This window comes from Paraburkholderia sp. MM5384-R2, from assembly GCF_014201025.1.
Classification (GTDB): Bacteria; Pseudomonadota; Gammaproteobacteria; order Burkholderiales; family Burkholderiaceae; genus Paraburkholderia; species Paraburkholderia tuberum.
The window spans coordinates 57,672-115,342 of record NZ_JACHDI010000012.1; the positions used below are offsets into that span (position 1 = coordinate 57,672).

Genomic DNA, 57,671 nt, shown 5'->3' on the forward strand with positions numbered 1-57,671 from the left:
TCCGTCCGAGCGCGAATTACACCGGACCCGAGAATTTAAAGTACGTGCCGCTAAATAGGAGAAAATAGCGATCGCTGCGCGCTCCACAGCGCGTGCAGTTCAACCCGCGCGGCCGCCGGACCGGTCGTCCGCGCACTGTTTAACTGATTTTGATAGAAAGGTTTTCTCCATGAAAAAGCTGATGATCGCCGCCATGATTGGCGCCCTGTCCACGACGATGCTGACCGTCGCGACTGACGCCACCGCTGCGGACACGGCCACCACCACGAAGAAGCCGGCCACCAAGGCCGTCGCGAAGCGCCCGGAGCCGCGCCGCCTGATCAAGCGCAAGCCGAATCCGACGAAGGAAGCGAAGGTCGATCCGATCCCGGAAGGCGCTGAAAAGTGGGCGTGCAAGGACGGCCTTGCTTTCGAAATGAAAGGCGACATGAAGCGTGACCAGATCGTCGTGGTTCACTGGGCGAACAAGAACTACAACCTGCCGCGCGAAGCGACCACGACGGGCGCCGACCGCTTCCACGACGCAGCATCCGGTATGGACCTCGTCGTGATCCCGACGAAGGCCATGCTGTTCCAGGACAAGGACAGTTCGCGCCTCGCCGACGAGTGCAAGACGGTCGCCATGGAACAGGGCGCGCCGGCTGCAACGCAATCGAACGCGATCAACAAGACCGGCAACTGATTTTCGCCGCCAGGGAAGCCCCCAATGTCCGCCCCGATCTCCAACGTACGACCCGCCCCGGACGCCGTCCTGGTCGAGATCGTCGACTACGTGCTGGATTACCGGATCGACAGCGCGCTCGCGCTGGAAACCGCGCGTCATTGCCTGATCGACACGCTCGGTTGCGGACTCGAGGCGCTTACCTACCCAGCCTGCACCAAGCTGATGGGACCGATCGTGGCAGGCACGATCGTCCCCAACGGCGCGAAGGTGCCGGGCACCTCGTTCCAGCTGGACCCGGTTCAGGCCGCCTTCAACATCGGCGCGATGATCCGCTGGCTCGATTTCAACGACACCTGGCTCGCCGCCGAATGGGGCCATCCGTCCGATAACCTCGGTGGCATCCTCGCGACGGCCGACTGGCTCTCGCGCACCGCCATCGCAGCCGGCAAAGCGCCGCTGACGATGAAAGACGTCCTGATCGCCATGATCAAGGCGCACGAAATTCAAGGCTGCATCGCGCTCGAGAACTCGTTCAACAAGGTCGGGCTCGATCATGTGCTGCTCGTCAAGCTTGCGTCGACCGCCGTGGTCGGCCAGCTGATCGGCCTTACGCGCGACGAGCTGATCAACGCGGTATCGCAGGCGCTCGTCGATGGGCAGGCGCTGCGCACCTACCGTCATGCGCCGAACACCGGTTCGCGCAAATCGTGGGCCGCCGGCGACGCGACCTCGCGCGCCGTGCGCCTCGCGCTGATCTCGAAGACCGGCGAGATGGGCTATCCGTCGGTGCTCAGCGCGACAACGTGGGGCTTCTACGACGTGCTGTTCAACGGCAACGAGTTCCAGTTCCAGCGTCCGTACGGCTCGTACGTGATGGAAAACGTGCTGTTCAAAATCTCGTTTCCGGCCGAGTTCCACGCGCAAACCGCCGTGGAAGCCGCGCTCGCGCTGCATGTGCAGCTCGCCGCGCAGGGCCGGCGCGTCGAAGACATTCGCCGCATCACGATCCGCACCCACGAAGCGGCGATTCGCATCATCGATAAAAAGGGTCCGTTGAACAATCCGGCTGACCGTGATCATTGCATCCAGTACATGATCGCGGTGGCGCTGATTTTCGGCCGTCTGACGGCTGCCGATTACGAAGATTCAGTCGCGCAGGACTCGCGTATCGATGCATTGCGCGCGAAGATGGAATGCGTCGAAGACCCACAGTTCACGAAGGACTATCACGACCCGGAGAAGCGTTCGATCGCCAACGCACTGACGATCGAATTCAACGACGGGGCGGAGTTCGGTGAAGTCGTAGTCGAATACCCGATCGGTCATAAGCGCCGTCGTGAAGACGGTATTCCGTTGCTGGTCGAGAAGTTCAAGACCAACCTCGCGCGGCGCTTTCCGGTCAAGCAACAACTGGCGATTCTCGACGTATCGCTGGACCAGGCCAAGCTCGAAGCGACGCCGGTCAATGAATACGTCGATCTGTACGTCATCTAGGTTGAGTACTGTAGTTCCGCGATCCAAACCAAGGAAAACACCATGGCCCACAACCTCCACAAAACGCTCAAGGAATTCGACAGCGGTTCCGGCAAAGGCAAGTTCTACTCCCTGCCGCAACTCGGCAAGGCTCTGAACCTCAAGATCGACCGCCTGCCGGTCTCGATCCGTATCGTGCTGGAATCGGTGCTGCGCAACTACGACGGCAAGAAAGTCGCCGAAGAACATGTTACGCAACTCGCGAACTGGAAGCCGACCGCGGCGCGCGTCGACGAAATTCCGTTCGTCGTGTCGCGCGTCGTGCTGCAGGACTTCACCGGCGTGCCGCTGCTCGCCGACATCGCCGCGATGCGCGGCGTCGCGAAGGCCATCGGCAAGAACCCGAAGTCGATCGAGCCGCTGGTGCCGGTCGATCTGGTCGTCGACCACTCGGTGCAGATCGACCACTTCCGCGAGAAGAACGCGCTCGACCTGAACATGAAGCTGGAATTCCAGCGCAACAACGAGCGCTATCAGTTCATGAAGTGGGGCATGCAGGCGTTCGACACGTTCAAGGTCGTGCCGCCGGGCGTCGGCATCGTTCACCAGGTGAACCTCGAGTACCTCGCGCGGGGCGTGCACAAGAAGGCCGACGGCGCGGACACCGTGTACTACCCGGATTCACTGGTCGGCACGGACAGCCATACGACGATGATCAACGGCATCGGCGTGGTCGGCTGGGGCGTGGGCGGTATCGAAGCCGAAGCAGGCATGCTCGGCCAACCGGTGTACTTCCTGACGCCGGACGTCGTCGGTGTGCACCTGAAGGGCAAGCTGATCGAAGGCGTGACTGCGACCGACCTCGTGCTGACGATCACCGAATTGCTGCGTAAGGAGAAGGTCGTCGGCAAGTTCGTCGAGTTCTTCGGCAAAGGCACGCGCTCGCTGTCGGTGCCGGACCGCGCGACGATCGGCAACATGGCGCCGGAATACGGCGCAACGATGGGCTTCTTCCCGGTCGACGAAAAGACCATCGACTTCTTCCGCGGCACGGGCCGCACGGACGCGGAAATCGCGGCGTTCGAAAACTACTTCAAGGCGCAGGAGCTGTTCGGCATTCCGGGCGAAGGCGATATCGATTACACGAAGGTCGTCACGCTGGATCTCGCGACGGTCGCGCCGTCGCTGGCAGGCCCGAAGCGTCCGCAGGACCGCATCGAGATCGGCCACGTGAAGTCGACCTTCACCGACCTGTTCTCGAAGCCGGTCGCCGAAAACGGCTTTGCGAAGAAGGCCGCCGATCTCGACGCGCAATACACGACGAGCAACGGCGTCGACGTCAAGAACGGCGACGTGCTGATCGCCGCGATCACGTCGTGCACGAACACGTCGAACCCGAGCGTGCTGCTGGCCGCCGGTCTGCTTGCGAAGAAGGCTGTCGAAGCTGGCCTGACGGTCGCTCCGCACATCAAGACCTCGCTGGCGCCGGGATCGCGTATCGTCACCGAGTACCTGACGAAAACCGACCTGCTGAAGTACCTCGACAAGCTCGGCTTCACGCTGGCCGCTTACGGCTGCACGACCTGTATCGGTAACGCGGGCGACCTGACGCCGGAACTGAACGACGCGATCACGACGAACGACATCGTCGCGGCAGCTGTGCTGTCGGGCAACCGTAACTTCGAAGCGCGGATCCACCCGAACATCCGCGCGAACTTCCTCGCGTCGCCGCCGCTCGTCGTGGCATACGCGATCGCCGGCAACATCACGCGCGACCTGATGACCGAGCCGGTCGGCAAGGGCAAGGGCGGCAAGGACATCTACCTCGGCGACATCTGGCCGACCAGCGAAGAAGTCAACGCGCTGCTGAAGTACGCGATGGATGCCGACGCGTTCCGCAAGAACTACTCGCAGCTCACGAAGAAGGGCGATCTGTGGAGCAAGATCGAGGGCGAAGAAGGTCAGGTCTACGACTGGCCGAAGTCGACCTACATCGCCGAGCCGCCGTTCTTCGGCAAGGACTTCTCGATGACGCCGGCTTCCAGCATCGCGCCGGTCAAGGGCGCACGCGCGTTGGGCATCTTCGGTGACTCGGTCACGACCGACCACATCAGCCCGGCAGGCTCGATCAAGGAAGACTCGCCGGCAGGCCGCTGGTTGAAGGAAAACGGCGTGCAAAAGGCCGACTTCAACAGCTACGGCTCGCGGCGCGGTAACCACGACGTGATGATGCGCGGCACGTTCGCGAACGTCCGTATCAAGAATCTGATGATCCCGGCGAAGGCGGACGGCTCGCGCATCGAAGGCGGCCTGACGATTCACCAGCCGAGCGGCGAACAGCTGTCCATCTATGACGCAGCGATGAAGTACATCGACGCCGATACGCCGACCGTCGTGTTCGCGGGCGAAGAGTACGGCACGGGCTCGTCGCGCGACTGGGCGGCCAAGGGCACGCAACTGCTGGGCGTGAAGGCTGTGGTCGCACGCAGCTTCGAGCGGATCCATCGTTCGAACCTGGTCGGCATGGGCGTTCTGCCGCTGCAGTTCAAGGGCTCGGATAGCGTGCAGTCGCTCGGCATCACCGGCGAAGAAACCTACGACATCGAAGGCCTCGGCGACGACTTCAAGCCGCAACAGGAAGTCACGCTCGTGATCCACGGCAAGGACGGCGACAAGCGCGTTCCGGTGCTGCTGCGTATCGACACGCCGATCGAAGTCGACTACTACAAGCACGGCGGGATTCTGCCGTTCGTGCTGCGCTCGCTGCTGACTGCTTAAGCCTCGCGGCAACGCATACAGCCTCGCTGTTTTGCAGGGGCTGCGTCCTGTGGAGGGCGCAGCCGACTTTGAAGCCCGACCTCAGGTCGGGCTTTTTTTTATCGGCTCGCCGAACGCCACGGCTCATGCGCCGCGACTCCTCCATCACTTCAAGCCGAAATCGACCCGCGTCGTCGCACCCTTGTCCTTGATGTCGTCGGCATTCATCTTCGGCGCGACGATAAACACGCGGCTGCTGTCGATCTTGCCTTGCAGGTACTGCTGCACACTCTGCGCGCGCCGCTGCGCGAGTTGCCGCAAGCTCGCGTCGTCGATCGGCGCGTTGGCCGCGAGCGCGCTCTTCATGTCGTCGTCGGGCAGCGTCTTCGTCATGCCGATGAAGTTGTGCGGCTTCTTGAAGTCGGAGGACTTGTAGGCCTTGGTCAGATATTTGTCGTACTCTTTCTGATCGACCGTGACCGTCGATGGATCGACGCTCTCACCATTACCGACCGTGTCCTTGATCTTCTGCCGCTTGACCAACTGATCGACGTACCGCGTGCGCAGCGCCGGCTCGTCGACCTTCGGATCGACGCGTCCGATCAGGTCCATGCGGATCGACGGCTTGTCGGTAAGTGCCTTCACGATCGTGTCGAGTTTCTGCTTGTCGGCATCGGTGAGCGTCGCCGAGCCGGCCTCGAATTCGACGTAACCGAGGTCCTCACCATTGCCGCCGAACGCGTGCGCGATCAGCGAGAACGGCGCGGTCACCGCCTTTTCGAGCAGATTGAGCACCGCATGCCAGATCAGCCCGCCGATGCTGAACTCGGGGTTCGACAACGAGCCCGACACTGGCAGGTTCACGTCGATCTCGCCGCGCGAGTTCTTCAGCAGCGAGATCGCGAAACGCACCGGCAGTTTGGTCGCGGTGTCGTTGTCGATGTGATCGCCGAACGTCAGTTGATCGATGAACAGGTGGTTGTTCGCGTTCAACTGGTCGTTCTCGAGCTTGTAATGCAAATCGACGTTGAGCTTGCCCTTCGTGATCGGATAGCCCGCGTATTTCGCCGAATACGGCGTCAGGTTGGTCAGCTCGATGTCGTGCGCGCTCGCGGTCAGATCGAGCGCCGGTTTCGCGATCAGCGGATTGACGGTGCCGCGGATCGTCAGCGGACCGTTGGCCGCGAGCTTCGCGGCGACGTCGACCGGCGCGGGCGTCGTCGATTCCGTACCGAACGCGCCGATCGTGCCGTGAATGGCGACAAGGTTCGCCGTGTAGTTCGGCTTGACGAAGTTGTCGGTATAGGTCACGCGGCCCTGCTGCAACACCAGTTTCCCGAAGTGCATCTTGACCGGGTTTGCTGGCGGCCTCGCGGCCGTGGCACTGGCACTGGCGACGGCCGTGGCGGCAGGCTTGCCGGGCGTTGCAGCAGATGCCGCGACCGGCGCCGACGCCGCGACTGCCTCAGACACCGCCTCGGGCGTCAGCGGAATCGGGTGCGAGCCGCTTTTGTCGCGCGTTAGCGACTGCGTCGTACCGCCCTCGTGCGCGACCACATCCCTCAGATTCAGCTTGCCTTGCGCGTCGAGCAGTACACGTCCATAGAACTTCGAGAACGTCACGCGGCCCGCGTCGACGACGGTGCCGTGCTCGTCGTAATCGGCCTTCAGGTTCGACAGCGCGAGCGAGCCCCAGCCCGCGAACGGGTCCGACGTCACCTTGTCGAGCATGCGCACGGCGACGAGCGCCATGTCGCCGCGAAAGTTCGCTTTCAGCGACTTAGCCTGGGTGACCGCGAGATCGCCGTTCGCGTTCAGCAGCGCGCTCGCGAGCGTCGCGTTCAGGTTGCTGCCGAAGTACGGCTCGAACGCGGCCGCGTCGAGCTGGTTCGCGTTGATCTTGACGGCCAGCTTTAGCGGCGTCGCGGTCACGTCGCCCTTCACAGCGAGTGTGCCCTTCTTGTTCAACGTCGCCTGCAGGTCGACCGGCAGCGGACGGCCCAAGTCGTCGCTGATCTGCCGCACCTTCAGCTGCACCGGCGTAAAGCTCAGCTTGACCGGCTGCGGCGTCGTGTTGTCGGTGAAATCGGCGGTCGCGTCTTTGAGCGTCAATTCGGCGATCTTGTAGCGCCATGCGGGGCCTTCGGCCTGCGCCTGTTTCGCCGCGTGGATCGCCGTGCGCTCCGTCGCCTGTTGATGCGCCCCCGCGAGCGCATCCAGATTGATGGTGCCGTCCTTCAGGCGCTGCGCGTCGACCGCGAGACCGGTTACGTCTACGCTCGTCACGTCGGCCGTGCGCGCCGCGACGTCGACCTGTTTGACTACCACGTTGCCCTGCGCGAGCGAGATCACCGGCGTCTTGCCGCCGCGCGCCGCGAGCTTCACCGCCTGCATGTCCAGTTGCGTGTCCGCGACCGTCAGCGCCATCGGCGACTTCGACCAGTTCGCGTCGATATTCGTCGTCGCGGACAACGCACCGTCCAGCACCTGCGCGGACATCGCGGTATCCAGATACGGCTGCAACGGCGGCAGCTTCAGCGACTTCAGATCGAGCTTCGCGCTCGCCGTCTTCGCCGCGAGGCCGACCGTGCCGTCGGCGGCGAGCGAACCGCCAATGTTCTTCAGGTTCGTGTTCAGCGTGAAGTGCGCTGGCGCCGACGCGAGCGTCGAGAAATCGGTCAGCGTAACCGCGAGGTTTTGCAGCCCGGCGTCTACCGGATGCGACACGGCTTCGTCGTGTACGTTCACGGTGCCGTCGTTGAGTGTGAAACGTTTGATCGCGACGTCGAACGGCGGGGCCGCCTTTTCGGCAGCGGCGGTTTTGGCGTTGGCATTCGCGTCCGCGGTTTCCTTTGCCGTGGTTTTTTCCGGCGCGGGCGCGAACATATGCTCGACGCTCAATACGCCGTCCTTGTTGCGCGCGAGGCTCGCGCTCGGCGCGTCGATGCGGATATCGTCGAAGTGATAGATGCTCTTCAACGGTTCGAGCGATGCCGCCGCCACATGCACGGCGCGCGCCGCGAAAAACGGCGCCTTGCCCTGATCCTGCACGTTGACGTCGTTCAGATCGACGGTGCCGGCGACGCGCAGCGACGGCGTGTCGTTCGACATCTCGAAGTTCAGCTTCAGGTCGGCGGACAGCTTGCCCGACTGCACGATCACCGGCAGCTTCGACGGCACGTAAGACACCAGCTTCGGCACGTCGAGCTCATCGAAGCGCAGCGACACTTCCGACTCGCGCGATGCCGCGAACGGCTTGGTCCTGCCGTCGATCGCGAGCTGACTGTCGCCGTCGATGCGCGCGCGCAGCAGCGGCTCGACGAAGATATCGGTCTTCGACGGCAGCGTCGCGATGAACGGAATGCCGAGCTTCCATTGATCGATCACGTGGCTCGTGCCGAGCAGCCGGTCGTCGAACCTGATCTGGCCGTTTTCGACACGAATGTTGGAGACGGAGAACTGCGTCGGCTTGCTGTTCGGTTTTGCCGGCTGATTCGCGAATTTCTCGATCAGGTCGCTGAAATTGAAGTGCTGCGCATCGAGACGAACGATATGAAAGCGCGGCGAATCGACCTGCACTTCGTCGACGATGGGCGCGCCGCGAAACAGCGAACTCCACGACGGCTTCACGATGAGCCGCGAAATATCGACGAAGTCGCCCGCGCCGCCGCGCTCGCCGATATGCACGTTGTCGGCCTCGAAACGCAGTGTGTATGGATTGAGCGCGATGCGGCCGATCGACGCCGGCCGGTCGAGCTGCTTGCTCAGTTGCTGGCTCGCGATGTGGCGGATCAGCGGCGGCGCCGCGAAAAAGCCGAGCAAACCGAACACGACGACGAAGATCAGCAGACCGACGAGAATCCGCCGCGTACGGCGCGACTGCGCGACTGCGCGCACGGTCTGTATGGACGAGGCTAACGATGCTTTATTGAGGCTTGCCATGCTCGATGTGGAGGAATGCGGCGGCAAGCCCGCCGCGAAAAACAGAGATCCCGCAAGCGGCAGTATAAGGCGTGAATCAATGGTTAGACAGGAATGTCAGACCCGCCTTGACGATTCGTGCTGCTGACTGACTGGCTTTCCCGCGAACGAGATTTTCGCGAGCGTCAGATAACGAAACCGGACGGCGCGCGGTTTGCCCGCGCGCCGTTCACATCATTGCCGCACGACCGGCGGCGGCTGCCAGCTGCCGTCGGTGGCTTGCGGCTTCGGCGCATACAGGCGTAGCACCAGTTGCATGTCCGCGCGCGGTGCGGGCAGCCAGTTACCGGTCCGGCTGCGCGTCGACGACACGACCACGTCGAGCGAACCATCGCGATTGCGACGCGCGCCATTGCGATCGCCAACCGCAAGCCGCGCCGGCGCGTTCTCGCTCAGCGCGCCATCCTTCGTATACGCGGTGATCGTCCAGAAACCGCGCACCGGCGGCAACTGGTTCGCCGCGAAGTGGATCACATAGCGATTCGCGCCGTTCAGCGTGTTGCCGTCGCTGTCCTGCGTGACGAACGCGCGTACTTCGTCGTCCTTCGTACCGAGGCCCAACTGTGTGCTTGCCGCATACGCGCGCAACCCATAGTCGGGACCGTAGTTGCCGACGGCATCGCCGAACCAGCTCCAGCCGTTCGCGCTCAGCAGATTCGACGGCGGCGTCGCGACGCGATCGCGACCGTCGGCGAGACCGGCCGCGAGCGCATCGGATGACTTCGGCAGCTTCACAGGATCGCCCGGCGTCACGCCGAGGTCGGCGAGAAATTTGAGCGCGTGCGGATCGGCCGGTGTCGGCGGATTGTCAGGCAACGCGTCGGCGAGACGGCCGAAGAAGCCGCTCGCGTCGAGCGCGGCGACCTGCTGCGCCGGCGTGCCGCTCGGGCCCGCGACGCCGCTTGCGTAACCGCGCGGCGGCACCGCCGGCTCCGCGTCGCCGACGAACACGCTCAGCGGCTCCAGACGGATCGCGTGCTGCAGCTTGCGCACCGCGTTCAGATCGCGCGCGCCGTTCGACTGGATGCGCACGCTGATCCATGCGTTGCGCGTCGGCACTTCGACGCGCTTTGCGCCCTTCGGCAGTTCGCCCTTCCAGCCCGGTGCGACGAACGCGATCGTCTGCGCGCGCAAGCCCTTCGCGGTGCCCGTGCCCGCGGCGAACTGCGGCCCGGTCGACCACGCGACGTTGGTCCACATGTCGAGCACGCGCGCATCGACGTAACGGCCATGCGAATCAGGTAGCGCCAGGATCACCGGCTCGGCGGCAAGGTCGAGCCAGCCGGTCGAGTCGAGCGTGTCGAGGCTCGGCTGCGGCGGATTGGTCGCGCCGATCGGCGGCAGCGCCTGCGCGTGACGCAGCGTGTTGAAAGGCGCCTGACCCGGCTCGGTGCCGACCGCCGCATCGCGCGCGGCGCTCATCAGCACGAGCGGATAGCCGAATACGTAGGAGTCGGCGACTTCGTCCTTGATCCAGCCGGTGCGTTGTTGCGTCGCGGTGGGGGTCGACGCACAGCTGGCCAGCAGTGCCAGACCCGCGAGCGACGCGCAGGTTCGTTGAAGCAAAAACAGTTCTCGGAGATTTTTTATCATTCGTTCAGAGTGCGGAACGTGCGGTCCTATGGGGGATGCCGGTGTGCAGCGCCTGATGCATGCGCAGTTCTCCCGAAACACTGCGCAGCGAGTCCGCGGATTGCGATTCCGACAACATCGCGTTGTATCGTATCCTTGCTAGCCAGGCAAGCACAAAGCAGGGAATTGTGGCTGACAGCGCGCAGGCGCGTCACCGATGTGACAATCGGCGCCGCTGTCACATTATGTTCCTGCGCCAACGGCTCGCGCGAGCGCGCCATGCTTTTTTGATTCGCGCATTCGTCGATCCGCCAGCTTGGCCGTTCGCCTCCACTCTTTCGTCGTCCTGCATTCGGAATACTTCAATGTACATGCCCGCCCATTTCGAAGAGAACCGTCCGGAGGTTCTTCATCGCCTGATCGCCGAGCACCCGTTCGGCGCGCTGATTACGCACGGCCCCAACGGGCTCGATGCGAATCATCTGCCGTTCGAGGCGCAGGCGGATGCGGCGGATTCGTCACGCCTGGTGCTGCGCGCGCACGTCGCGCGGGCGAACCCCGTCTGGCAGGAAGCCGCGACCCATCCCGAAGCGCTCGTGATCTTCCAGGGGCCGACCGCCTATATTTCCCCGAGCTGGTATCCGAGCAAACACGAAACGCACAAGCAGGTGCCGACCTACAACTATATGGTCGTGCATGCACATGGCAGGATCGTGGTGCATGACGATGAATCGTTCGTGCGCGGTCTCGTCGCGCGACTCACGCGCGAGATGGAAGCCGGCGAGCCGGTGCCATGGAAGATGGGCGACGCGCCCGCCGACTACATCGCGCAGATGCTCGGCGCGATCGTCGGTATCGAGATCGAGGTAACGCGGCTCGTCGGCAAATGGAAGCTCGGGCAGAACAAGGCGGCCGAAGACCGGCGCGGCGCCGCGCAAACGCTGCTCGCGCGCGACGGCGATCAACAGAAGGCGGTGGGACAGGCGATGCTCGATGCGCCGCCGGCGTTCTGACGGCGGCCGCATAATCCGGCCTTGACCTTCCCGTCATGGGAAGGTTGATACTGGATCCACGATGCGGCCCAATGCCGCCAAGAGCCTCGCCTGCCATGACCGCACTTGCCAACCCGCAGCGCCCCGCCGACGCTGCCGCTTCTTCTTCGCCCACGCGCGTCGTCGAACTCGACATCGGCGGGATGACTTGCGCGTCGTGCGCGAGCCGCGTCGAAAAAGCACTGACCAAGCTGCCGGGAGTGGCGCGCGCGTCGGTGAATCTCGCGACCGAGCGCGCCCGCGTGGAAAGCGACGCGACGCTCGGGCCTCAGCAACTGGCCGATGCCGTGCGCAAGGCCGGATACGAAGCGACGCCGGTCGCGAACGCCGAGCTTGCCGCGCCAAGCGCGACGCAAACCGCGACACCCGCCGCCACGCCGGGAACCATTGAACTGGAGATCGGCGGCATGAGCTGCGCAGCCTGCGCGTTGCGCGTCGAAAAAGCGCTCGCGAAGGTGCCTGGGGTCGCGCGCGCGTCGGTCAATCTGGCGACAGAAACCGCCACCGTTCATCCGCAAGGCACCGCATCCGCCGATAGCGGCGCGCTGATCGCCGCTGTCACAAAAGCTGGCTACGAAGCGACGCTGAGCGCGCCGCCCGCTGCTGCCGCTCCAGCCGAGACAACGGCAGCTATCGCCGCGTCCGGCGACGAAAGCGACATCCTCGACACGACCCACGCCCCCGTCGTCGACCGCAAGCGGATTCAAACCCGCCGCGACCTCGCGAGCGTCGTTGCGTCCGCGCTGTTGACGCTGCCGCTCGTCGCACCGATGTTCGGCGAATGGTTCGGCCTCCACGCGATGCTGCCAGCCTGGCTGCAATTCGTGCTCGCGTCGATCGTGCAGTTCGTATTCGGCGCGCGCTTCTATCGCGCAGCCTGGCGCGCGGTGCGCGCCGGCGCGGGCAACATGGACCTGCTGGTCGCGCTCGGCACATCGGCGGCGTACGGCATCAGCGTCTACGAACTCGCGATGCATCCGGGCGACACGATGCATCTGTACTTCGAGGCATCGGCGGTCGTGATCACGCTGGTGCGCTTCGGCAAGTGGCTCGAGGCGCGCGCCAAGCGCCAGACCACCGACGCGATCCGCGCGCTCAACGCGCTGCGCCCCGAGCGCGCGCGCATCCGCGACGGCGCCGGCGAACGCGAGGTGCCGCTCGCGCAGGTGCGGGTCGGCACCGTCGTGATCGTGCGGCCGGGCGAGCGCGTACCGGTCGACGGCGCGGTGCTCGAAGGCCGCACGCATATCGACGAAGCGCTGATCACCGGCGAAAGCCTGCCGGTGCCGAAGCAGACCGGCGACGCCGTCACGGCCGGCTCGATCAACGGCGAAGGCGCGCTCGTGGTGACGACCACCGCGATCGGCGCGGAGACGACACTGGCGCGCATCATCCGGCTCGTCGAAAGCGCGCAGGCCGAGAAGGCGCCGATCCAGCGGCTCGTCGACCGCGTCAGCGAAGTCTTCGTGCCGGCGATTCTCGCGCTCGCCGCGCTGACGCTGATCGGCTGGCTGCTCGCCGGCGCGGGCGCGCAAACCGCGATCCTGAACGCGGTCGCGGTGTTGGTGATCGCCTGCCCGTGCGCGCTCGGCCTCGCGACGCCCGCCGCGATCATGGCCGGCACCGGCGTCGCCGCGCGCCACGGCGTGCTGATCAAGGACGCGGAAGCGCTGGAAATCGCGCATCGCGTGTCGATCGTCGCGTTCGACAAAACCGGCACGCTGACGCTCGGCCAACCATCGGTAACGGCGTTCGAGCCGATCGGCGGCTTGAGCCGCGACCAAGCGCTCGCGCTCGCGGCGGCGGTGCAGCGGCATAGCGATCATCCGCTCGCGCGGGCGGTGATGCGCGCGCACGAGGCTCAGCTCGGGCAAATGGCCGGCGAACACGAGGGCGGGCCAAGCGCCACCGCCGCTCGCGCCGTCGCCGGCCGGGGCGTCGAAGCCGACGTCGACGGCCGCACGCTCGCCCTCGGCAGCACGCGCTGGCTACGCGAGCTCGACATCGCGCTGCCGACCGCGCTTGCCGCGCGCGCGCATGAACTCGAAGCGGCGGGCAACACGGTGTCGTGGCTGATGACGCGCGCGCCTCACGCCCCCGAAGCGCTCGCGCTGATCGCGTTCGGCGACACGGTGAAGCCGACCGCGCGCGCGGCCGTCGCGCGGCTCGCGCAGATGGGCATCCGCAGCGTGCTCGTGACTGGCGACAATCGCGGCAGTGCGGTGAGCGTCGCGCGGGCGCTCGGCATCGACGAATTCCACGCCGAGGTGCTGCCCGACGACAAGGCCCGCGTGATCCGCGACCTGAAGATGCGCCACGCCGGCATCGTCGCGATGGCGGGCGACGGCATCAACGACGCGCCCGCGCTCGCCGCCGCCGACATCGGCATCGCGATGGCGAGCGGCACCGACGTCGCCATGCACGCCGCCGGCATCACGCTGATGCGCGGCGACCCGGCGCTCGTCGCCGACGCGATCGACATCTCGCGCAGAACGTGGCGCAAGATCCAGCAGAACCTGTTCTGGGCATTCGTCTACAACCTGATCGGCATTCCGCTGGCCGCGTTCGGCTTGCTGAATCCGATGCTCGCGGGCGCGGCGATGGCGTTTTCGAGCGTCAGCGTCGTCACCAATGCGTTGTTGTTGCGGACGTGGCGAAGCGCGCCCGGCCGAACCGTCGATCCGGCGCGCTGAGCAACGCAGCAACACCTTCGGCATTCCGCCTCGTCCCTTTTTCGGGGCCGGTTTTTTGTGGCCCCTTTCAACCCATTACGAACGGCTTTCAGTCGCCCTAAAGCCGCCGTCTCCCGAGCCGTAAACCAGTAAATCGATGCCGTTCGCGGCCATGCCCGACCCGCGCGTCGCCTGTCCCCTTTTCGCGCCTGCCCATGAACTCTCTCTTCTTGCGCCGCGCCAGCGTCGGCGCGCGGCTTGCCGTGCTCTCGTGCGTGCTGGTCGCGTTGATTTTCAGCACGTTCGCGTGGGCGCTCGCGCGCGCCGCCGGCGACCAGGTGCGCGACCAGGTGCTCGCCCGCATCGCCGAAAAAGACCGCTCGATCGCCGCGATGATCGAGCTGTTCGACAAGGCGCTGTCGGCCGAAGTCGATCGGTCGATGGCGCTGTTCGCGAGCTTCCTGCCCACCGACTTCTCGCTCGACGACACGCAGAAAGTCGACATCGGGAGCACCGCGACGCCGACTTTCAAGGCCGGCGGCAAGGTGCTGAATCTCGACTTCACGATTCCCGACCAGTTCCTCGAACGCAGCGGCGCGGTCGCGACCGTGTTTGCGCGCAGCGGCGACGACTTCGTGCGCGTGACCACCTCGCTGAAGAAGCAGGACGGCACCCGAGCGGTCGGCACGCTGCTCGACCGCAACGGGCCGGCGTATGCGCCGCTGCTCGCGAACCGCTCGTACACCGGCCTCGCCATGCTGTTCGGCAAGCGCATGATCACGCAGTACCGGCCGATCGCCGACGCGAGCGGCCGCGTGATCGGCGCGCTGTTCGTCGGCGTCGACGTGGACAAGGAGATCCAGTCGGTCCAGGACGGCATCCACGCGCTGAAGATCGGCGCGAGCGGCTATTACTTCGTGCTCGACGCGTCGAGCGGCGCGGAGCGCGGCAAGCTGCTCGTGCATCCGGCTGCCGCGGGCCAGAAAGCCGACGACGCCAACGCGCCGTATCAGCGCATGCTCGACATGAAGCAGGGCGAGCTCGACTACCGCTCGGCCGACGCGACGCTCGGCGAGAGCGACGCGCGCGACAAGTTCGTGTCGTTCGTCACGGTGCCGGAGTGGCAGTGGCTCGTCGGCGGCGTCGCGCCGCGCGACGAAGTGATGGCCGAGGTCGTGCGCACCCGCAACGCCTTCCTGCTGCTCGGCCTCGCGCTGGTCGGCCTGTTCGCGATCGTGTTCCTCGTCGCGGTGCGGCGGCTCGTCAGCCGTCCGCTCGACGAAGCCGCGCGTGCGTCGGAGCGTCTCGCCGCGGGCGATCTGAGCGTGCGCGTCGCGCAGCACGGCCGCGCGCGCGCCGACGAGATCGGCCGCCTGATGCTGGCGATCGACGGCATCGGCGAAGGCCTCGCGCGCATCGTCGCGCAGGTGCGCAACGCGTCGGCCGACATGTCGGCGGGCACCGAGAAGATCGCCACCGGCAGCGGCAACATCGCGATGCGCATCGCGACCCAGGCGAGCAGCCTCGAAGAGACCGCGGCGAGCATGGAGCAGATCACGTCGACCGTGCAGCAGAATGCCGATCACGCGACCGAAGCGAACACCCTCGTCACCCACGCCGCCGACGCCGCGCTCGAAGGCGGCCGCGCGGTCGAGCGCGTGGTGTCGACGATGGGCGAGATCGGCCGCTCGTCGCAGAAGATCGCCGAGATCACGACGGTGATCGAGGGCATCGCCTTCCAGACCAACATCCTCGCGTTGAACGCGGCCGTCGAAGCGGCGCGCGCGGGCGAGCACGGCAAGGGCTTCGCGGTCGTCGCGTCGGAAGTACGCGCGCTGGCGCAGCGCAGCGCGGCGGCGGTGAAGGAGATCGAGGGGGTGATCGCGGCGTCGAGCGCGAACGTCGACAGCGGTTTTCGCATCGCCGAAGAAGCGAGCGCGACGATGCAGGGAATCGTCACTCAGGTCGGTCAGGTCCGCGCGATCATGAGCGAGATCAATGTCGCGTCGCGCGAGCAGTCGGGCGGCATCGAGCAGGTCAACCTGGCGGTCACGCAGATCGGCGAGGCGACGCAGCAGAATGCGACGATCGTCGTCGATGCGGAAGCCGCGGCGGCCGAATTGCGCGAGCAGGCTGCGCGGCTCGCGCAGCTGGTCAGCGTGTTCAAGCTCGAAGGCGAGCGCGGCTGACGGATCTGCTTAATGTGGACGGCGGCGGCGGATGGCGGCGGACGGCGGCCGCCGCGCTCAGAACTCGACGTCCAGTTCATCGATCTCCTCGACCTCCTGACGCGCGAGCGCGATCCACTCGCGCATTTCGGGCAGCGCCATGATGCGCTGCCCGTATTCGACCATATCCGGATCGAGTTGCACGTCATAGGTCACGAAACGCGTAACCACCGGTGCGTACATCGCGTCCGCGGCGGTCCGCTCGCCGAACAGGAACGGGCCGCCGTACTCCTTCAGACATTCACGCCAGATCGTCACGATCCGCTCGATATCCGATTGCGCGCGCGCCCATACCTTGAAGCCCGGGAAATGCGCCTTCAGGTTCATCGGCAGCGCCGAGCGCAGCGACGCAAACCCCGAATGCATCTCGCCGCAGATAGAGCGGCAATGCGCGCGGGCGCGGATCTCGTGCGGCAACAGCGCGGCTTGCGGCTTCAGTTCGTGCAGATATTCGGCGATCGCCAGCGTGTCCCAGACCTTGACGCCGTCGTGCACGAGGCATGGCACCAGAATCGACGGCGACAGCAGCAGTAGTTCGGCGCGCGTCGCGGGGTCGTCGATCGGCACCACGACTTCTTCGAACGGCAAGCCGCTGAACTTCGTCAGCAGCCAGCCGCGCAGCGACCACGACGAATAATTCCTGCTGCTTATCGTGAGCGTAGTATTTCCCATACGTGTGTCCTCCAGATCGGGCATCGCGCCGCGCGTGCCTGCACCCATGCACGCCGCGGTGCGCGCGCGCACCAAAGCGCGGCAAGGCCGGCCCATTTCGCCTATGCACGCAAGTGATATGCCGACCCACGCAGATATGACGCGACACAGGGGCAACGCGCGCCAGCGCCTGGCGCACCACTTGCTTTTATTCGAGTTCCCGTCTTTCTGGCGCATTCGAGTGAAAGTATGAATCTGTTCGCCTATCCTGCCTATCAGGCCTGCGCCGACCTGCTGCTACCGCTGCGGCACGGCGCGGCGCTGGCGAACCGTTCGCTCGATGCATGGTCCGCATTCGCCGCTACGCCGCACGGACGCTCGCTGCGCGCGACGTGCGAACTTCTGATGCTCGGCGGACTCACGCCGAAACGGCCGCCGTTCGGCATCGATAGCGTCGTCACCGAAGGCGAGCCGGTCGCGGTGGTCGAGGAAGTCGTCGCGCGCACGCCGTTCTGCTCGCTGCTGCATTTTCGCAAGGACGTCGTGCTTTCCACGCCGCAGCCGCGGGTGCTGATGATTGCGCCAATGTCGGGCCACTTCGCGACGCTGCTGCGCGCAACCGTGCGCACGATGCTGACCGAGCACGACGTCTATATCACCGACTGGCACAACCCGCGCGACGTGCCGCTCGGCGAAGGCCGCTTCGGCTTCGATGAATTCGTGCGCCACGTGATCGACTTCACCGCGGCGATCGGGTCCGGCACGCATCTGCTCGCGGTCTGTCAACCGACCGTCGCAGCGCTCGCCGCCGTCGCGCTGATGGCCGCCGACGACCATCCCGCGCAGCCGGCCAGCATGACGCTGATGGCCGGCCCGATCGACACGCGCATCAATCCGACGCGCGTCAACGAACTGGCCAGGAGCCGGCCGATCGAGTGGTTCGAGCGCAATCTGATCAGCGCGGTGCCGTTCGGGTTTGCCGGCGCGCAGCGTCGCGTGTATCCGGGTTTCGTGCAGCTCGCCGCGTTCATGGCGATGAATCCGGGCCGCCACGCCGACTCGTTCGAAACGATGTACTACGAGCGCGGCAAGGGCGATCCGCAGAAAGCCGACACGATTCGCACGTTCTACGAAGAGTACTTCGCGACGATGGATCTGACCGCCGACTTCTATCTGGAGACCGTCGACACCGTGTTCCAGCAGCATGCGCTGCCGTTACGCGCGCTCGAAGTCGAGGGGCGGCTGGTGGAGCCGTCGAAGATTCGCCGCACCGCATTGCTGACCGTGGAAGGTGAAAAGGACGATATCTGCGCGGTCGGTCAGACGCTCGCCGCGCAGGACATGTGCGATCGTCTGCGGCCGTATCTGAAGACGCATCACGTGCAAACGGGCGTCGGCCACTACGGCGTGTTCAGCGGACGTCGCTGGGAGCGGGAGATTTATCCGCGCGTGCGGGCCGTGATTTTCGACAATGAACCGCGCGCGGTGCTCGTCAGCTCGCGTGCGCGCCCGATCCAGCCGGTGCCCGCGGCGATTGCGGCGGAAGTCACGGCGGCCGCGCCGGTCGCGGCTGCGGTCGTCGAGGTTGAAGTGGATGCGCCCGTGGGCGGGAGCGGGAGCGGGAGCGGGAGCGGCAACAGTGACTCCGCGGCAAAAACGTCCGCGCAGTCCCCGCGCAAGCCGCCGCCGGTGACACCCTGAGTGATCCGCTAATCAGCGGAAGCTGCTGAGGGCGAGTTCAGGCCGTTGGCCGGATCATCTGGAACATCTCGCCGATCTGCGCATAGTCGGCGCGATAACCCGCGCGCATGATCGGCTGCGCGGCGTGCGTGTCGAACAGGCCGTCCTTCAGATACGCGTCGTCGATATGCACGCCGACCACCTGGCCGAGCGACAGATAGTTGTCCATAGGCTTGCCGTCGACATCATGCAGACGCACGATCTGCAGCAGCTTGCATTCGAGCGCCGCCGGCGATTCGGCCACGTGTGGCACCGCCACGTTGCGGCCCGGCGCCGGCGTGAGCCCGGCCAATGCGAACTCGTCGACATGCGGCGCGACCGGCGCCGACGAGCGGTTCATCTGCTCCGCGAGCGGCCGGGTGGCGAGATTCCAAACGAATTCGCCGGTCGCCTCGATGTTGGCGAGGCTGTCCTTGCGGCCCTCGCTGCTAAAACCGATGATCGGCGGAAAGGTCGCGAACGCGCCGAAAAAGCTGTATGGCGCGAGATTGAGCGTGCCTTCGGCATCGCGCGACGAAATCCAGCCGATCAGCCGCGGCGCGACGATCGCCTTGAAAGGATCGTGCGGGAGGCCGTGACCGGCGGCGGGGTCGTAGAAGTAGTGAGGCATGAAGTGGCTTGGGGTTGGCTTGGAGTTGATTTAGGTTCGCTTGCGACGCGTGTGGCAGTTAGCGCGAAAAGCGGCGGAGTACCAGGCACGGAACGGCTATTTATACCGCACTAGCCGCGCCCGATCACGCGCTTGCGCCCTTCCTTTACCCGCGCGATGCGCGCTTCGTCCCAGTCATGAAACCCCGCGCCGCTGCGCACGCCGACACGCCCCGCGTCGACCTGCGCGCGCAGCAGATCGATCACGTCCTCGTCTTTCGCGAGTTGCGGCATCAGATGCGAGGCGATGTCGACGAACGTGTCGAGTCCGCCCATGTCCGCGCCCTCGAATGGTCCGACGATGCCCCAGCGACGTCCCAGCGAAGCTTTCATCACGCGATCGACGACCTCGGGCGTCGCTGCCCCCGAACGCACGATGTGCAACGCCTCGCGCAGTACCGCGAACTGCAGCCGATTACCGACGAAGCCTGGAATCGCCTTCGCGAGCACGACCGGCTCCATGCCGATCGCGCTCATCAGTCCGGCGGTTTGCCGCACGACTTCTGGCGCGGTCTCGGTGCCCGGCACGACCTCGACGAGCGGAATCATGTGCGGCGGGTTCCAGAAATGCGCGATCACGAAGCGTTCTTTCGCGCGCAGCGGGGTGGCAAGCTGGTCGGGCGGGAAGCCGCTGGTGTTGCTCGCGAGGATCGCATCATCGGCGAGCAGGCCGGTCAGCGTCGCGTAGAGGCGGTGTTTGAGTTCGAGCGCTTCGGGAATCGCCTCGATCACGAAGCGCGCTTGCCCGATCGCATCGAGTTGCGCATTGGTTTCGATGCGCGCGAGCGCCGCCTGTTTGGCAGCATCGTCGATACGGCCCGCGTCGATCAGTTCGTCGAGCACGGCTTGCGCTTTCGGCGCGACGCTCTCGAGTCGCGCCGGATCAACGTCGTGAACGATCGTCCGGTATCCATGCAACGCGGCCTGCGTCGCAATGCCGACGCCCATCAGTCCCGTGCCCACCACCCCTATCGCTACATCCTGTGTCGTCTTGTCCACACCCGCTCCCGCTGCCGTCGATGAAAGCCCCGAAGCATAGCGCAGCACGCGCAATACCACGGTCGGACTCGCACGCCCAAATGCGACGAAGCCGGCCTTCCCATCGAGGGAAGACCGGCTTCGTGGACTCACGCCGCCTGTTGCGACGCCATCAGGCGCGCTTTAGTAGCGCGGGGGCGGGGTGCGGTGATCGTCGCGATCGTCGCCGCGGTGGTGCGGATCGTAGTCGTGCGGATGATGGCGCATCCACTCGTCGTGCTCCCAGTAGCGGTGGCCGTCCCAGTAACGATCGCCGTGCCAGCCGATGTTGATCGACACGCCCACCGGCATCATATGCGGTTGGCCGTACACGACTGGTGCCGGACCGTGTTCGACGATCACGCGGTCTTGCGCGAATGCGCTACCAGCCGCGACGAGTGCGCCGCCCGCGAGCAGCGTTGCGATCAGCGAGCGCGATGCCTTGCCAAAGTTTTTCATAATGACCTCCCGTCAAAGTTTTATTCCAGGCCAGCGTCCGTGTTTGCTCGGATCGTGCGATTCGCTTCGTTCGCTTCGCTTGTGAGCCGAACCAGACGCCGTACGCTTGAGACTCACTTTAGCGGCCCGGATCGCGTGAAGACGTTAGCACTTGTAAGCGAGCATTTCATAGAGGGGGCCTGTTGACGGAAGCGCGGTGTCGCTTTCGCGCTTCATTCAACAAAGACTTAGGGGCGATGCTTTCATTCGACTCGCTGAATCAGCGCGAAAGCTGGTTACATTCATTTCGGCCCCGAAATATTTCGCAAGGAGTCGGACAGACACTGGAGGCCTGGCGCTGATACGTCTGTCTCGTCGCGCAATGGTGCATCGCGACAAGAAAGCCCCGAAAAACAAAAAGCCACGATCCGCATTTCGCGAATAGTGGCTCAATGAGAAGCGCACTCGAGGTGCGCGCCCCGGCGCGTTGTCGCGCGCTCGGGAGGTGCGGCTGGTTTTTAGTCCGTCAGCTTGATGCCGAACAGCGTGGCCTGCGCGTGGCGCAGACGCTCTGCTTCACGGGCACGCGCTGCGTACGAGTAGTCCGAATCCAGCGGCAGATGGGGCGACGCAAAGAGGTCGCTGACCTTTTGGAACAGTGCAAAGATGTAGCTCATGGCGACTCCCGGTTAGTGACTGCATTGCTAGGGTTTTCCCTTATTCGTGATTATAGGGGTTTTCCCTAGGGAAAAGCTAGTGCAATGCAGCAAATTTTCGCTGCGGCGGGTTGCCGCGATGCCATTGGGCCGGGAGGCGTTGCATCGCGACAACGTCCCCGATTTAGTGACTCGGCGGGCGCCGGTGCGAAGCGCGAGCGTGCCTCGCGCGCGTGGGCGTCGCGCTGGGCTGTAGGGGCGCGGCGGGGGGCGCTGCGGTGGGGGGCGCTGCGGTGGGGGTCGTGGCGGCGGGCGCCGACGCGGCGTTCGCTGTCGCCGCATGCGCGTCGAGCAGGCTCACCATCGCCGCTTGCTGGTTCTGCATCATCTGTTCGATGCGGTGTTGCTGGGCCGTCGTCTCGCGCGTGAGGCGCATCAGCAGCAGCGTCTGCGCGATGCCGATCGCCACTGTCACCAGCAGCGCACCGACCACGATCGACAGCATCCATTTCACGCGCCGCGAATGATCGGTCGCGGCGCGGCGTTGATCGGCGATCACGCCATAGAGCGCATCGACCGTATCGGCGAACGCGGTGGCACGCGCCCGGTCGAGTTCCGGCTCCGAGCGTAGCGCGGCGGCGGCCGCGTCCGTGCGGCTCGCGTCACGCGAGGAAGTGGCGAATCCGGCGTGGTTGTCTGCGGACGAGGACCGGGGTGTCGTCAACTGCGCGGTGGCGGAGAGCTTGTCGTCCTGTTTCGTGGTCACGGCCTCTGGCGAGGCGGATTGTGTACGCGTCGCGGGCTCGTCGGCGGACTGGCCCATGCTACTGCCGTCGGTCGCAGCGGACGTTGCAAGCGAAGCCGGGGCGGTAGCCGCTGCGGCATCGCGCGATGCCGTCGCGGCTTTCGCGAACGTCGCGGCGAAACGCTGCTGTGGCTTGCCCGCGCCCACCGTCGCAGCCGACTCCGCTTCGGCCGCCTGGCGCAACGCGGTCACGCTGCGCGCGACGGTCGCGGCGGCCATCGCCGAGCTGAGCGGCGCGGATGACTCACGCAACATTGCCGCGGGCTTGTCGTCGGTGTTTGCTGCGGCGTTCGACGCTGAGCCGTCGGGGGCGCCGTTCGCGGGCTCGTTTGCGGGCTTGTTTGCAGACGCATCCGCAACCGCCATCACCGGCTCGACGTCAAACCCGCTCAACTGCCCGTTCACCGACATCGGCGCATCCAGCTTCGCCGCACGCGGTGCGCGGCGCGCAGTTTTGTCGAGCGACCCGTGTTCATCGAATACGCCGACCGCCTGCAGCACCACGTCCGGCAGTTCGAAGCCGTGCAGCGTGCCTTGGCGGACGTCGATGTTCATCGCCTCGAGCGTCGCGCGGGTCGGATCGTCGGGGAACAGGTCGAGCGTACTGTCGTCGCGCGCGACGCCGCTCAGTTGCGCGAGGCGTTGCGCCGAGCGCGCCGCGCGCGCCAGCTTGTTTTCGGTTTCGGTGGAGACGGCGCCCTGGCGCTGCTTCTTCGAAGCGACGCGCGGGGGCATGGACTGCGGGGATGCTGCGGAATCTGCCATAGAGGAAAAAGCGGTCGTCGCCAGGAACGGGGCGCCGGATGCCGCTTGTCATTGCCATTGGAATATTTAGAGCCAGCATTGTCGCATGGCGCTCTGCCTGTGCCGAAGCCATTCCCCGACGATTTGCGCCCTTTCGCGCGCCTCGCGCCTTTCACGACCTCGCGTCGTCGCCCTGGAATTCCCGCACGCCCTCTCATTGCCGAAGGCGAGCGCAGATCGACTCGCATTCCGCATTCGACACGCGATGCAGCGTGATGATCACTTCGTCGCACTCGTTCACATCGTCGCTTTGCTGCGTCACGAATTACGCGGACACGATCATGATGAGCGCCGAGCCCACGCAGACCAACATGTGCGTGCGCAAGCCCGCCGCCCACGACAACCGCTCCCGCTCGTAGCCGATCACGCTGCCGAGCATCGCGGCCAGCACGACACGGGAGATGAGTTCGAGATTACCGGGCATCGTTGTTCCTCCTTATCCGAAATGAGCGGCGGCGGCAGCTCAGTGCGCCCGCGTTGCGCATTCCATGCGGCTCGTGCATCTGTCGCGCCTGATGCGTCTGTCGCCCCGCGTCGGCGTCGAGCATTTCGGATGCTTGACCCAAGCTGTCAGCGCGAGGCGTTTGCTTTATGCTAGGCCGCACACCGCAGCAGTCTCGGCGAGCGGAATCCTGAACCGCCGCCCTGAACGCTGCCTCGACACACTGCGCGCGTTGCGCGCCCGAACCAACCGACGATGCCAAGCACGCCCCCTCCCCCTGCTTCGACGACCACCGCCGCGACCGCGCTGCGCGAGCACTTCGCGAACGTGGTGCTGCCGATGTGGCGCGGGCCCGGCTTCAATCACGCGTTGCAGCTGCCCTACGAAGCGCTCGACGCCACCGGAGGCGAGCCGCTGCCCGCGCAACGCTATCGGGCGATGGCATGCGCGCGGCAGTTGTTCACGTTTGCACAAGCGGGCGACATGGAACACGCGCGCGTGCTGTTCGATTCGCTGACCCGCACCTTTCGGGACGCCGACCACGGCGGATGGTTCTACAGCGTCGACGCGCTCGGCCTGCCGCTCGACACCACCAAGGACCTCTACACGCACGCGTTCGTCGTGTTCGCGTGCGCGGAATACGCGCGGCGCTCCGACAACCTCGACGCGCTGAAGCTCGTGCACAGCACGACCGCGCTGATCCAGTCGAACTTCGCGGCCGACGGCGATCTGTTCAACGCCGCGCTCAACCTCGACTTTTCGAAGGTCACCGCCACGCCGTTGCAGAATCCGCTGATGCACCTGACCGAAGCGTGGCTCGCCGCCTGCGAGGCGACGCGGGACAACGTCTTCGGCGCCGCGTTGCGCCGCCTCGCTGGCGCGGTCGCGCGACACTTCGTGCATGCGCCGAGCGGCTGTATCGCCGAATTGCCGATCGGCGCGAGCGGCAACCGCCTGGAGCCGGGACATCAGTTCGAGTGGTACTGGCTGGTCAGGCAGGCGGGCGCGCTGTTCGACGGCACGGGGCTAACCGACGCGCTGGCGCGCGCCTTCACCTTCGCGCAGCAGCATGGCGTGAACCCGGACAACGGCGGCGTGTGCGCATCGCTCGACGAGGCTGGCAAGGTCACCGACGCGACCCAGCGGATCTGGGCGCAAACGGAATATCTGCGCGCGCTCGCCAGTCACGACGATCCGGCCGTGCGCGCGGCGCTGCCGCAACAGATCGCACGTTTTCAGCGATGCTTTTTGCATGAACACGGTTGGTTCGAATGCAAGACGTCGAGCGGCGAAATTGCACGTACGGACATGCCGTCAACGACGCCTTATCATCTGGCCACCGCCTACGCGGCGCTGCCTGCGGACGCCGAATTTGGAGCAGGAACTTAGCCGAATTTGGCCAGTGATAGATGAAGTTCGATGCTTGATCGTCTCAATAAAGTGGGGGCACGCACGGACAAATGTCCGCCGCCGGGTCGCGGGAGAAATTTTATGTCGCTGGTAAACCCTGGCGCAAAAAAGTTCTCGTCAGACCTTCTCAAAGCGCGAAAAAACAGCAAAACCGGGGAATACCCGGACGCAGGTTGATTGGCGTCTGTCATAAAGACGTGATACAACTCTCCCCTCGTGCTCGCTCTCGCATTGGAGCGATTGCGGTCGCGATGCAATACACAACATTTATTTGGATCAAAAATGGCAACAGGTACTGTTAAGTGGTTTAACGATGCAAAGGGCTTTGGCTTCATCACCCCGGACGACGGCGGCGAAGACCTGTTTGCACACTTCTCGGAAATCCAGTCTTCGGGCTTCAAGTCCTTGCAGGAAAACCAGAAAGTGTCGTTCGAAGTCAAGCAAGGCCCGAAAGGCAAGCAGGCTGCAAACATCCAGCCGGTCTAAGTTCCTTCGGGTACTTTGAGACAGACTTGGACGTCACGATAGGCGCCTCTACAGGCGCTTGCGTCTAATGCAAAATGGCTCGCTTTACGCGGGCCATTTTCTATTTCTACGTCGTTTTCAAGCGTCGCCGCTTTAAAGCGCATGCATTCCGGTTAATGCGAATTCTGCATTTGCGACGGACATCGCTCCGCGCTGTTGCGTGCGCAACACACTTTCAGAAATTTCGAACACGGAAACGGCCTGTTTCAATTGCTCGGTTTGCTGATGCAGCGAAGCCGCCGCCGCCGCGGCCTGCTCGACAAGCGCCGCGTTCTGCTGCGTCATCTCGTCCATCTGCACGACCGCCTGATTCACCTGCTCGATGCCGGTGCTCTGCTCGAGCGACGACGCGCTGATTTCGGCCATCATCTGCGTGACGCGCGAGATCGACGCCGACACATGACTCATCGCTTCGCCGGCGCGCTCGACGAGCGTCGAGCCGCCCTGAATCTGCGCGACCGATTCGCTGATCAGCGTCTTGATTTCCTTCGCCGACTGCGCGCTGCGTTGCGCGAGGCCGCGCACTTCGCCGGCCACGACCGCGAAGCCGCGGCCCTGCTCGCCCGCGCGCGCCGCCTCGACAGCGGCATTCAGCGCGAGGATGTTGGTTTGGAATGCGATACCGTCGATCACCGAGATGATCTCGGCGATTTTGTCCGAGCTCTGCGCGATGCCGCGCATCTTGTCGACCACCTGATTGACGACTTCGCCGCCGCGCGACGTCGCGTCAAGCGCGGTCTCGGCGAGCGCATTGGCTTCGCGCGCATGATCGGCGTTCTGGCGCACGGTCGCTGTGAGTTCCTCCATGCTCGATGCCGTTTCCTCGAGCGATGCTGCCTGGTTTTCGGTGCGCGCCGACAGATCGGCGTTGCCGGTCGCGATTTCGTTGGCGCCAAGATGGATCGAGTCGGCCGACTCGCGCACGCTCTTGACGGTGCGTGCGACGCTCGCCTGCATCGTGGCGAGGCCCGAGAACAGACGGCCGATTTCGTTGCTGCCGCGTGCGGCGATCGGTTGATCGAGACGGCCTCGGGCGATGCGCTCGAAGTGGCGGCCCGCTTCCTCGAGCGGTGCCACGACGCCGCGGCGCAGCGCCGTATAGACGGCGAGCGTGCCGGCGACGAGCACGAGCAAAATCACCACGCTGACGATGCGAAACGCCGCCACGCGCGCATCGATCGAATCGAGCGACGCGCGGCTCGCGGCGTCGCCGAATTGCCCAAAGTTGTGCACTTCCGCCAGATAAGCGTCCTGAAACGACTGCGTCGGCTGATCGAGGAAGGCCTGGATGTTGTTCGAGTCGAGATACTGGGCGAGCTCCGCGAGCGCGCCATGCAGCGTCTTGTAGCGTTCGGCGAGCGCGGCCGCGCGCGCGCTGTTTTCGTCGCTGGTCTTCTGCGCACTCGTGAAGGTCGCGAAAGACTGATCGGCGGCGGCGAGCTGTTCGCGAGCGTGCTGCACGATGTCCGTGGGCTCGGTGCCCCCGCGCACCATGCGCGTGCCGGCACGCGACAGGTTGATGCGCGCGTCCATCAGGCGCTGCGTCGTCTGGTTGACCGCGTCGACCTGCTTCAGCGCGATGTTCGACAGATCGCCGACGTCGTCGTGCGTGCGTGTCAGTGACCAGAAGCCCAACCCTACCGTGACGAGCTGGAAGACGCAGAACGCGGCCAGAACACATAGCAGGCCGGATGCGACCTTGATCTTGCTGAACATCGTGGACACCTGGGAACAAAGGATAACGGAGGTACACCAGGGTTAACGGCAGGCCGATTGGCGGCTTGAGGCCAATTCCCGCAAAAAGCGCTCTACGTGCGGGTTTCATCGTCGATCGTCGCGATTGCGGTTGTTTTGCGCAACAATGCGCCGCTCATCGCGCGGAATCACCTTGCGCAGCGCAGCGGCACTTCCTAGAGTGGGTAGGGACCGCATGGCACGCGCCGCGCGGATGTTTTGTTGCACCGATGCCCTACCCAGACCCTGCACGAAGGAACCACGATGACCGACCTACTCGACCGGGCGCGCGGCGCACTGCACGCCCAGCCGTTCAGCATGCTGCTAGGCGCGGAGCTGATGCACGCCGGCAGCGACGAGCTCACCCTAAGTCTGCCGATTCGAGATGAACTGCGGCAGCAGCATGGCTTCGTGCATGGCGGCGTCATCAGCTATCTCGCCGACAATGCGCTGACTTTCGCGGGCGCGCTGTCGCTGGGTCCGAGAGTCGTGACCGGTGAGTACAAGATCAATTATCTGCGCCCGGCAGTGAAGGGCACGCTGATCGCGCGCGCCAGCGTGGTCTATGCGGGCAGGCATCAGGCGACCTGCCAGTGCAGCGTGTTCGTGATGGAGGGGAACCGCGAGAAGCTGGTGGCGGTCGCGCAGGGGACCGTGAATCGGATTGGAGAGAACGGGGAGCAGGAGGCGGGGAGTTAAAGCCGGGACGCCATGAAAAAAGCCGCTCCTGCGCGAAACAGGAACGGCCTTTCATTCACGGCGATATGACGGAAAGAGAAAGCGCGTTACTCCGCCGCGTAAGTCTTCTGCGTCTGCTCGCCCAGCCCTTCGATACCCAGACGCACCGTCTGCCCCGGCTTCAGAAACACCGGGTTCGGCTTCACACCCATGCCGACGCCCGGCGGCGTGCCGGTCGAGATAACGTCGCCCGGCTGCAGGCTCATGCACTGCGACACATACGACACCAGCTTCGCGACACTGAAGATCATCGTCTTCGTGCTGCCGTTCTGGTAGCGATGGCCGTCCACTTCGAGCCACAGGCTCAGGTTCTGGGGATCGGCGACTTCGTCGCGCGTGACGACCCACGGGCCGATCGGGCCGAACGTGTCGAAGCCCTTGCCCTTGTCCCACGTGCCGCCGCGCTCGATCTGCCATTCGCGCTCCGACACGTCGTTGATGACGCAGTAGCCGGCCACATGCTCGAGCGCGTTCGCTTCGTCGACATACTTCGCCGCCTTGCCGATCACGACGCCGAGTTCCACTTCCCAGTCGGTCTTCTTCGAACCGCGCGGGATTTCGATGTCGTCGTTCGGGCCGCTGATCGCGCTCGTCCACTTGTTGAAGATGACCGGTTCGGCCGGTACCGGCAGATTCGATTCCGCCGCGTGATCCGCATAGTTCAGGCCGATGCAGATGAACTTGCCGATCTTGCCGACGCACGGTCCAACGCGCGGATTCCCTTCGACGACCGGGAGCGTTGCCGGATCGAGAGCGCGCAGTTTCGCGAGACTTTCATCGCCGAGCCCAGCGCCGTCGATATCGCCCACCAGCTTCGACAAATCGCGAATCTTGCCTTGCGCGTCGAGCAGGCCCGGCTTTTCCTGGCCTTTCGGCCCATAACGAAGCAGTTTCATCGTTGCACTTCCCTTTACGTTCAGTAGTGTTCGGTTCGTCAGTCAATCAGAATCAGTTCGACCAGCCGCCGTCGATTACATGGAGTTGGCCCGTCGTGAACGACGACTCGTCGGACGCGAGATACAGCGCGAGCGCGGCGATCTCCTCCGGCTTGCCGATGCGGCCCATCGGCTGACGCGCGACGAAGGCGGCCTGCACCGCATCGAGCGACGCGCCCTGCGCCTGAGCCTGCGCGGCGATTCGCTGTTCGAGCGATGGCGAGGACACCGTGCCCGGGCAAATCGCGTTACAGCGTACACCACGCGTGACGAAATCCGCAGCGACGGACTTCGTCAGCCCGACCACCGCGGCCTTCGACGCGCCGTACGCGAAGCGATTCGGCACGCCCTTCACGCTCGACGCCGCCGACGACATGTTGATGATCGAGCCGCCGCCCTTCTCCAGCATGGCCGGCAAGAACGCGCGAATCATACGGTACATGGCCTTCGCGTTGAGGTCGAAGGCGAAATCCCAGTCCTCCTCGCTGCATTCGAGGATATTGCCCGAGTGTACGAAGCCCGCGCAGTTGAACAGCACGTCGATCGTGCCGACTTCCGCGGCGAGCGCCCTGATCGCCGCGCCATCGAGCACGTCGAGCTTGCGCGCCTCGACCGGCTTGCCGGCGAGTCCGTCGATGCGGATATCGGTGGCGATCACACGCGCGCCTTCGCGCGCGAACAGTTCGGTGGTGGCGAGACCGATACCTTGTCCCGCTGCGGTGATCAGGGCCGTTTTGCCGGCCAGTCTTTGTGTCATCTACGACTCCAGTTGAATGGGCTGCTAACGAAATCAAAGCCGATAAAACGCGGCGGCGTTCTCGCCGAACACGGCGTCGCGCTCGGCGTCGCTCAACGACGCGACGAGCGTGGTCGCCACCGAATGCCACAGCAGATAGTCGCCGTTCAGTTCGAGCACCGGCCAGTCGCTGCCCCACATCAGCCGCGCGGGGCCGAATGTGTTCAGCAGATGCTCGACGTAGGGCCGCAGCGTGTCCTCGGTCCAGCCGGGCGAGGCCTCCGTCGCGAGACCCGACAGCTTGCAGTGCACCTGCGGCAGCGCGGCGAGCCGCGTGATCGCGTCGCGCCATACCGGGTAGCCCGCCTGGCCGTAGCGGATCGGCGGCTTCGCGCCATGATCGACCACTATGCGCAGCGCCGGAAAACGCTGCACGAAGATCTCGACGTATTGCACGTGACGCGCATAGATCAGCGCATCGAACGCGAGATCGTGCGCGATCAGCGCCTCGATCGCCGGCGCGAGATCGGGGTTGGCGATCCAGCCGTCGTCGGGCAGATCCTGAAGCATCGGCCGCACGCCCTTGAACTTCGGCTCGCGCGCGAGCACCTCGATCAGGTCGGGCGCGTTCGGCAACAACAGCGGCACCCAGCCGACCACGCCCGCGATCGACGGCTCGTGCCGCGCGATGTCGAGCAGGTAGCGGGTTTCGTCGAGCGTCGGCGCGGCCTGCACGACCACGGTCCGCTCGATGCCGGCCTGTTCGCGCAACGGCTTCAGATCATCAGGCCCGAACGGCCGGTAGAGGATTTTCAGCTCCGGCGTCAGCCACTCGTAGTCACCCCGCGCGGGGTCCCAGTAGTGCTGGTGAGCGTCGATCGGCATGGTCGGATCAGTCCTCGGGCGCGGGCGCACGCGGGTCGAGCAGGCCCGCGTCGCGCAATGCGGACCACAAGGCCGCGGGGATCGGCAGCTCGAACGACGCGACGTTCTCGCGCAATTCGTCGGCGCTACGCGCGCCGGTCAGCACGGTGGCGACCGCCGGGTGCGCATACGGAAACTGCAACGCGGCGGCGGCGAGCGGCACGTCATGCGCGCGGCAGACCGCCTCCAGACGCGCGACGCGCTCGATCACCTCGGGCGGCGCGGCGCCGTAATTGAACTTCAGATCGCCTTCGACGCCCCGCGCCAGAATGCCCGAATTGAACGCGCCGCCGAGCAGGATGCTGACGCCGCGCGCCTCGCAGGCGGGCAGCAGGTCGTCGAGGGTGGTCTGCTCGAGCAGCGTGTAACGGCCCGCGAGCAACGCGCAATCGATATCGCACTCTGCCATCGCGTCGAGGATCACCGCGCCCTCGTTGACGCCGAGGCCGAGCGCCTTGATTGCGCCCGTCGAGCGCAGGCGCTCGAGCGCACGGAAGCCGCCCCCTTCGGTCAGTTGCCGCCAGTAGTGCGGATGCTGGTCGCCGTGCGTGACGCGACCGATGTCATGCACGAGCAGGACGTCGATATCGATGATGCCGAGGCGCTGCTGGCTGTCCTCGAACGAACGCAGAATGCCGTCGTGCGTGTAGTCGTAGATCGCTTCGAACGGCAGCGGATTCTGCCAGCCTTCGCGGTCGTCGAATGGCGACTTGCGCGGCACGAAGCGGCGGCCGACCTTGGTCGACAGCACATACTCGCCGCGCGGATAGTGGCGCAGCGCGGCGCCGAGCCGATGCTCGGCCTTGGTGTTGCCGTAGTGCGGCGCGGTGTCGAAGTAGCGCACACCCGCGTCCCAGGCGGCGGCGATCGTCGCTTGGGCCTCCTCGTCGGACAGGTCGCGGTACAGGCCGCCGAGCGGCGCCGTGCCGAGCCCCAGTCCGCTCACCTGCAACGAGCCGCGGCCGATACGGCGCCGCTGCCCGATTTTCGATACGATCGATGCCGACATGAGCGTGTCTCCAGATTTGTGGTCTTTTTACCATGCGGCGGCGAGGTGCGGCGGTCACACTCCGCGCACCGCTTGGGAAGTGCATTCATTCACCAATGAACGTATTATTCATATTCGAATTTTTCCAAGTCAAGAAAACTACGCGGCGCGGACGCCTGGGTTTTCCCTGGACATAGGCCATCCAGTTCGCGAAATGCTACGCACTCGCCCGCGCACACCAGATAATAAGAACTCAACACCGAATTCTCCGACCCTCACGATGGACGCCGAAGACAAGGACGACGACCGCTATCGCGCCCCCGCGCTGGATAAAGGCCTCGACATTCTCGAGCTACTGTCCGAGCAGAAGGAAGGACTGACGCGCGCCGAAATCACGCGGCAGCTGGGCCGCAACGCGAGCGAGATGTACCGGATGCTCGAACGCCTCGTCGCGCGCCAATACGTGGTGCGCTCGGCGGCTGGCGACCGCTACTCGCTGAGCCTGAAGCTGTTCGCGCTCGCGCACCGTCATCCGCCAATGAACCGGGTAATCGCAGAAGCGCTGCCGCTGATGCAGCGTTTCGCCGACGCGGCCGAGCAGTCTTGCCACCTCGTCGTCTACGACCGCGGCAACCTGCTGGTGATTGCCCAAGTCGACGGACCGGGCACATGGGGCATGTCAGTGCGGCTCGGTTCGCGGGTCGGCCTGATCGACACCGGTTCGGGGCGCGTGATGCTCGCGTTCCAGAGCGTCGAGCAGCGCCAGCAGATGCTGGCGGAGCACACGAAGGTGAAGGGCGAAGTGACGCTCGATCTCGACGCGCTGGAGGAGGACTGCGGGCGCATCCGCGCGGCGGGCTTCTGGCAGAAGGACAGCCAGCAGACCTTCGGCGTCACCGACGTGACGTTCCCGATACTCGCGCCGTCGGGACAGGCGATCGCGGTGCTGACCTGCCCGTATCTGCGGCGGATCGACGAATACGTCGCGCCGACGCTCGAAGCGGCCACCACGCTGCTGCGCGACACGGTGCAGGCGCTGTCGATGTTCCGCGAGCAGGCGGCGTGATCGGTAAGTTGCGCGGTAAGTTGCGCGGCGGCGCGCACGCGCACATGGTTTAGAATGGCGGCCCTTCCAAAATAACGCCGCATGACGGGCTCATGCGCGCGCATCGATTGAGCAATGGCCAAACTTCTGACCGATTCCGAATTCCAGCGCTTTTCCGAACTCCAGCAGAAGCAGTCGAGCTTCACGATCACCGCCGAAGAAGCCGACGAACTGCGCGACATCGTCGCCCACGCGCAGAAGCGCCGCGACGACCGCGCCGCCGCGATGCAAAGCATCGAGACCTTCATCCAGCAGTTCCACATCACGCCCGACGAGCTGTTTTCGCCCGAGCAGATCGGCGAAGCGGCGCGCACCTACGGCCTGATTCCGGCCGCGCGCAAGGAGCGCATGCTGCCGCCGTCGCTGACGTTCAACGGCAAGCCGTACCAATGGACCGCCCGTGCGCTGCCCGACGAAATTCGCGTGCCGCTGTTCGACGCGTTCAAGGGCGGTGAGTCGGTGAAAGCGTTCATTTCGACGCTGAAGGACGCGAACCGCTGCGCCGCGACGATCGCGCGGCTCGAACGCGAAACCGGCACCGTGTATGCGCAGGCATGGCTCGACGAGCTGTCGGTCACGCGCGCGCAGGTCGATGAGGCGGCACAGAAGCTGGCGGCGTGAGGCGGTGAAGCCATGCGTTGAGCGGCTCGCGACGTCAGCCGCTCAACGCGCCGGCTGGTTCTGCGCGGCGGACTTCGGGTCCGCCCCCGCCGTTTCGTCGAGCGCCATCCGCAAGCCGACCACACCGGGGTCATCGGTCCGCGTGATCGTGAAGCCGCTGGCCTTCGCGAGCGCGATCATCGCGGTGTTCTCGCGCAACGCTTCACCGATCAGCCAGTGCGTGTCGCGCGCCCGCGCGTACGCGATGATCCGCTGCATCAGCAGCTGGCCGAGGCGCCGCCCTTTCTGATCCGAGCGCACGGTCACCGCGAATTCGGCCGTCTCGTTGTCGGGATCGGCCACCGCACGCACCACGCCGAGCGTCTGCGCGACGCCGTCTTCGTTGTCGACCGTCGCGATCAGCGCCATTTCCCGGTCGTAGTCGATCTGCGTCATGCGCGCGAGTTGCGAGTGGTCGAACGCGCCGACTGAAGCGAAAAAACGCAGCCGCAAATCTTCCGGCGTCATCGCCTGCACGAACTCGCGATGCGCGTTTTCGTCTTCGGGGCGAATCGGCCGCACCGTTACACGCATCCCCTGCCAGTCGATCGTTTCCTCGAAGCGGCGCGGATACGGCACGATCGCGAGACGGCTGCGCTGCGCGCCGAGCCGCAACACGGGATCGACCACCGTCACGCGGTCCCGGTAGACCCTGAGCTTCAATGACAGGCCGACGATCTCGCGCACGTCGCAAACCGCTTGCGACACCGCCGTCAACGCCGCGAGCGTCGGCTCCGGCGCGACCAGCCTCGCGTAGTGCGAACGCGTGACGATATCGCGCGCGAGCATTGGATTGAGCGGCGGCAGGCCGTACACGTGCAACCCGCTGGAAACGCCGTCGATCGGCGGTGCGGCGAAGCGGAACACGGGGCCGAAGTTGTCGTCGTCGTGCAGTTCGACGGCGACGTCGACGATGGGCTTTGCGGCGCCGTCGGCATCGGCGCCCGATGCGTGGGCGCCCCCTCCTTGCGCGCCCTCCACCCGCAACCCGAACCGCGATAGAAACCGCGCCGCCGCCGCCCCGGCCAGCTCGCTCGCGCCCGCCGCCAACGCTTCGCGAGCCTGCGCCTGGGCGGCGTCGATCGACTCGGGAATCTGCGCAGGCAGTCCTTCCGGCGTTTGCATCAGCAGTTCGCGGCCCAGCCGGTAATCGACCAGACGGGCGAAGGCGCGCGCGAGCCGCTGCGGCGTCGTGTGCACCGGGATGCCCTGCGCATGCAGCGCGTCGCGCCTCATCGCATCGACACCGCCGAAAAAGCACGCGAGCAGCCCGCGATACGCAAAGCGCTGATGCTCGATCAACGCCTGCGCGACATCGTCGACGGGCGCGCCATGCGTCGATGCGTGCACCACGACGGCGGTGCCGGTCTCGCGATACTCGCCGAGCAGCTTCAGCGCGGTGCCGAAGTGCTCAGGACGCGCGCCGTCGCCGAGCAGCAGCGGATTGCCGCCGACCGCGAGCGGCAGCGCCTCGCGCAGCGCGTCCGACGCCGCGGCCGGCCACGGCGCGAGCAGGCCGCCGGCGGCGGTGAACGCGTCGCGCGCGAGCGTCGCGAGACCGCGGTCGCTAGTGATCAGCGTGGCAGTGGCGCCCGCCGCCACGCGGCCGACGCCGAGCGTTTCGATTTCGTCGAGCAGATCGTCGAGCGCGTCGACGCGCACGAGGCCCGCGCGCCGGAACGCCGCTGTGTAGAGCCCGTCGGCGGGATCGTCGCGGCCGGAGCGCAACGCGAGCACCGGCTTGTTGCGCGCCGCCGCGCGCGCGGCCGACATGAACTTGCGCGCCGCCCGCACGCTGTCGAGTTCGAGCAGGATCGCGCGGGTGCCGGGGTCGCTCGCGAGGTAATCGAGCACGTCGCCGGCATCGACGTCGGCCTCCGCTCCGAGCGCCACTGCGTGCGAAAAACCGAGCCCGCGCGCTCGTGCCCAGCCGAGCACTGCGTTGGTCAGCGCATTCGACTGCGACACCCACGCGACGCCGCCCGCCTTGACCGTGCACGACGGCGCGCCCAGATGCGCGCCGAGCGCCGGCGACACCACGCCGAGACTGCCGGGTCCGACGATGCGCAACAGATGCGGCCGCGCCGCCGACAGCGCATGCCGCAGTTCGAGACGGTCTTCATCGCTGCGCACCTCGCCGACGATGATTACGGCGCGCGTGCCCATGCCACCGAGCTTATGGATCAGCGAGGGCCACGTCGCGGGCGGCGTGCAGATCACCGCGACGGTGGGCGCCTGCGGCAGATCGCCGACGTCGGCAATCACCGGGTGGACGCCGAGCGTCGCGTGCTTCGGATTGACCGGCCACAGCGGGCCGTCGAAGCCGCCTTCCAGCACACGCGCCCAGACCATCGCGCCGGTGCTGCCCGGCCGCTCGGACGCGCCGATCACGGCGACGGATTTCGGGCGAAACAAGGCGTCGAGGTTGCGAACGGTCACGGGCGCTCCATGCGGTTGGACAGGAATTGGAGCCGGCTTCGCGGCGAGGCGGGTGGTTCCGTCAGCATAGGCGAAGTCGCGCGCGGGCGCGGGACGTTGTTGCGGCGGAAAAGTAAAAAGCCGCGTCGAACGACGCGGCTTTTTTGCTTCGAAACCAGCGGACTCGCGGTTTTACATCGCCTTTCTGAACGGCGCCCCCGAGTGCTCGCGCAACTCGTTGAACACGATCTTCGGCCACGCCTTCTGTGCGACTTCGATCTCCGATACGTGCGAGGCCAGATAGGTCGGCGCATCGGACGCATCGAGCGCGATTCGCGCCGAGTACGAGTCGGTGAAGCGGCGCAGCTCGGCCGCGTCGTCGCAGGTCACCCAGCGCGACAGCCGGTAACGCGCCGGCGCCATGCGCACGGCGACCTTGTATTCCGTCGACAGACGGTGCGACACCACTTCGAACTGCAGTTGCCCGACCGCGCCGAGAATCATCAGACCGCCGGCTTCGGGACGGAACACCTGGATCGCGCCTTCCTCGCCGAGCTGCTTCAGCGCTTCGCCGAGCTGCTTCGCGCGCATCGGATCGACCACTTCGACGGTCTGGAAAATTTCCGGCGCGAAGAACGGCAGGCCGACGAACTGCAGCTGCTCGCCTTCGGTCAGCGTATCGCCGAGACTCAGCGTGCCGTGGTTCGGAATACCGATGATGTCGCCCGGATACGCCTCGCTCACCGTCTCGCGACGCTGCGACAGGAACGTGACCACGTTGTTTGCGCGGAACGTCTTGTTCGAGCGCGTGACCTTCACCGCCATGCCGCGCTCGAAACGTCCCGAGCACACGCGGATGAACGCGACGCGGTCGCGGTGCGCGAGGTCCATGTTCGCCTGCACCTTGAACACGACGCCGGTGAACTTCAACTCTTCCGGCTGCACCGGACGCTGCACGGTCATGCGCATCGACGGCGGCGGCGCGAGGTCGACCAGCGCGTCGAGAATCTCCTTCACGCCGAAGTTGTTGATCGCCGAACCGAACAGCACCGGCGACTGCTGGCCGGCGAGGAACTGCTCACGGTCGAACTCGGGCGTCGCGCCGGTGATCAGATCGATTTCTTCCTTCGCACGCACCCACGCGTGGCCGAAACGGCGCTCGCCTTCCTCGTTGCTCAGTGCCTGCAGCGTTTCGACCGCGCCGCCGGCCGTGTCCTGCCCGGCGCGGAACACCCGCACCTGATCGCGCTGGACGTCGTAGACGCCCTGGAAATCCTTGCCCATGCCGATCGGCCATGTGAAAGGCACCGCCGCCACGCCGAGGTGCTGCTCGATCTCATCGAGCAGTTCGAGCGGCTCGCGCACTTCGCGGTCGAGCTTGTTGATGAACGTGACGATCGGCGTCTTGCGGCTGCGGCAGACTTCCAGCAGCTTCAGCGTCTGCGCTTCGACGCCGTTCGCGCCGTCGATCACCATCACGGCGGCGTCGACCGCGGTCAGCACACGATACGTGTCCTCGGAGAAATCCTCGTGGCCCGGCGTGTCGAGCAGGTTGATCACGCAATCGCCGTACTCGAACTGCATCACCGAACTCGCGACCGAAATGCCGCGTTGCTTTTCGATTTCCATCCAGTCGGACGTTGCGTAGCGGTTGCTCTTGCGGCCCTTCACGGTACCGGCGATCTGGATCGCGCCCGAGAACAGCAGCAGTTTTTCGGTGAGCGTGGTTTTACCCGCGTCCGGGTGGGAAATGACCGCGAACGTGCGGCGGCGTTTGAGTTCGGAGACTGACATCGGGTCTGGCGGTCACGGAAAGGGGTTCAGGCGGTTCCCGGCGGCCGTGGGCGGCCGGTAGCCGCGCGTGGCGCGGCGGCGTCGAGCTGCGAGAATCGGGCGCGGGCCCGGATCGGCCGGCGCTCGCGCCGCGTCCGAAAACGGGTGGCGAACGGGTCACGACCCAGCGTTCGACAATGCGGGAATCGCTGGCGCAAAAACGGCGCAAGGTGCGAATGATACACGTCTGGCGCGACGGCCGGGGGAAAGGGCCCCGGCGCCGCACGGGGCGACGGCGCGAGCGTCGGCGCGCCGCGCATGCTTGTGGCAAAGGTGAGCGTTTTCGGGACTTGCGGCGGCGAATATCGATTTGCGGTCAAAGGTGAGGATCGCGAAGCGCATGCACGCACCTGCCAAGGCGCGGGCGCCGCCAACGCGATGCGCAGGAAAACGGCGATAAAGCTTCGCACCGCTATGAACAGGTTCCGGCTCGACGCCTGGAAACGCCCGCCAGCAAAGGCTGTCGCGGGTTTTCGTCGAGCGGCGCGGGGCGGTGCGGCACGATGGCGATTCGCACCCGCGGAGGTGCGTCGTGCGACAAAGCCTGGCTCACCGAAGCATCCCGCGAGATTCGAATGCATCGGCAAATATCGCCGTGTGCGTTCAGGCGTCACGCAAAGGTGAGCGTTTTCGGGACCTTTGCAACGGTGCGGAACGGATCAAACCACGCATCACTTCAGAGAACGCGGACGCATCGGCACCCACGACGAAGCTCAACCGTCGATCAGAAACCGCTCGCGATTTTTGCCGACGAGCCAGGCCGGCGAGCGCCCACGGCCGCTCCAGGTTTCGCCGGTCTTCGGATTGCGGTACTTGGCGACGGACGTCGTCGTCGACGACTTGCGGCGCGGCTTCGGCGAGGCGCTCGTCAAGCCGAGTTCTTCGGCGGTCAGATCGTATTCGGCAATCTTCTGCTTGATATCGGCGATAGCTTGCGAGACTTCTTTTTCACGCGCGACTGCGACTTCCTTGTGGAGTTTTTCGAGTTGCGCAGTCAGCTGTTTGTAAGAGGCCATGCCGGTGTTCCCCCCTCGGTTGGACGCACTGCGATGAATCGCGATGAATGGTTGGCGGACACTATCAGACGAATAAATCACAGGATAGTGAATCGCGCGGCCGAGCGCATGCGCGGCGGCCCCGCTCAACCGTCGATCGCATCGTAGACGCGGCGTTCGAAGTCGATGGCCATCGGGAAGGGGTCGATCGAGCGGCGCTGGATCAGCATCAGGCCGATCATGTTTTCGACCGGATCGGCGAACCAGCTCGTGCCGTACGCGCCGGGCCAACCGAACGAGCCGAGCGAGCGGTAGCCGAGCGGCAATTGCTGCGCCGGATCATCGACGATCGACAGGCCGAGGCCGAAGCCTTGCCCCGCCCAGATCACGTGACCGAAGGCAGGCAGGCGGCGCTGGTCGCGGCTCAGGAAATTGCTGCGCATCAGGTCGACCGAGCGATGCGACAGCAGCCGTGTGTCGCCGACGCGGCCGCGCCCGAGCAGCAGTTGCGCGAATCGCAGATAATCCTCGGCGGTCGAGACCAACCCGCCGCCGCCGCTCTGAAAGCGTTGCGGATTGGCCCAGCGGCTCGCCGCCGCATGATCCTCGACCACACGACGCCGCGTGCCGGGATCGATGTTGTACGCGGTGGCGAGGCGCGCAAGCTGTGCGTCGGGCACCCAGAACGCGGTGTCGCGCATGCCGAGCGGCGCGAAAATGCGCGTGCGGAAAAACTCCCCAAGAGTCATGCCGCTCACGCGTTCTATCAGCACGCCGAGCACGTCGGTCGCCACGCCGTAGTGCCAGCGCGAGCCGGGCTGGAACATCAGCGGCAACACGGCGATGCGCGCGAGCCACGCGCTGTTGCCGCCGCTCGCCTCGAAGCCGTTGAACGCGGCTGCGTAGGCTTCGCCAAGCGGACCCGTCGCCGTGAAGTGATACGCGAAACCCGCGCGATGCGTGAGCAGGTCGAGCACCGTAATCGGCGCGCGTAACGGGTCGGTCTGCTCGAGCGGGCCGGTCGGGTCACGCAGCACGCGCGGCGCGGCAAGCTCGGGCAGCCACCGCGAGATGGGCGCATCGAGCGCGAGGCGGTCTTCCTCGATCAGCATCATGATCGCGGCGCTCGTCACCGGCTTCGTCATCGACGCGATGCGAAACAGCGTGTCGCGCTCCATCGGCAATTGCGCGGCTTCGTCGCGTAGGCCTGCCGGTTCGAAGTAGCCGATTTCGCCGCGCCGCCATACGAGCGACACCACCCCCGCCACTTCGCCCCGCTCCACGTAGCCCTGCATCGCGTTGGTCAGCGTCGCGAGCCGGGTCGCGGCAAGTCCTGCTATCTGCATGTACATCCTGTGTCGGTAAAAGAAAACGTGCAGGCGCCCAGGTCGCTTTGGGCGATCAAACCGAAAGATAAAACCTGTCCGGCGAAAGCGCACACGACGGCTTTCCTAATTGCCGATCCCGATTGGCGGACACAATGACGACATTCAGGCTTTCTGCCGTTTTTCCAATGCGCAAAGCGCGGCATCGAGGCGTTTGACGCGGGTTGCCTGCGCCGGCACGAGAACCGCGCCGGAAACGTGCTGAAGGCGGTTACGCCAGTAAGACAAAGGAATACGGTCTTCTGCGGAAATATGGGAAATTATCTGCTCGAGATGCTCGATGTCTTTTTCGAGTTGCTGATGATTCATTGCTTTCCCCGGATTCTATTGAATTAGTGTTGAAGCAAAAAAATCGAAAGCATGAAGCCGTGTTGGCCCGCGCGGCCCAAAGTAATGCCCGCCAGCAGCGGAAAAACCTTCCTGAACTTCTTCTGCGTCGGAAAAAACTGGCAATTTCTGCTCGCCGGGTTAAATCCAACGGTTTAAAAAGAATACTGCCGTCAAATTTCACGTTCCGTTGCCTGCCGCACCGACTGCGTTCGACGCCCCGAAGCTAAAGATAAATCATGGTCCGGGCGCAAAGGATAATCGGTGCGCGGTGACTCAACGTTGTAAAAATGCCGCATGCGGCTTACTTATCCCAATTCGCATGCAAAACGCTTATCGGACACCCATTAGGCGCATGAATTTATGACGGCCATGTGGTAACCGGAATGGCACGAGCGTGGTCAGCGAGCGTATCGGGAATTGGCAGGGAATAACTGCGAACAGGCGAAAAAAACCGAAGGCCGCCAACGGATCGGCCAGCCGCGCGCGCCGGCATTGCACCGGCACGGCGTCAGGAGCTTACTTCGCGGTCGCGCGGCAGGCGTAGATCAGGCTCAACGTACCGCCCTCGCTCGACTGGCGCACGATGTCGAACGCGCCATTGCAACTGGCGGCCGCCTGTTGCGAGCACGAGTCGGAACCGACCGGGCATTGCACGAGCGTGGTCGCACGGCCATCCGGCAGGAACAGCGGCGCGCTGCTGCTGCAACCTCCAAGCGCGACGATCGCGGCTAGGGCCAGGATGCCGCGCGAGCGGCGCGCGAAGAAGGAATGGCATTTCATGGAGACCCCGGTCACGTCTTGTTTTTCGATCTCGCGATTGTGCCACGCTGCTCTCGTGCTGCGTCAGTTGGCGTGGCGCGGCTGGCCGGGCGCGGCGAGTCAAACGTCGATGCCGTGCGCGGCGATCTTCTTGTACAGCGTCGCGCGGCCCATGCCGATCTGTTTCGCAGTGTCAATGACGCGGCCGCCGTTCGCGCGCAACGCGTCGCAGAGAAAGCGCTTTTCGAACGCGGCCATCGCGTCGCTCCACGAGGCGGGTTCGGCGCTGGCGGCCACGTCCGCGCTGGCGGCCGCGACGGACGGGGTCCGCGCCGGTGCCGCCGCACCGCCCTGCCCCGAGCCGATGAACCGCGCGAGCACACGCGCATCGATGCGCTCGCTGTCGGACAGCATCACGGCGCGCTCCAATGTATTGCGCAGTTCGCGCACGTTGCCGGGCCAGTCGTACGCGCACAGCAGGCGCAACGCGTCGTCGTGCAATTCGAAGTGGCTGCCGCCGCCTGCCTGCGCGGCCAGCTCCTCGAGCATCGCGTAGGCAAGCGCCTCGATGTCGGACGGACGCTCGCGCAGCGCCGGCGCATGGATCGTCAGCACGTTGAGCCGGTAGAACAGGTCCGCGCGAAAACGCCCGGCCGCGACGAGCGCCGGCAAATCGGCCGATGTCGCCGCGATGATCCGCACATCCGCGCGCACGATCCGATTCGAGCCGAGCGGCTCGAATTCCTTGTCCTGCAGCACGCGCAGCAGCTTGCCCTGCAACGGCAGCGGCATGTCGCCGATCTCGTCGAGAAACAGCGTGCCGCCGTTGGCGAGCTCGAACTTGCCGACCCGCCCCCTGCGATCCGCGCCGGTGTACGCGCCGGGTGCGGCGCCGAAGAACTCGACTTCGAGCAGCGTGTCGGGAATCGCCGCGACGTTGACGCTGACGAGCGGCTTGTGCGCGCGCGCCGAGCCGCCGTGAATCGCATGCGCGAGCAGCTCCTTGCCGGTGCCGGTTTCACCCAGCAGCAGCACCGGCGCTTCGAGTTGCGCCGCGCGCCGCGCCTGGCGCTTCACTTCGAGCGACGCCGCGCTCGTGCCGACGAAGCTGCCGAACGTATAGCGCGCGCGGCGCGCCTGCGCAAGCGACTGACGCGTCGCAATCAGCTCCTGCTGCAACCGCGAGTACTGCGAAAAGAGGGGCGACAGCGCTTTCAGCTCGTCGAACAGCGCGAAGCCGACCGCGCCGATCGTCACCCCGGCATCGTCCTTGAGCGGCAGGCGCGTGACGACGAGCGGCTCGCGATCGGTCTCCATGATGTCGAGCAGGATCGGCTTGCCGGTGTTGACGACCTCGCGCATCAGACTGTTTGGAATCACCGCTTCGCAATCCCGGCCGATCGCCTGCTGCGGGTCAGCAAAGCCGAAGCGCGCCGCATACCGCTTGTTGATCCAGACGACGCGCGCCTGCCCATCGACGATGAAGGTGCCTTCGCTGAAGTTTTCGAACGTGCGAAACAGCGAATCCATCGCCCGACGAAGCACGTCGTCATAGGTGGCGGGCAGGCCCGTCCAGTCGGTCAACATACTGTCGCTGTCTCCGCTTATCGTTTTGATTGCATCAATCTCAATCGGTGGATGAATTTATCTCCAAATTGAGACACACGATAGGCCTTATGCATCATGACTTACCCTGGTTTCAGGTGTTCTTCACCGGATGGAAGTCCCGTTTCGGAGACGCTTGGGTACAATCCGCCCACGATGCCTCGGCCCGCCGCTGCGCGGCCGCGCCATGCGCAACGGCGGGCCAGCAGCAAAACGGCAGGCATGGCATGGAACCTGCGTTCCGAGCGCGCCGCGCCGTCGCTCGATCGGGACGGCAAACATGTAGAACAACCGGGCTATGGAGACTCAATGACCTTTCTCATCGTTATCGCCGCGCTGGCGTTTCTGATGTTCGCTGCGTATCGCGGCTACAGCGTGATCCTGTTCGCGCCGATCGCGGCGCTCGCCGCCGTCCTGCTCACCGAGCCCGCCGCCGTCGCGCCGGTCTTCACGAGCATCTTCATGGACAAGATGGTCGGCTTCGTGAAGCTGTACTTCCCGGTGTTTCTGCTCGGCGCCGTATTCGGCAAGGTGATCGAGCTGTCGGGCTTCTCGGAGTCCATCGTCGCGGCCGCGATTCGCTATATCGGCCGCTCGCGCGCTAACGCGGTGATCGTCGCGGTGTGCGCGCTGCTCACCTACGGCGGCGTGTCGCTGTTCGTCGTCGTGTTCGCGGTCTATCCGTTCGCGGCCGAGCTGTATCGCCAGAGCAACATTCCGAAGCGGCTGATGCCCGGCGCGATCGCGCTCGGCGCGTTCTCGTTCACGATGGACTCGCTGCCCGGCACGCCGCAGATCCAGAACATCATCCCGACGACGTTCTTCAAGACCACCTCGTGGGCCGCGCCGACGCTCGGCGTGCTCGGCTCGCTGTTCATCATCGTGGTCGGTCTGTCGTATCTGGAATGGCGCCGCCGCGCCGCGATGGCGACCGGCGAGGGTTACGGCACCGACCTCGTCAACGAGCCGGAGCGCGTCGAGTCGAAGCAGCTGCCGCATCCGCTGCTGGCGGTCGCGCCGCTCGTCGTGGTCGGCGTCTCGAACTTCCTGCTGACGCGCTGGATTCCGACCTGGTACGGCCCGTCCTTCACGGTCACCCCGGACATCCTGCCGGGGCTGCATGCACCGGTCGAAACGAGCGTCAAGGCTCTCGTGGGGATTTGGGCCGTGCTGGGCGCGCTGCTGCTCGGCATCGTGATGGTCGTCGTGACGGCGTTCAGTCGCGTCAGCGAGCGCTTCGCGGTGGGCACCAAGGCGGCAGTGGCAGGCGCGCTGCTGGCGTCGCTCAACACCGCGTCGGAATATGGCTTCGGCGGTGTGATCGCGGCGCTGCCGGGCTTTCTCGTCGTCAGCAACGCGCTGAAAAGCATTCCGAATCCGCTCGTCAACGCCGCGGTGTCGGTCAGCACGCTGGCGGGCATCACGGGTTCGGCATCGGGCGGCATGAGCATTGCGCTCGCCGCGATGTCGGATACGTTCATCAAGGGTGCGGAAGCCGCGCATATTCCGCTCGAAGTACTGCATCGCGTGGTCGCGATGGCGAGCGGCGGCATGGATACGCTACCGCACAACGGCGCGGTGATTACGCTGCTCGCCGTGACGGGTCTCACGCACCGGCAGTCGTATCGCGACATCTTCGCGGTCACCGTGATCAAGACGCTCGCGGTGTTCTTCGTGATCGCGGTGTATTACGCGACCGGCCTCGTGTGAACGCCGAACCGGAAAACAGTACTTTGATCTGATAGATCCGCATTACTCCCACCTCGACAGCCGGGCAACGAAGCACGAGGATGGAGTTGTCAGCGCCCAATGTTGCAAGGGCAGGCTGACCCGAGTAACAACGGCGTTTAACGGCCCGTCCCTATCCGGACGGGCTATTTTTTTGCGCGCGCCGAACGCTTCCTAGCCCGCCCCCGCGTCACCCGCATGACAAAATCCGAGCGCACGTCGCGCCACCGTGGGGCATGAAAAATGCATTCGTCGCGACGAGGAGTCGCGTTAAACTGGTTGCTCGCTCCGCAACCGCGAATCCGCTAGCGGCAGCGTCACACTCGACTAAAACCCCGGCGAGACAGAGGCAGACGCGACACGGCACGACGACGCGGCAGACGGCACGCCGTCCGCCCCGTACAATGGTTCCATCACCAACGCAACAAGGACAACTTCGATGCGCATCACCGGGTCCTCCGGGTCAATGGCCCTGCTCACCGAATACGACGACGCAACGGCGCGCGAACTTCGCTCGCTGCGCCTCGAATCGACCGAAGACGGCAAAGGCATCCTGCTGATCGAGGTCGATGAGCGCAAGCCGGGCATACATCGCGAAGTGCGCTACGAAATCACGCCCGCGGAGCTGATCGCCGCGATCCGCGCGCATGGCGCCGAGTTGCCGGGCGAGCAGCACAATCATCGTCAGTGAAGGGGGGCGCGCGGCGGGTGTGACCGTCGCGTGACTCGGCGGCCTCTCGCGCCGGTTGCGTCGCGCTTCGACGCGTCAGCGCGGGGTTATTCGCATTGGGCGCGCGTCGCCGTGCTTCCGTTCGTTCCGTCCACGCCGCCAATCCCCGCTTTCCTACGGCTTTTTGCAAGCGCCTTCGCGTCTCGTCGAGCGCGCTTACCCGGCCTCAACAACGTGTCACAAGCGGTTGCCACGCTTGTGTATCGAGGCATGCGGCCATCTAGGGCGACCTGATCGCAGCCAGAAGACGGGCCAATTTCCGGGCCGGTTGCACGTCTCGAAAATACGTCCATAATCCTTGAATTCCCCTTTGCATTCCTTACCGCGCTGCGCCCGCAAGGGCCGCGGATGTTAAACCGATGCTACATGACCTCGTCGCGCAATATGGACCGGCGCTCGTCTTCCTCAATGTGCTGGCCGCCGCGCTCGGGCTGCCGGTGCCGGCCATGCCGTCGCTCGTGCTGTTCGGCGCGATGGCCGCGATGCACCCCGGCTCGGTCGGCACGCAACTGCTGCCGGTCCTCGTGCTGTCGATCTTCGCGACGCTGATCGGCGACAGCGCGTGGTACGTCGCGGGCCGCATCTACGGCGGCAATACGCTGAAGACGATCTGCCGGCTGTCGCTCTCGCGTGACACCTGCGTGAAAAAGACCGAGCGCTTCTTCGGCCGCTGGGGCGTGCGCGTGCTCGCGGTCGCGAAGTTCGTGCCGGGGCTGTCGATCGTGTCGATCCCGATGGCCGGCGCGATGGGCACGCGCTACCGCACCTTCCTCACCTATGACGGCGTCGGCGCCGCGCTGTGGTCCGGCACCGGGCTGATCATCGGCGCGCTGTTCGCGCGGCAGATCGACATGCTGTTCGCGATTGCCGGGCGGCTCGGGCGCACGGCGGCGCTCGTCGTCGTCGCGTTGCTGGTGCTGTACGCGGTGTACCGGTGGATCCGGCGCCGTCAGTTGATCGCGAAGCTCGCGTCCGCGCGCATCGAGGTCGACGAACTCGCGAAGCTGTTCGCGGATGACCGGGTGCCGGTCGTGTTCGACATCCGTTCGGAGGAGAAGCGCAAGCTCGATCCGTTCGTGATCCCCGGCGCGCAATTCGCCGATGAACGGCAACTCGACGACATCGTCGCCACCTATGCGCACGACCAGAAGCTCGTGATCTACTGCTCCTGCCCGAACGAGATTTCCGCGGCATGGATGGCCAAGCAGCTCAACGAAGCCGGCTTTTCCGACGTGCTGCCGCTGCGCGGCGGCATGGAAGCCTGGCGCGATTCGGGCAAGCCGGTCGACTCGCTGCCCGCGATGCCGCCGCCGGAAGTCGCGGTCGACGACATCGCGCCCAAAGCCGTTTAGCCGTAATCAGCGGCGGCATCGTCCGCCTGACGCGCGCGGCACGGCTCGTCCCGGCGTGCGAGCGCGCATCGCGTTGCCTCGCGTTCAATCGTGCAATGAATATATCGAAGGAGCGGTTCAATGCTTTCGACTCAGGACGTTTCGACTCAAGAGGTGGAAGGACAGCAGGGGGTCGTCGCCGACGCGCCGTTTTCGTCGCTATCGACGCGCATGCACCAGATGTTTCCGGAGCTCAGTTGCGCCGAGATCGACCGGCTCCGCCGCTTCGGCGAGGTCGGTCACTGGAAGTCCGGCGAGCTGCTGTTCGAGACCGGTCACACCGGCCCCGGCATGTTCGTGCTGCTCGAAGGGCGCGTGAAGGTCTATCAGCGTGACGGCATCGGCCGCGAGCACGTGATCAGCGAGCGCGGCGCCGGGCATTTCCTGGCCGAGGTCGGGCAGTTGTCGGGCAAGCCCTCGCTGGTGAACGGCCTCGCGATCGGCCGCGTCGAAGCGCTGCTGATTTCGCCCGAGCGCCTACGCGCGCTGATCGTCGCCGAAGCGGAACTCGGCGAGCGCATCATGCGCGCGCTGATTCTGCGGCGCGTGTCGCTGATCGAAAAGGGCGCGGGCGGGCCAATCCTGATCGGCAATAGCAGCGACGCAAGGCTCGTGACGCTGCAAGGCTTCCTGTCGCGCAACGGCCATCCGCATTCCGTGATCGACGAACGCGACGAAGACGCGCTGCGTCTGATCGAGCAGTTCGCCGCGCAGCGCGAGGACCTGCCGCTCGTGATCTGCCCGGACGGCTCGGTGCTGCGTCATCCGAGCATGCCGGAGCTTGCCACTCGCTTGGGTATGCTGCCCGATCTCGACGACACGTACGTGTACGACGTCGCGATCGTCGGCGCGGGGCCGGCGGGACTTGCCGCCGCGGTGTACGCTGCCTCCGAAGGACTTTCGGTGATCGTGCTCGACAGCCGCGCGCCGGGCGGCCAGGCGGGCGCGAGCTCGCGCATCGAAAACTACCTCGGCTTTCCGACCGGCATCTCGGGCCAGGCGCTCGCCGGCCGCGCGTTCGTGCAGGCGCAGAAGTTCGGCGCGCACGTGGCGATCCCAGTCAACGTGAAAGCGCTGCATTGCCGGCAGTCGCCGTATCGGCTCGAGCTGAAATGCGGCGGCCACATCAGCGCGCAGGCGATCGTGATCGCGAGCGGCGCCGTGTACCGGCGCCCGGCGCTCGACGGGCTCGAGCGCTTCGACGGACGCGGCGTCTACTACTGGGCGTCGCCGGTCGAGGCGAAGCTGTGCAAGCGCCAGGAGGTCGTGCTGGTTGGCGGCGGCAATTCGGCCGGCCAGGCGATCGTCTATCTGGCAACGCACGCGGCCAAGGTTCACGTACTGATCCGCCGCAGCGGTTTCGAGGCGACCATGTCGCGCTATCTGATCGACCGCATCCGCTCGCTGCCGAACGTGTTCGTGCATCCGAATTCGGAAGTCGGCCGGCTCGAAGGCGATGAGGACGGGCTCGTGTCGGTCGCGCTGAAGCGGCCGCTGCCCGGCGGCGTCGATCACTTCGACACCCGGCATCTGTTTCTGTTCACCGGCGCGGACCCGAACACCGAATGGCTGCGTACCTGCGGCGTGCAGCTCGACGCGAAAGGCTTCGTGCTGACCGGCATCAGCGCGGATGGCTCGGCCACCGCGTGCGATCTCGGGACCACGGTCGAAGGAGTCTATGCGATCGGCGATGCGCGTGCCGGTTCGACGAAACGCGTGGCCGCGGCGGTCGGCGAAGGCGCGGCCGTGGTCGCGCAGATTCACCAGTTGCTGGCGCAGACGAGCGGTGAAGAGGTGGCGCTCGGGGCGTGAGCCTCAGAGAGCATGAAAAAAAAAGCGCACGGTGAGTTACACAGTGCGCTTTTGTATAGCAGACGGCACGATGGCTGCGCCGGAGCGGACCCGCGCGTTCAGCGGTCCACTCAGCGGTCCAACTTCGCGCGCAACTCGCGCGCGGCCTCCAGCAGTCCCTCGTAACCCGAACGTGCGTGCTCCGGCAGATCGGGATCGCCGACCAGCGCACCGAGCGTTTCGATCAGACTGTACACAATGCCTTTCGCGGCGCCCGATGCAATGCCGCCTGACGACACCTGCTGATCGACGTGACTGAGCGCCGCGTCGAGCTGCTCGATCTCGGGACGATCGTCGGAGGGCGGCTTGGGAGAAACGTCTTGCGTCATGATCGAACATCGCTCCATTGAGTGCATCGGTAAAGTTGTTATATACCGATCGTGCGCCGCCGTCTATTCGTGTTCGGCGCGACAGCGATCCACGTCAAGGCGTCCAGCGATACATCAGCAGCTTCGCGCGCGCGTCGTCTTCGACCAGCACCACGTACTCGCCGTTATCGCGCTGCACCGCGCTGATGCCGAGATACACGTCGACCCAGCCGCTCGTGCCGCCGACGCTCGCGCCCGGCGTCATGTAACCGACCGCCGTGCCGTTGCGCGCGTCATAGACGTCGATGCGATCGGTGTACAACTCGGCAACGAAGATATAGTTGCCCGCCACCGCGACGCCGACCGTGGTGGTCTGCGGATCGCTTTGCGTGTTCCACGGCAGCGAGACCGTGTATGTGAGCGTCGGGTTGCCGCTGCTCCAGTTGTCGTAGCGGGCCAGCACCGGACCCGCTTCCTTCCAGTGCGTCGGGTCCCACGGAATCGCACTCGTGAAACCGGACAGATACATCGTGTCGGTCGCCGCGACGTAGACGAGCCGCGCGAGCCGCGTGAATGGCGCGGGCATCGCGAACATCTTCGCACTCGCGTACGTGTAGATCGGATTGCCGGCGGAGTCGAGACCTTGCAGCGGCATCTCGCGCACGCCGCTCAATGGCGTGGCAAGCCACACGTTGCCGGGTTCGTCGACCCACCAGAAGCCGTCGCCGACCGTGCTGCCGGTCGACGGATTGCCGCTGATCTCGCTCGCGTCGACGGCGCCATTGCCATTGCTGTCGCGCCACAGCCATTCGCCGTACGTCGGTTGCGCGGCGGGCCATGCGCCGGGCAGCGGATTCTGCGCGAGCATCCCCGACGGTATCGCGATCTCGCCATGCGCGGCATCGAAGCGATAGACGTTCAGATAGTGCGCGCCCGGATCGAGCGTATAGAGAAAGCGCTGGCCATCGAATCTGCGCACCATCGGTTCGCCACGCACGCCGCGCGGCTCGTGAAAGGCGGGATCGTCGGGGTAATCGAAGCGATCGAGCGTGAACGCCGCATATGACCATTCGTGGCCGACCGGCTGCCTGTAATCGAGCGTGAAGCGCTTCGAGCCCGTGTAGATGGAAGCGGGCGTGGCCGGGTCGAACGCGCCGCTATCGACGAAGCTCAGACCGTAGAGCCGCCAGTTGAGCACGCGCGTGCCGTACACGTAGCTCTCCAGCACTGCGCCCTGCCCTACGGATGCCGAGCCGAGCGCGCGCGGTCCCTCGCCGTTTTGCGCGACGTACAGATTGCCGGCCGCGTCGACGCCGATGCCGGTGATGCCGTTGAAACGCGTATCGCCGGGCACGCCGCGCACCGGGTGGAAAATGCCGTTGCGCGTGCCGATCGACGTGCCCGCCTGCATCTGGCCGCCCGCGCCCTTGTTGAACACGAGGATCTGCTGCGAAACGCCGTTGTCGGCGACCAGCAGTTGGCCGGATGGCGTCACTGTGAGGTCGCTCGGCACGGTGCCGGCGGGCAGCGTCAATGGACCGGCGAGCGCGGTGCCGTCGGCGCGGTAGTGCAGGATGCTCAGATTGGCTGTGCCGAAGCCGCTGATGATCCACAGCGTCGAGTCGGTGTCGATCGCGATGCGGGCCGGCGACGCGACGCTCCACGAACGCAGCGGCTGCATGGACTGCGCGTCGTACACGGCGATCCGGTTGCCGTACGTGTCGGCCACGTAGAGCTCGCTGTCGGTTGCGGCGAGGCCGCGAATGCTCGCGTCGGTGCCGGTCTTCACCGTATCGACCGCGACGAAACTGTTCTTCGTCGCGTTCGCGCTATTGCCGATGCCGCCGGAAAACGGCGCGCCGGTCGCGAGGTTCGCAAGCGTGCGTCGCGTGATGCCGTACCAGGTCTGATTGGCCGGCGGATAGTCGGCGCCGACCAGCGCATTGTTCTCATTGCCGATCGACATCGCCGCATAGAGGTACGTCTGGTTGACGGCCACCGCGTCGCCGCCGGCCGCTCCCCAGCCATGCGTCGAACCGGCCACCGCGAGCTTGTCGCCCGCGCGATAGGCGGCGATTTCACTGCCGCTTTCGTCCCACGGCGCATTCGTATAAACGGTGCCATTGGCGCCGACGCTAATGGCCTGAATATCCTGCTGCATCCATTTGCCGTCGCAAAATCCGAAACTATTACCGATCCAGGAGGTCGTGTAATTCAATTTGGATTGCGCGGAAACATTCGGCGAGATCAGGCTGTGGATTAACACCACGGCCAAGCCAAGGCGGGAGAAAGGCTTCACGGCAGTCGGTCCTTGCGAGGCGCGAGACGCGCACATCATATTTGGCGTTTTATCATCTCATATAAAAATAGTAAATTTATTGATTAAAAAATTATTATTGAATGCCGATTCATCCAATTCATTCCATTTGCATCGAATCATGTTTCCGACACGATCTTTCCTTCATGAAACCGGTAAAAACCGGTTCCCGTAAAGACTCACCGATCAGAGATTCAGTTGCTTTTTCTGCTCCTGTAAATCCTCACCTTGAGCGAGACGTTCATCATGTCCGCGCCGCCCGGCGACGCTCGAAAATCCGCCGCGTCAGATCGAACGCCACCAGATTGCCGGCCACCACGAGCATCAGACCGACCACCGCGAGCGCTGACCACCGATAGCCCTCGAACAGCGTCGATGCCACGAGCGCGACGATCGGAAACAGCACCGTGCAATAGGCGGCCCGCTCCGGGCCCATACGGCCGACGAGCATCAAGTACGCCGTAAAGCCGATCACCGAGCCGAACACCACGAGATACGCGAGCGCACCGAGATAGCGCGCCGACGGTTCCACCGCGAACGAATAGCCGGCGAACAGACTACCGAGCGTCAGGACGGCAGCACCGATCAGCATCGCCCAGCTGTTGGTCGCGAACGGATGCAGGCCCATCGACTGCATGCGGCTCGACAGCAGGTTGCCGGCCGAGAAGCACAGCGTGCCGAGAAACGCGACGCCGAGCCCGAGCCATGCGGTGTGATCGCCGAGATGCCCGGCCATCTGCTGCACGAACAGACAGACGATGCCGACGAGCCCGAGCAACGCACCCGCAATCGCGCTCGGCTGCAGAGGCCGGCCCATGAACAGCCGCCCGTTGATCGAGTTCAGCAGCGGCGCGGTCGAGAACACTACCGCGACGAGCCCGCTCGGCACGAGCTGTTCGGCGTAGTAGAAGCACAGGAAATTCAGGCAGAACAGCGCGAGACCCTGCGCGGCGAGGTAGCGCCAGGCGTCGCGCGGCGGCCAGATCGGGCGGCGCATGATGCGCGCCAGTGCGAACATCAGCAGCGCGGCGATCCAGAAACGCCACGCAATCGATACCGGTGGCGGCACCGCGCCGAGTTGCCATTTGATCGCGATCCACGTGGTGCCCCAGATCAGCACGGTGATGGCGTAAAGGAGGAGATTCATGGTCGGGCCTCAGACTGCAATGACGAACTGCGATAACGCGCAGCATGGAAGAAAGCCCGACTATGGAACCGCGCCGCCGCCCGCAATTGTCCAAAATTGCGCACTTTTTCGCGCCGATGCGCAGGCTGACGGGACGCGCCGTATACTGGCCGCTCAACCACCACCGTACACCGGAAAACCTCCGCGCGCCGCCGTGAACCCCACCCCGTCCGTCCCCGTGATATCCACCGCCGGCATGCCTTTTGGCCTGCAGTCGGTCTGTCACACGCTCGCCAGTGCGAACGCGCATCTGGACCGCTTCGCGTGGCTCGGCGACGGACTCGCGATCGCGCTATGGACTCGCGACACGAAGGAGGACGAGACCGTCTACGAACGGCCCGGCCATCACACGCTGTCGTGCTATCTGGATGGCGGCTATCGCACCGAGCGCCAGAAAATGCCGGGCCACTACGGCGCGCCGTCGCGGCTGTGCGCACTGCCCGGCGATCACGAATCGCGCTGGTGGGTGCGCGGCCACATGCACTTCATGCATCTGTACTTCCTGCCCGAGCACTTCACGCGACGCGCGGTGCAGGAGCTCGACCGCGAACCGCGCGAACTGACGCTCGCCGATCGCACCTATTTCGAGGACCCGCGCATTGCGAGCCTGTGTCAGTCGCTCGTCAACGAGGAGTGGGAAAGTCCCGACGGTCTGCTGCGCACCAACGAGACCGCGCACGAAGGGCTGAGCCTGCTATTGCGCGGCCAAGGCGTACGGCGCGCGAACGTGGCGCTGAAAGGCGGGCTGTCGGCCGCGACGCGGCGCCGCCTGCGCGACTATATCGACATTCATCTTGCGCAGCCGTTGACGCTCGGGGAGTTGTCGGGTGTCGCGGCGCTGTCGGAGTTTCATCTTGCGCGGATGTTTCGCGAGTCGTTCGGGTTGCCGCCCGCCGCCTGGATCGCGCGGCAGCGGCTCGATCGCGCGCGCACGCTGCTGCGCACGACGACGTTGCCGCTCGCGCAGATCGCCGGGCAGTGTGGCTATGCAAACGCGAGTCACTTTAGTCACCGGTTTCGCGAGGCTGTCGGGGTGACGCCGAGTGGGTTCCGGCAGGCTATCGGTGTTTGAGATTCGCGTTTGAGTTTCGCTTTGCGGTTAGCTCCGCGTCATCGCAGCGCCATCGCCAGCACGCGCGCGACGTGGATCGCGTCGACGCCCGCGCCGTCGTGAATCTGATGCCGGCAGCTAGTCCCGTCGGCGACCATCACCGTGGCCGCGTCCAGCTTGCGCACCGCGGGTAGCAGCGACAGCTCGGCCATCGCCTGCGAGCTCGCGTAGTGCTCCGCTTCATAGCCGAAGCTGCCGGCCATGCCGCAGCACGACGATTCGACCGTCGATACCTTCAATTCGGGAATCCACTTCAGCACGGTCTGCACCGGCGTGAATGCGTCGAACGCCTTCTGATGGCAGTGGCCGTGCACGAGTGCCTGCTGCATCGGCAGCGGCTTCAATTCGAGCTGCAATCGTCCGGCCTTTTCTTCGCGCACGAGGAATTCCTCGAATAGAAACGCGTGCTGCGCGAGGCGCTGCGCCTCTTCGCCGAAGCCGTACTGCAGGAATTCATCGCGCAACGACAGCAGACACGATGGCTCCAACCCCACCACCGGCACACCACGTTCGACGAACGGCCTGAACAGCTCGAGCATGCGCCGCGCTTCCTCTTTCGCTTCGTCGACGAGCCCCGCCGCGAGAAACGTGCGGCCGCAACACACCGGACGCTCTCCCGGGCGTGCATTGAAGTGGACCGTGTAGCCCGCCGCTTCGAGCACCTGTTGCGCGGCGCGCGCGTTGTCGGGCTCGAGGTGGTTGTTGAAGGTATCGACGAACAGCAGGACTTCTTTCAGCGCGCACGCCTGCGCAGCGTTGCGTGCAGGCTTCGCGGACACCGCATCGGCCAGAAACGCCTTCTTGAACCGCGGCAAACTCCGCTCGGTCGCGAAGCCGAGCGAGCGCTTGAACCATGCCGACAGCACCGGCACGTTGTCCGCGAGCGCCAGCAGCCTCGGCATGCGGCTCGCCGCGCCCGCATAGCGCGGCATGAACGCGACGAGCCTGTCGCGCAGCCGCACCCCATGCGTCTTGACACGCGCCGCCCGCGCCTCGATCTTGAACTTGGCCATATCGACGCCGGTCGGGCAATCGCGCTTGCAGCCCTTGCACGATACGCACAGGTCGAGCGTTTCCTTCACGTCATCGCTCGCGAGCCCGCTTTCGCCGAGCTGCCCCGAAATCGCGAGCCGCAACGTGTTGGCCCGCCCGCGCGTCAAATGTTGCTCGTCCTTCGTCACGCGATAGCTCGGGCACATCGTGCCCGCGTCGAACTTGCGACAGTGGCCGTTGTTGTTGCACATCTCGACCGCTTTCGCGAGGCCGCCGCTCAGATCGTCGCCGCTGCCGGGCGCGCTTTCTTCTCCCGTCAGCGGGTCACGCTTCACGTTCCACGTCGACCAGTCGAGCGCCGTTTCGATGCGCTGTTCGCGATAGCCCGGCGCAAAGCGGAAATTGCGCGCGTCGTCCATCTTCGGCGGACGCACGATCTTGTCGGGATTGAAGCGGTTGTCCGGATCGAACAACGCCTTGATTTCGCTGAACGCCTGGTTGAGCCGCGGCCCGTATTGCCATGCGACCCATTCGCCACGGCATAGCCCATCGCCATGCTCGCCGGAATACGCGCCCTTGTACTCACGCACGAGCGCGGCCGCTTCCTCGGCGATCGCGCGCATTTTTGTCGCGCCGTCGCGGCGCATGTCGAGAATCGGCCGCACGTGCAGCGTACCGACGCTCGCATGCGCGTACCACGTGCCTTCGGTGCCGTGGCGATGAAACACGTCGGTCAGCCGGCTCGTGTAGTCGGCCAGATGTTCGAGCGGCACCGCGCAATCTTCGATGAAGGACACGGGCTTGCCGTCGCCCTTCATGCTCATCATGATGTTGAGACCAGCCTTGCGCACTTCCCACAGCGCTTTTTGCGCATTTGCGTCCGGCATCTCGACGACCGCATCGGGCAGGCCCAACTCGCCCATCAACTCCGTGAGCTGCTTCAGCGAGGCGAGCTGCGCGTCGCGATCCTCGCCCGCGAACTCGACGAGCAGAATCGCCTGCGGCTCGCCGACCAGCGCCTTCCCGATCACCGGACGAAACGCGGGATTGCTCAACGCGAGATCGATCATCGTGCGATCGACGAGTTCGACAGCGACCGGCTTCAGCTTGACGATGTGCTGCGTGAGCGCCATCGACTGCCGGAAGGTCGGAAAGTTGACCACGCCAAGCGCCTTGTGCGCGGGCAGCGGCGCGAGCTTCAACGTGATCTGCCGGCTGAATGCGAGCGTGCCTTCCGAGCCGACCAGCAGATGCGCGAGGTTCGCGCTGCCGTCATCGGTATAGGTGCGCGGATTCTGGCAGTCGAACAGATCGATGTTGTAGCCCGCGACGCGGCGCAGCACCTTCGGTACGCGCGCGATGATTTCGTCTCGCTCGCGCTGCGCGATCCGCGTGACGCCCGCAACGATCTGCTGCAAGCGCTCACCTTGCGGCGGCTCGCGCAGCGACGCGAAGCGCGCTTCGCTGCCGTCGGCGAGAATCGCGTCGATCGCCTCGACGTTGTGCACCATGTTGCCGTACTCGATCGAGCGCGAGCCGCACGAGTTGTTGCCGGCCATGCCGCCGATCGTGCACTGGGCAGACGTCGATACATCGACCGGGAACCACAGTCCATGCGGCTTCAGCCACGCGTTCAGATGATCGAGCACGACGCCGGGCTCGACCGTCACGGTGCGCGCGTCGGCATCGAACGCGACGATGTTGTTGAGCCACTTGCTCGTATCGACCACCAGCGCTTCGCCGACCGTCTGCCCACACTGGCTCGTGCCCGCGCCGCGCGCGAGCAGCGGTACTTTCTCGCTGCGCGCGATCTCGAGCGCGATGCGCAGATCGTCCTGATCGCGCGGCACCACGACGCCGACCGGCGTGATCTGATAGATCGACGCATCGGTCGCGTAGCGGCCGCGGCTGGCGAGATCGAACAGCACGTCGCCGCGCAGCGCTTTGCGCAGATGCTGCGCGAGCGGACTCGTTGCGCGCGCGGCGGAGGGGACCAGATGGATCGGCTTGACGAGCAAGCCCGCAGTGGGATTCGTCATTTCGTCGGCCTGTGAGGAGCGCGCCTGAACCACGCAGCTCGAATTACCTAGTACAGCGTCAGATGCACCGGCGCGAGCCCTTCGATATGCCCGCTCACGTCGCCCGCCTCGCGCGGAAAGAACATGCCGCTGTACGAACCGGCGGTGATCACCATCTCCGGCGTCACCGCAATGCCGCGCGAACTCGCGTGATTGACGAGCCACGTCAACAGCCGCCGCGGATCGCCGGCCGGATTCGCGGGTGTCGTTTCGACGACATTGCCTCCGTTGAACGCGAAGCGCAGCGACGGCTCGACGAACGGAAAATCCTCGCGATACCGTGTGAATTCACCGACGATCAGCGCGCCGTGATTCTGCAGGTCCGCAAGCTGCGCGAGTTTGTCGATGGCGGGCCACGCGGCATGGCGGCTCGCGACGATCTCGATGGTCGCGCCGATCGAGCCGATGCCCGCGAGCACTTCGTCCTCGCGGTACGGTTTCGTGGACGGCTCGAAACGCCGGCCGAAACGGAACGCGACTTCGAGTTCGAGCCCGAGCGGCGCGAAGCCTTCGCGCGACAGACGCGCGCCGTCGGCGTGCAGATCGGTGTCGGGCAATGGCGCGCCTTGAATCGGTCCGCTCGCCGATTTCGCGCCGATCTTCCAGCCGCCGATTCGCGCGCCGCATGCGCTCAAGATTTCGTGCTGGATTGCGTAGGCCGCGTCGGCATCGGAAGGAAGCAGCTCCGGCGGCAACGTATCGAGCACCGTACGACTGCGACGCGCATCGGCAAGCAGCTGACTCAATGATGAAGTCATGTTTTACACGCCCATCCGGGTGGAAACGTGCGCCTTCTCCGACGCGCCAACTTCGAAGCGGCTCTCGGGCTGCATGCGGAACGCGAGCACGACGCCGATGCCCATCAGCAACATGCTGCCCACGAACGGCAGATCCCAGTTGCCGAAGCGGTCGATCAGAAAGCCGCCCATCACCGGCGAGATGATCGCGGCGAGCGCCGAGCCTGTGTTCATCATGCCGCTCGCGGTGCCGGCGAAGTCCGGCGCGATATCCATCGGGATCGCCCACATCGGGCCGATCGTCATCTCGGCGAAGAAGAAGCCCGACGCGAGACAGGCAATCGACAGCGTCAGGTCATGCGTGAACATCAGAGGAATCAGCGACAGCAGGCAGAACAGCATGCACACCGACACCATCCAGCTGCGCGCGCGTTTGAGGCTGCCGGTGCGCTTGAAGATCGCATCGGTGACGATGCCGCCGAGCGTGTCGCCGATCACGCCGGCGAAGAACACGACCGACGCGAAGATCGCCGACTTCTTCAATTGCAGATGGTGGTTATG

General features: G+C 65.2%; 44 protein-coding genes and 1 pseudogene (2 of these 45 cut by a window edge). 18 read left to right on the top strand and 27 right to left on the bottom strand.

Features of this window, described 5'->3' with window-relative positions; all coding sequences use genetic code 11:
• The 4 genes from prpC to acnA form a co-directional block, all read left to right on the top strand.
• Window positions 1–68, top strand: the 3' portion of a protein-coding gene (prpC, locus tag HDG37_RS19765; RefSeq protein ID WP_090808268.1) for a 2-methylcitrate synthase. The gene continues 1,120 nt to the left of window position 1, outside the view; 68 of the gene's 1,188 nt are visible here — the last part of the coding sequence; its start codon lies beyond the left edge, outside the window; its stop codon occupies window positions 66–68.
• A 101-nt stretch (window positions 69–169) separates the two neighbouring features.
• Entirely contained in the window at window positions 170–682 is a 513-nt protein-coding gene (locus tag HDG37_RS19770) for a hypothetical protein (RefSeq protein WP_184050568.1), read from the top strand.
• 24 nt (window positions 683–706) lie between these two features.
• On the top strand, window positions 707–2,158 hold the full coding sequence (locus HDG37_RS19775) for a bifunctional 2-methylcitrate dehydratase/aconitate hydratase (protein WP_184050570.1): 1,452 nt from the start codon (window positions 707–709) through the stop codon (window positions 2,156–2,158).
• A 42-nt stretch (window positions 2,159–2,200) separates the two neighbouring features.
• Window positions 2,201–4,915 carry an aconitate hydratase AcnA gene (gene acnA / locus HDG37_RS19780; protein ID WP_184050572.1) on the top strand — a complete coding sequence of 905 codons (2,715 nt, stop codon included), beginning with the start codon at window positions 2,201–2,203 and terminating at the stop codon, window positions 4,913–4,915.
• A gap of 144 nt (window positions 4,916–5,059) precedes the next feature.
• Here acnA and HDG37_RS19785 read toward each other — a convergent pair whose 3' ends face one another.
• Window positions 5,060–8,836: a DUF748 domain-containing protein gene (locus HDG37_RS19785; protein ID WP_184050574.1), complete on the bottom strand. Its 3,777-nt coding sequence runs from the start codon at window positions 8,834–8,836 to the stop codon at window positions 5,060–5,062.
• Between the two features lie 213 nt (window positions 8,837–9,049).
• Complete coding sequence (locus HDG37_RS19790) at window positions 9,050–10,468, bottom strand: DUF1254 domain-containing protein (protein WP_184050576.1); 1,419 nt, start codon at window positions 10,466–10,468, stop codon at window positions 9,050–9,052.
• Window positions 10,469–10,812: 344 nt separating this feature from the next.
• Here HDG37_RS19790 and HDG37_RS19795 point away from each other — a divergent pair, with 344 nt between their 5' ends.
• From HDG37_RS19795 to HDG37_RS19805, 3 genes are all read left to right on the top strand, one after another.
• Window positions 10,813–11,460, top strand: coding sequence for an FMN-binding negative transcriptional regulator (locus HDG37_RS19795; RefSeq protein WP_184004367.1), 648 nt, complete (start codon window positions 10,813–10,815; stop codon window positions 11,458–11,460).
• A gap of 95 nt (window positions 11,461–11,555) precedes the next feature.
• A complete protein-coding gene (locus HDG37_RS19800) occupies window positions 11,556–14,192 on the top strand; it encodes a heavy metal translocating P-type ATPase (protein ID WP_184050578.1) in 2,637 nt (878 codons plus the stop codon).
• 194 nt (window positions 14,193–14,386) lie between these two features.
• On the top strand, window positions 14,387–16,360 hold the full coding sequence (locus HDG37_RS19805) for a methyl-accepting chemotaxis protein (RefSeq protein WP_184050580.1): 1,974 nt from the start codon (window positions 14,387–14,389) through the stop codon (window positions 16,358–16,360).
• Window positions 16,361–16,417: 57 nt separating this feature from the next.
• On the opposite strand, the gene HDG37_RS19810 is transcribed toward HDG37_RS19805, so the two are convergent.
• Window positions 16,418–17,071, bottom strand: a complete 654-nt coding sequence (locus HDG37_RS19810) for a glutathione S-transferase family protein (protein WP_184050582.1) — start codon at window positions 17,069–17,071, stop codon at window positions 16,418–16,420.
• A gap of 228 nt (window positions 17,072–17,299) precedes the next feature.
• Here HDG37_RS19810 and HDG37_RS19815 point away from each other — a divergent pair, with 228 nt between their 5' ends.
• A complete protein-coding gene (locus HDG37_RS19815) occupies window positions 17,300–18,751 on the top strand; it encodes a polyhydroxyalkanoate depolymerase (protein ID WP_184050584.1) in 1,452 nt (483 codons plus the stop codon).
• Window positions 18,752–18,788: 37 nt separating this feature from the next.
• Here HDG37_RS19815 and HDG37_RS19820 read toward each other — a convergent pair whose 3' ends face one another.
• The 6 genes and pseudogenes from HDG37_RS19820 to HDG37_RS40390 form a co-directional block, all read right to left on the bottom strand.
• Window positions 18,789–19,400 (bottom strand): flavin reductase family protein, encoded by a 612-nt coding sequence (locus tag HDG37_RS19820; RefSeq protein WP_090808250.1) that lies wholly within the window; start codon window positions 19,398–19,400, stop codon window positions 18,789–18,791.
• 110 nt (window positions 19,401–19,510) lie between these two features.
• Window positions 19,511–20,386, bottom strand: a complete 876-nt coding sequence (locus HDG37_RS19825) for a 3-hydroxyacyl-CoA dehydrogenase family protein (RefSeq protein WP_260334951.1) — start codon at window positions 20,384–20,386, stop codon at window positions 19,511–19,513.
• A 213-nt stretch (window positions 20,387–20,599) separates the two neighbouring features.
• The gene (locus HDG37_RS19830) at window positions 20,600–20,914 is read right to left on the bottom strand and encodes a hypothetical protein (protein ID WP_184050587.1); all 315 of its coding nucleotides are present in this window, start codon (window positions 20,912–20,914) and stop codon (window positions 20,600–20,602) included.
• Between the two features lie 497 nt (window positions 20,915–21,411).
• Window positions 21,412–21,570, bottom strand: a complete 159-nt coding sequence (locus tag HDG37_RS19835) for a hypothetical protein (protein WP_184050589.1) — start codon at window positions 21,568–21,570, stop codon at window positions 21,412–21,414.
• A gap of 163 nt (window positions 21,571–21,733) precedes the next feature.
• Window positions 21,734–23,119 carry a hypothetical protein gene (locus HDG37_RS19840; protein ID WP_184050591.1) on the bottom strand — a complete coding sequence of 462 codons (1,386 nt, stop codon included), beginning with the start codon at window positions 23,117–23,119 and terminating at the stop codon, window positions 21,734–21,736.
• 307 nt (window positions 23,120–23,426) lie between these two features.
• Window positions 23,427–23,582, bottom strand: a pseudogene (locus tag HDG37_RS40390) (MgtC/SapB family protein); the annotation flags it as partial.
• Between the two features lie 273 nt (window positions 23,583–23,855).
• Here HDG37_RS40390 and HDG37_RS19850 point away from each other — a divergent pair.
• Both HDG37_RS19850 and HDG37_RS19855 read left to right on the top strand, forming a co-directional pair.
• Window positions 23,856–24,989: an AGE family epimerase/isomerase gene (locus HDG37_RS19850; protein ID WP_184050593.1), complete on the top strand. Its 1,134-nt coding sequence runs from the start codon at window positions 23,856–23,858 to the stop codon at window positions 24,987–24,989.
• Window positions 24,990–25,292: 303 nt separating this feature from the next.
• Window positions 25,293–25,496 (top strand): cold-shock protein, encoded by a 204-nt coding sequence (locus tag HDG37_RS19855; protein WP_018424088.1) that lies wholly within the window; start codon window positions 25,293–25,295, stop codon window positions 25,494–25,496.
• A gap of 132 nt (window positions 25,497–25,628) precedes the next feature.
• Here HDG37_RS19855 and HDG37_RS19860 read toward each other — a convergent pair whose 3' ends face one another.
• A complete protein-coding gene (locus tag HDG37_RS19860; RefSeq protein ID WP_184050595.1) occupies window positions 25,629–27,251 on the bottom strand; it encodes a methyl-accepting chemotaxis protein in 1,623 nt (540 codons plus the stop codon).
• 282 nt (window positions 27,252–27,533) lie between these two features.
• Between HDG37_RS19860 and HDG37_RS19865 the strand changes: the two genes are divergently transcribed.
• Window positions 27,534–27,968: a PaaI family thioesterase gene (locus tag HDG37_RS19865; RefSeq protein ID WP_184050597.1), complete on the top strand. Its 435-nt coding sequence runs from the start codon at window positions 27,534–27,536 to the stop codon at window positions 27,966–27,968.
• Window positions 27,969–28,054: 86 nt separating this feature from the next.
• Here the strand turns inward: HDG37_RS19865 and HDG37_RS19870 are convergent, their stop codons facing one another.
• The 4 genes from HDG37_RS19870 to HDG37_RS19885 are packed head-to-tail and all read right to left on the bottom strand — an operon-like array spanning window position 28,055 to window position 31,611.
• On the bottom strand, window positions 28,055–28,903 hold the full coding sequence (locus HDG37_RS19870) for an ureidoglycolate lyase (protein ID WP_184050599.1): 849 nt from the start codon (window positions 28,901–28,903) through the stop codon (window positions 28,055–28,057).
• A 52-nt stretch (window positions 28,904–28,955) separates the two neighbouring features.
• Window positions 28,956–29,699 (bottom strand): SDR family oxidoreductase, encoded by a 744-nt coding sequence (locus HDG37_RS19875; RefSeq protein WP_184050601.1) that lies wholly within the window; start codon window positions 29,697–29,699, stop codon window positions 28,956–28,958.
• A 33-nt stretch (window positions 29,700–29,732) separates the two neighbouring features.
• Window positions 29,733–30,563 carry an amidohydrolase gene (locus tag HDG37_RS19880; RefSeq protein WP_184050603.1) on the bottom strand — a complete coding sequence of 277 codons (831 nt, stop codon included), beginning with the start codon at window positions 30,561–30,563 and terminating at the stop codon, window positions 29,733–29,735.
• A gap of 7 nt (window positions 30,564–30,570) precedes the next feature.
• Window positions 30,571–31,611: an aldo/keto reductase gene (locus HDG37_RS19885; RefSeq protein WP_184050605.1), complete on the bottom strand. Its 1,041-nt coding sequence runs from the start codon at window positions 31,609–31,611 to the stop codon at window positions 30,571–30,573.
• Between the two features lie 259 nt (window positions 31,612–31,870).
• Here HDG37_RS19885 and HDG37_RS19890 point away from each other — a divergent pair, with 259 nt between their 5' ends.
• Together HDG37_RS19890 and HDG37_RS19895 are read left to right on the top strand one after the other, a co-directional pair.
• A complete protein-coding gene (locus HDG37_RS19890; RefSeq protein WP_184050607.1) occupies window positions 31,871–32,656 on the top strand; it encodes an IclR family transcriptional regulator in 786 nt (261 codons plus the stop codon).
• 114 nt (window positions 32,657–32,770) lie between these two features.
• Window positions 32,771–33,316 (top strand): hypothetical protein, encoded by a 546-nt coding sequence (locus HDG37_RS19895; RefSeq protein WP_184050609.1) that lies wholly within the window; start codon window positions 32,771–32,773, stop codon window positions 33,314–33,316.
• A gap of 42 nt (window positions 33,317–33,358) precedes the next feature.
• On the opposite strand, the gene HDG37_RS19900 is transcribed toward HDG37_RS19895, so the two are convergent.
• From HDG37_RS19900 to HDG37_RS19930, 7 genes are all read right to left on the bottom strand, one after another.
• Entirely contained in the window at window positions 33,359–35,794 is a 2,436-nt protein-coding gene (locus tag HDG37_RS19900) for a GNAT family N-acetyltransferase (protein WP_184050611.1), read from the bottom strand.
• A gap of 171 nt (window positions 35,795–35,965) precedes the next feature.
• Window positions 35,966–37,567, bottom strand: coding sequence for a peptide chain release factor 3 (locus HDG37_RS19905; RefSeq protein ID WP_184050613.1), 1,602 nt, complete (start codon window positions 37,565–37,567; stop codon window positions 35,966–35,968).
• 752 nt (window positions 37,568–38,319) lie between these two features.
• Window positions 38,320–38,622 carry an H-NS family nucleoid-associated regulatory protein gene (locus tag HDG37_RS19910; RefSeq protein WP_184050615.1) on the bottom strand — a complete coding sequence of 101 codons (303 nt, stop codon included), beginning with the start codon at window positions 38,620–38,622 and terminating at the stop codon, window positions 38,320–38,322.
• A gap of 125 nt (window positions 38,623–38,747) precedes the next feature.
• On the bottom strand, window positions 38,748–39,947 hold the full coding sequence (locus tag HDG37_RS19915; RefSeq protein ID WP_184050617.1) for a serine hydrolase: 1,200 nt from the start codon (window positions 39,945–39,947) through the stop codon (window positions 38,748–38,750).
• A 144-nt stretch (window positions 39,948–40,091) separates the two neighbouring features.
• Window positions 40,092–40,295, bottom strand: coding sequence for a hypothetical protein (locus HDG37_RS19920; protein ID WP_090808221.1), 204 nt, complete (start codon window positions 40,293–40,295; stop codon window positions 40,092–40,094).
• A gap of 537 nt (window positions 40,296–40,832) precedes the next feature.
• On the bottom strand, window positions 40,833–41,096 hold the full coding sequence (locus HDG37_RS19925; RefSeq protein ID WP_184050619.1) for a hypothetical protein: 264 nt from the start codon (window positions 41,094–41,096) through the stop codon (window positions 40,833–40,835).
• Between the two features lie 99 nt (window positions 41,097–41,195).
• A complete protein-coding gene (locus tag HDG37_RS19930; protein ID WP_184050621.1) occupies window positions 41,196–42,662 on the bottom strand; it encodes a sigma-54-dependent Fis family transcriptional regulator in 1,467 nt (488 codons plus the stop codon).
• 327 nt (window positions 42,663–42,989) lie between these two features.
• On the opposite strand from HDG37_RS19930, the gene HDG37_RS19935 reads away from it, so the two are divergent.
• From HDG37_RS19935 to HDG37_RS19950, 4 genes are all read left to right on the top strand, one after another.
• Complete coding sequence (locus HDG37_RS19935) at window positions 42,990–44,390, top strand: GntP family permease (RefSeq protein WP_184050623.1); 1,401 nt, start codon at window positions 42,990–42,992, stop codon at window positions 44,388–44,390.
• 457 nt (window positions 44,391–44,847) lie between these two features.
• The gene (locus HDG37_RS19940) at window positions 44,848–45,099 is read left to right on the top strand and encodes a hypothetical protein (RefSeq protein WP_008921056.1); all 252 of its coding nucleotides are present in this window, start codon (window positions 44,848–44,850) and stop codon (window positions 45,097–45,099) included.
• A 398-nt stretch (window positions 45,100–45,497) separates the two neighbouring features.
• Entirely contained in the window at window positions 45,498–46,490 is a 993-nt protein-coding gene (locus HDG37_RS19945; protein ID WP_184050625.1) for a DedA family protein/thiosulfate sulfurtransferase GlpE, read from the top strand.
• Between the two features lie 120 nt (window positions 46,491–46,610).
• Window positions 46,611–48,341: a cyclic nucleotide-binding domain-containing thioredoxin-disulfide reductase gene (locus HDG37_RS19950; protein ID WP_184050626.1), complete on the top strand. Its 1,731-nt coding sequence runs from the start codon at window positions 46,611–46,613 to the stop codon at window positions 48,339–48,341.
• A gap of 110 nt (window positions 48,342–48,451) precedes the next feature.
• Here HDG37_RS19950 and HDG37_RS19955 read toward each other — a convergent pair whose 3' ends face one another.
• The 3 genes from HDG37_RS19955 to HDG37_RS19965 all read right to left on the bottom strand — a co-directional run bounded on the left by HDG37_RS19955 (window position 48,452) and on the right by HDG37_RS19965 (window position 52,152).
• Window positions 48,452–48,709, bottom strand: a complete 258-nt coding sequence (locus tag HDG37_RS19955; protein WP_018424067.1) for a hypothetical protein — start codon at window positions 48,707–48,709, stop codon at window positions 48,452–48,454.
• Window positions 48,710–48,803: 94 nt separating this feature from the next.
• Entirely contained in the window at window positions 48,804–50,987 is a 2,184-nt protein-coding gene (locus HDG37_RS19960) for a hypothetical protein (RefSeq protein WP_184050628.1), read from the bottom strand.
• 262 nt (window positions 50,988–51,249) lie between these two features.
• Window positions 51,250–52,152, bottom strand: coding sequence for a DMT family transporter (locus tag HDG37_RS19965; protein WP_184050630.1), 903 nt, complete (start codon window positions 52,150–52,152; stop codon window positions 51,250–51,252).
• Window positions 52,153–52,387: 235 nt separating this feature from the next.
• Here HDG37_RS19965 and HDG37_RS19970 point away from each other — a divergent pair, with 235 nt between their 5' ends.
• Complete coding sequence (locus HDG37_RS19970) at window positions 52,388–53,263, top strand: helix-turn-helix domain-containing protein (protein WP_184050632.1); 876 nt, start codon at window positions 52,388–52,390, stop codon at window positions 53,261–53,263.
• A 38-nt stretch (window positions 53,264–53,301) separates the two neighbouring features.
• Here the strand turns inward: HDG37_RS19970 and HDG37_RS19975 are convergent, their stop codons facing one another.
• The 3 genes in view from HDG37_RS19975 to HDG37_RS19985 are tightly spaced (at most 47 nt apart) and all read right to left on the bottom strand, a layout consistent with a single transcriptional unit that may run on beyond the window.
• Window positions 53,302–56,334 carry an FAD-binding and (Fe-S)-binding domain-containing protein gene (locus tag HDG37_RS19975; protein ID WP_184050634.1) on the bottom strand — a complete coding sequence of 1,011 codons (3,033 nt, stop codon included), beginning with the start codon at window positions 56,332–56,334 and terminating at the stop codon, window positions 53,302–53,304.
• 47 nt (window positions 56,335–56,381) lie between these two features.
• Window positions 56,382–57,131: a 2-keto-4-pentenoate hydratase gene (locus tag HDG37_RS19980; protein ID WP_184050636.1), complete on the bottom strand. Its 750-nt coding sequence runs from the start codon at window positions 57,129–57,131 to the stop codon at window positions 56,382–56,384.
• A 3-nt stretch (window positions 57,132–57,134) separates the two neighbouring features.
• Window positions 57,135–57,671: the end of an MFS transporter gene (locus HDG37_RS19985; protein WP_184050638.1), read on the bottom strand. It continues 750 nt past the right edge of the window; only the last 537 of its 1,287 coding nucleotides appear in the window; its start codon lies beyond the right edge, outside the window; its stop codon occupies window positions 57,135–57,137.

Coding starts and splice junctions, on each gene's coding strand:
- HDG37_RS19770 (WP_184050568.1), top strand. CDS start 170: ATGAAAAAGCTGATGATCGCCGCCATGATTGGCGCCCTGTCCACGACG.
- HDG37_RS19775 (WP_184050570.1), top strand. CDS start 707: ATGTCCGCCCCGATCTCCAACGTACGACCCGCCCCGGACGCCGTCCTG.
- HDG37_RS19830 (WP_184050587.1), bottom strand. CDS start 20,914: ATGAAAAACTTTGGCAAGGCATCGCGCTCGCTGATCGCAACGCTGCTC.
- HDG37_RS19820 (WP_090808250.1), bottom strand. CDS start 19,400: ATGCCTCACTACTTCTACGACCCCGCCGCCGGTCACGGCCTCCCGCAC.
- HDG37_RS19940 (WP_008921056.1), top strand. CDS start 44,848: ATGCGCATCACCGGGTCCTCCGGGTCAATGGCCCTGCTCACCGAATAC.
- HDG37_RS19810 (WP_184050582.1), bottom strand. CDS start 17,071: ATGGGAAATACTACGCTCACGATAAGCAGCAGGAATTATTCGTCGTGG.
- HDG37_RS19790 (WP_184050576.1), bottom strand. CDS start 10,468: ATGATAAAAAATCTCCGAGAACTGTTTTTGCTTCAACGAACCTGCGCG.
- HDG37_RS19955 (WP_018424067.1), bottom strand. CDS start 48,709: ATGACGCAAGACGTTTCTCCCAAGCCGCCCTCCGACGATCGTCCCGAG.
- HDG37_RS19915 (WP_184050617.1), bottom strand. CDS start 39,947: ATGCAGATAGCAGGACTTGCCGCGACCCGGCTCGCGACGCTGACCAAC.
- HDG37_RS19905 (WP_184050613.1), bottom strand. CDS start 37,567: ATGTCAGTCTCCGAACTCAAACGCCGCCGCACGTTCGCGGTCATTTCC.
- HDG37_RS19800 (WP_184050578.1), top strand. CDS start 11,556: ATGACCGCACTTGCCAACCCGCAGCGCCCCGCCGACGCTGCCGCTTCT.
- HDG37_RS19860 (WP_184050595.1), bottom strand. CDS start 27,251: ATGTTCAGCAAGATCAAGGTCGCATCCGGCCTGCTATGTGTTCTGGCC.
- HDG37_RS19825 (WP_260334951.1), bottom strand. CDS start 20,386: ATGGGCGTCGGCATTGCGACGCAGGCCGCGTTGCATGGATACCGGACG.
- HDG37_RS19970 (WP_184050632.1), top strand. CDS start 52,388: ATGCCTTTTGGCCTGCAGTCGGTCTGTCACACGCTCGCCAGTGCGAAC.
- HDG37_RS19870 (WP_184050599.1), bottom strand. CDS start 28,903: ATGAAACTGCTTCGTTATGGGCCGAAAGGCCAGGAAAAGCCGGGCCTG.
- HDG37_RS19890 (WP_184050607.1), top strand. CDS start 31,871: ATGGACGCCGAAGACAAGGACGACGACCGCTATCGCGCCCCCGCGCTG.
- HDG37_RS19920 (WP_090808221.1), bottom strand. CDS start 40,295: ATGAATCATCAGCAACTCGAAAAAGACATCGAGCATCTCGAGCAGATA.
- HDG37_RS19930 (WP_184050621.1), bottom strand. CDS start 42,662: ATGTTGACCGACTGGACGGGCCTGCCCGCCACCTATGACGACGTGCTT.
- HDG37_RS19880 (WP_184050603.1), bottom strand. CDS start 30,563: ATGCCGATCGACGCTCACCAGCACTACTGGGACCCCGCGCGGGGTGAC.
- HDG37_RS19835 (WP_184050589.1), bottom strand. CDS start 21,570: ATGAGCTACATCTTTGCACTGTTCCAAAAGGTCAGCGACCTCTTTGCG.
- HDG37_RS19945 (WP_184050625.1), top strand. CDS start 45,498: ATGCTACATGACCTCGTCGCGCAATATGGACCGGCGCTCGTCTTCCTC.
- HDG37_RS19795 (WP_184004367.1), top strand. CDS start 10,813: ATGTACATGCCCGCCCATTTCGAAGAGAACCGTCCGGAGGTTCTTCAT.
- HDG37_RS19975 (WP_184050634.1), bottom strand. CDS start 56,334: ATGACGAATCCCACTGCGGGCTTGCTCGTCAAGCCGATCCATCTGGTC.
- HDG37_RS19855 (WP_018424088.1), top strand. CDS start 25,293: ATGGCAACAGGTACTGTTAAGTGGTTTAACGATGCAAAGGGCTTTGGC.
- HDG37_RS19980 (WP_184050636.1), bottom strand. CDS start 57,131: ATGACTTCATCATTGAGTCAGCTGCTTGCCGATGCGCGTCGCAGTCGT.
- HDG37_RS19785 (WP_184050574.1), bottom strand. CDS start 8,836: ATGGCAAGCCTCAATAAAGCATCGTTAGCCTCGTCCATACAGACCGTG.
- acnA (WP_184050572.1), top strand. CDS start 2,201: ATGGCCCACAACCTCCACAAAACGCTCAAGGAATTCGACAGCGGTTCC.
- HDG37_RS19805 (WP_184050580.1), top strand. CDS start 14,387: ATGAACTCTCTCTTCTTGCGCCGCGCCAGCGTCGGCGCGCGGCTTGCC.
- HDG37_RS19935 (WP_184050623.1), top strand. CDS start 42,990: ATGACCTTTCTCATCGTTATCGCCGCGCTGGCGTTTCTGATGTTCGCT.
- HDG37_RS19850 (WP_184050593.1), top strand. CDS start 23,856: ATGCCAAGCACGCCCCCTCCCCCTGCTTCGACGACCACCGCCGCGACC.
- HDG37_RS19950 (WP_184050626.1), top strand. CDS start 46,611: ATGCTTTCGACTCAGGACGTTTCGACTCAAGAGGTGGAAGGACAGCAG.
- HDG37_RS19895 (WP_184050609.1), top strand. CDS start 32,771: ATGGCCAAACTTCTGACCGATTCCGAATTCCAGCGCTTTTCCGAACTC.
- HDG37_RS19865 (WP_184050597.1), top strand. CDS start 27,534: ATGACCGACCTACTCGACCGGGCGCGCGGCGCACTGCACGCCCAGCCG.
- HDG37_RS19840 (WP_184050591.1), bottom strand. CDS start 23,119: ATGGCAGATTCCGCAGCATCCCCGCAGTCCATGCCCCCGCGCGTCGCT.
- HDG37_RS19885 (WP_184050605.1), bottom strand. CDS start 31,611: ATGTCGGCATCGATCGTATCGAAAATCGGGCAGCGGCGCCGTATCGGC.
- HDG37_RS19910 (WP_184050615.1), bottom strand. CDS start 38,622: ATGGCCTCTTACAAACAGCTGACTGCGCAACTCGAAAAACTCCACAAG.
- HDG37_RS19815 (WP_184050584.1), top strand. CDS start 17,300: ATGAATCTGTTCGCCTATCCTGCCTATCAGGCCTGCGCCGACCTGCTG.
- HDG37_RS19875 (WP_184050601.1), bottom strand. CDS start 29,699: ATGACACAAAGACTGGCCGGCAAAACGGCCCTGATCACCGCAGCGGGA.
- HDG37_RS19925 (WP_184050619.1), bottom strand. CDS start 41,096: ATGAAATGCCATTCCTTCTTCGCGCGCCGCTCGCGCGGCATCCTGGCC.
- HDG37_RS19965 (WP_184050630.1), bottom strand. CDS start 52,152: ATGAATCTCCTCCTTTACGCCATCACCGTGCTGATCTGGGGCACCACG.